The sequence below is a fragment of the Paenirhodobacter sp. YD-8 genome, from assembly GCF_056590935.1.
Window position 1 is genome coordinate 2,935,001 of the sequence record NZ_CM152649.1, and the last position, 54,049, is coordinate 2,989,049.

General features: G+C 69.0%; 55 protein-coding genes (2 of these 55 cut by a window edge). 21 read left to right on the plus strand and 34 right to left on the minus strand.

The genetic code is table 11. The annotated features are described in order from the left end of the window. The 4 genes from AC0QTQ_RS14220 to AC0QTQ_RS14235 all read right to left on the minus strand — a co-directional run. A protein-coding gene (locus AC0QTQ_RS14220) for a phosphatidylserine decarboxylase (RefSeq protein WP_480257108.1) crosses the window boundary here: on the minus strand, nt 1-147 show its 5' end (the start). 552 nt of this gene lie to the left of the window's left edge; the window shows 147 of its 699 coding nt (coding positions 1-147); its start codon is at nt 145-147; its stop codon lies off the left edge, out of view. Between the two features lie 154 nt (nt 148-301). Then, complete coding sequence (gene rpsI / locus AC0QTQ_RS14225) at nt 302-793, minus strand: 30S ribosomal protein S9 (RefSeq protein WP_480257109.1); 492 nt, start codon at nt 791-793, stop codon at nt 302-304. A gap of 2 nt (nt 794-795) precedes the next feature. Further along, nucleotides 796-1,257 carry a 50S ribosomal protein L13 gene (rplM, locus tag AC0QTQ_RS14230; protein ID WP_113899086.1) on the minus strand — a complete coding sequence of 154 codons (462 nt, stop codon included), beginning with the start codon at nt 1,255-1,257 and terminating at the stop codon, nt 796-798. Between the two features lie 149 nt (nt 1,258-1,406). Next, entirely contained in the window at nt 1,407-1,826 is a 420-nt protein-coding gene (locus AC0QTQ_RS14235) for a PaaI family thioesterase (RefSeq protein WP_121532960.1), read from the minus strand. 53 nt (nt 1,827-1,879) lie between these two features. On the opposite strand from AC0QTQ_RS14235, the gene AC0QTQ_RS14240 reads away from it, so the two are divergent. Continuing rightward, nucleotides 1,880-2,668: an enoyl-CoA hydratase gene (locus AC0QTQ_RS14240; protein WP_480257110.1), complete on the plus strand. Its 789-nt coding sequence runs from the start codon at nt 1,880-1,882 to the stop codon at nt 2,666-2,668. Nucleotides 2,669-2,825: 157 nt separating this feature from the next. Here the strand turns inward: AC0QTQ_RS14240 and AC0QTQ_RS14245 are convergent, their stop codons facing one another. Further along, nucleotides 2,826-3,569: a cytochrome c biogenesis CcdA family protein gene (locus AC0QTQ_RS14245; RefSeq protein WP_480257111.1), complete on the minus strand. Its 744-nt coding sequence runs from the start codon at nt 3,567-3,569 to the stop codon at nt 2,826-2,828. A 91-nt stretch (nt 3,570-3,660) separates the two neighbouring features. Between AC0QTQ_RS14245 and AC0QTQ_RS14250 the strand changes: the two genes are divergently transcribed. Then, the gene (locus AC0QTQ_RS14250) at nt 3,661-3,885 is read left to right on the plus strand and encodes a sulfurtransferase TusA family protein (RefSeq protein WP_480257112.1); all 225 of its coding nucleotides are present in this window, start codon (nt 3,661-3,663) and stop codon (nt 3,883-3,885) included. 59 nt (nt 3,886-3,944) lie between these two features. Here the strand turns inward: AC0QTQ_RS14250 and AC0QTQ_RS14255 are convergent, their stop codons facing one another. The 6 genes from AC0QTQ_RS14255 to purC all read right to left on the minus strand — a co-directional run bounded on the left by AC0QTQ_RS14255 (nt 3,945) and on the right by purC (nt 12,260). Beyond that, nucleotides 3,945-6,779 carry an Rne/Rng family ribonuclease gene (locus tag AC0QTQ_RS14255; protein WP_480257113.1) on the minus strand — a complete coding sequence of 945 codons (2,835 nt, stop codon included), beginning with the start codon at nt 6,777-6,779 and terminating at the stop codon, nt 3,945-3,947. Between the two features lie 555 nt (nt 6,780-7,334). Next, nucleotides 7,335-8,666 carry a sigma-54-dependent transcriptional regulator gene (locus AC0QTQ_RS14260; RefSeq protein ID WP_480257114.1) on the minus strand — a complete coding sequence of 444 codons (1,332 nt, stop codon included), beginning with the start codon at nt 8,664-8,666 and terminating at the stop codon, nt 7,335-7,337. 3 nt (nt 8,667-8,669) lie between these two features. Further along, a complete protein-coding gene (locus AC0QTQ_RS14265) occupies nt 8,670-10,451 on the minus strand; it encodes a sensor histidine kinase (protein ID WP_480257115.1) in 1,782 nt (593 codons plus the stop codon). A gap of 61 nt (nt 10,452-10,512) precedes the next feature. Next, nucleotides 10,513-11,181: a phosphoribosylformylglycinamidine synthase subunit PurQ gene (gene purQ, locus AC0QTQ_RS14270; protein ID WP_480257116.1), complete on the minus strand. Its 669-nt coding sequence runs from the start codon at nt 11,179-11,181 to the stop codon at nt 10,513-10,515. Nucleotides 11,182-11,246: 65 nt separating this feature from the next. Then, nucleotides 11,247-11,486, minus strand: coding sequence for a phosphoribosylformylglycinamidine synthase subunit PurS (purS, locus tag AC0QTQ_RS14275; RefSeq protein ID WP_113899077.1), 240 nt, complete (start codon nt 11,484-11,486; stop codon nt 11,247-11,249). A 12-nt stretch (nt 11,487-11,498) separates the two neighbouring features. Further along, complete coding sequence (purC, locus tag AC0QTQ_RS14280; RefSeq protein ID WP_121532942.1) at nt 11,499-12,260, minus strand: phosphoribosylaminoimidazolesuccinocarboxamide synthase; 762 nt, start codon at nt 12,258-12,260, stop codon at nt 11,499-11,501. Between the two features lie 275 nt (nt 12,261-12,535). Here purC and AC0QTQ_RS14285 point away from each other — a divergent pair, with 275 nt between their 5' ends. Both AC0QTQ_RS14285 and AC0QTQ_RS14290 read left to right on the plus strand, forming a co-directional pair. After that, complete coding sequence (locus AC0QTQ_RS14285) at nt 12,536-12,847, plus strand: DUF1476 domain-containing protein (protein WP_480257117.1); 312 nt, start codon at nt 12,536-12,538, stop codon at nt 12,845-12,847. A 127-nt stretch (nt 12,848-12,974) separates the two neighbouring features. After that, nucleotides 12,975-13,931 carry a homocysteine S-methyltransferase family protein gene (locus tag AC0QTQ_RS14290; protein WP_480257118.1) on the plus strand — a complete coding sequence of 319 codons (957 nt, stop codon included), beginning with the start codon at nt 12,975-12,977 and terminating at the stop codon, nt 13,929-13,931. Here AC0QTQ_RS14290 and AC0QTQ_RS14295 read toward each other — a convergent pair. Continuing rightward, nucleotides 13,928-15,025, minus strand: a complete 1,098-nt coding sequence (locus AC0QTQ_RS14295; protein WP_480257119.1) for a PA0069 family radical SAM protein — start codon at nt 15,023-15,025, stop codon at nt 13,928-13,930. The genes AC0QTQ_RS14290 and AC0QTQ_RS14295 overlap by 4 nt on opposite strands. Nucleotides 15,026-15,167: 142 nt before the next feature. On the opposite strand from AC0QTQ_RS14295, the gene AC0QTQ_RS14300 reads away from it, so the two are divergent. Continuing rightward, on the plus strand, nt 15,168-15,335 hold the full coding sequence (locus AC0QTQ_RS14300; protein WP_183077489.1) for a hypothetical protein: 168 nt from the start codon (nt 15,168-15,170) through the stop codon (nt 15,333-15,335). A gap of 16 nt (nt 15,336-15,351) precedes the next feature. On the opposite strand, the gene AC0QTQ_RS14305 is transcribed toward AC0QTQ_RS14300, so the two are convergent. The 3 genes from AC0QTQ_RS14305 to AC0QTQ_RS14315 all read right to left on the minus strand — a co-directional run bounded on the left by AC0QTQ_RS14305 (nt 15,352) and on the right by AC0QTQ_RS14315 (nt 17,435). Continuing rightward, nucleotides 15,352-15,951 (minus strand): HNH endonuclease, encoded by a 600-nt coding sequence (locus AC0QTQ_RS14305; protein ID WP_480257120.1) that lies wholly within the window; start codon nt 15,949-15,951, stop codon nt 15,352-15,354. A 192-nt stretch (nt 15,952-16,143) separates the two neighbouring features. Further along, nucleotides 16,144-16,806 (minus strand): alpha/beta hydrolase, encoded by a 663-nt coding sequence (locus AC0QTQ_RS14310; RefSeq protein ID WP_121532932.1) that lies wholly within the window; start codon nt 16,804-16,806, stop codon nt 16,144-16,146. After that, on the minus strand, nt 16,803-17,435 hold the full coding sequence (locus AC0QTQ_RS14315; RefSeq protein ID WP_480257121.1) for a DNA-3-methyladenine glycosylase family protein: 633 nt from the start codon (nt 17,433-17,435) through the stop codon (nt 16,803-16,805). The genes AC0QTQ_RS14310 and AC0QTQ_RS14315 overlap by 4 nt, the downstream gene beginning before the upstream one ends. Nucleotides 17,436-17,501: 66 nt before the next feature. On the opposite strand from AC0QTQ_RS14315, the gene AC0QTQ_RS14320 reads away from it, so the two are divergent. Next, the gene (locus AC0QTQ_RS14320) at nt 17,502-18,734 is read left to right on the plus strand and encodes an MFS transporter (protein WP_480257122.1); all 1,233 of its coding nucleotides are present in this window, start codon (nt 17,502-17,504) and stop codon (nt 18,732-18,734) included. Nucleotides 18,735-18,873: 139 nt separating this feature from the next. On the opposite strand, the gene pgi is transcribed toward AC0QTQ_RS14320, so the two are convergent. The 7 genes from pgi to AC0QTQ_RS14355 form a co-directional block, all read right to left on the minus strand. Further along, complete coding sequence (pgi, locus tag AC0QTQ_RS14325) at nt 18,874-20,481, minus strand: glucose-6-phosphate isomerase (RefSeq protein WP_480257123.1); 1,608 nt, start codon at nt 20,479-20,481, stop codon at nt 18,874-18,876. After that, nucleotides 20,481-21,152, minus strand: coding sequence for a 6-phosphogluconolactonase (pgl, locus tag AC0QTQ_RS14330; protein WP_480257124.1), 672 nt, complete (start codon nt 21,150-21,152; stop codon nt 20,481-20,483). The genes pgi and pgl overlap by 1 nt, the downstream gene beginning before the upstream one ends. Continuing rightward, the gene (gene zwf / locus AC0QTQ_RS14335) at nt 21,149-22,615 is read right to left on the minus strand and encodes a glucose-6-phosphate dehydrogenase (RefSeq protein ID WP_480257125.1); all 1,467 of its coding nucleotides are present in this window, start codon (nt 22,613-22,615) and stop codon (nt 21,149-21,151) included. The genes pgl and zwf overlap by 4 nt, the downstream gene beginning before the upstream one ends. 97 nt (nt 22,616-22,712) lie before the next feature. Beyond that, nucleotides 22,713-23,213, minus strand: coding sequence for a DUF2478 domain-containing protein (locus tag AC0QTQ_RS14340; protein WP_480257126.1), 501 nt, complete (start codon nt 23,211-23,213; stop codon nt 22,713-22,715). Continuing rightward, nucleotides 23,213-23,755 carry an RSP_2648 family PIN domain-containing protein gene (locus AC0QTQ_RS14345; protein WP_480257127.1) on the minus strand — a complete coding sequence of 181 codons (543 nt, stop codon included), beginning with the start codon at nt 23,753-23,755 and terminating at the stop codon, nt 23,213-23,215. Before AC0QTQ_RS14345 ends, AC0QTQ_RS14340 begins: the two co-directional genes overlap by 1 nt. Further along, the gene (locus AC0QTQ_RS14350; protein WP_480257128.1) at nt 23,755-24,963 is read right to left on the minus strand and encodes an RSP_2647 family RNA methyltransferase; all 1,209 of its coding nucleotides are present in this window, start codon (nt 24,961-24,963) and stop codon (nt 23,755-23,757) included. The genes AC0QTQ_RS14345 and AC0QTQ_RS14350 overlap by 1 nt, the downstream gene beginning before the upstream one ends. Nucleotides 24,964-25,033: 70 nt before the next feature. Next, entirely contained in the window at nt 25,034-25,693 is a 660-nt protein-coding gene (locus tag AC0QTQ_RS14355; protein ID WP_480257129.1) for a DUF6778 family protein, read from the minus strand. A gap of 218 nt (nt 25,694-25,911) precedes the next feature. Here AC0QTQ_RS14355 and edd point away from each other — a divergent pair, with 218 nt between their 5' ends. Both edd and eda read left to right on the plus strand, forming a co-directional pair. Next, complete coding sequence (edd, locus tag AC0QTQ_RS14360) at nt 25,912-27,729, plus strand: phosphogluconate dehydratase (RefSeq protein WP_480257130.1); 1,818 nt, start codon at nt 25,912-25,914, stop codon at nt 27,727-27,729. Between the two features lie 118 nt (nt 27,730-27,847). Then, the gene (gene eda / locus AC0QTQ_RS14365) at nt 27,848-28,489 is read left to right on the plus strand and encodes a bifunctional 4-hydroxy-2-oxoglutarate aldolase/2-dehydro-3-deoxy-phosphogluconate aldolase (RefSeq protein WP_480257131.1); all 642 of its coding nucleotides are present in this window, start codon (nt 27,848-27,850) and stop codon (nt 28,487-28,489) included. Nucleotides 28,490-28,498: 9 nt separating this feature from the next. On the opposite strand, the gene AC0QTQ_RS14370 is transcribed toward eda, so the two are convergent. Next, a complete protein-coding gene (locus AC0QTQ_RS14370; RefSeq protein WP_480257132.1) occupies nt 28,499-31,270 on the minus strand; it encodes a [protein-PII] uridylyltransferase family protein in 2,772 nt (923 codons plus the stop codon). A gap of 96 nt (nt 31,271-31,366) precedes the next feature. Between AC0QTQ_RS14370 and AC0QTQ_RS14375 the strand changes: the two genes are divergently transcribed. The 5 genes from AC0QTQ_RS14375 (at nt 31,367) to AC0QTQ_RS14395 (ending at nt 36,068) form a co-directional block, all read left to right on the plus strand. After that, entirely contained in the window at nt 31,367-31,834 is a 468-nt protein-coding gene (locus AC0QTQ_RS14375) for a YbaK/EbsC family protein (protein WP_480257133.1), read from the plus strand. Nucleotides 31,835-31,957: 123 nt separating this feature from the next. Then, complete coding sequence (locus AC0QTQ_RS14380) at nt 31,958-32,422, plus strand: DUF2852 domain-containing protein (RefSeq protein ID WP_480257134.1); 465 nt, start codon at nt 31,958-31,960, stop codon at nt 32,420-32,422. A gap of 176 nt (nt 32,423-32,598) precedes the next feature. Beyond that, complete coding sequence (locus AC0QTQ_RS14385) at nt 32,599-33,426, plus strand: arginyltransferase (protein WP_480257135.1); 828 nt, start codon at nt 32,599-32,601, stop codon at nt 33,424-33,426. 177 nt (nt 33,427-33,603) lie between these two features. Continuing rightward, a complete protein-coding gene (locus AC0QTQ_RS14390; protein WP_480257136.1) occupies nt 33,604-34,710 on the plus strand; it encodes a TRAP transporter substrate-binding protein in 1,107 nt (368 codons plus the stop codon). A gap of 251 nt (nt 34,711-34,961) precedes the next feature. After that, nucleotides 34,962-36,068, plus strand: a complete 1,107-nt coding sequence (locus tag AC0QTQ_RS14395; protein ID WP_480257137.1) for a TRAP transporter substrate-binding protein — start codon at nt 34,962-34,964, stop codon at nt 36,066-36,068. A gap of 68 nt (nt 36,069-36,136) precedes the next feature. On the opposite strand, the gene AC0QTQ_RS14400 is transcribed toward AC0QTQ_RS14395, so the two are convergent. From AC0QTQ_RS14400 to AC0QTQ_RS14425, 6 genes are read right to left on the minus strand one after another with little or no spacing between them, the layout of a single operon-like run. Beyond that, nucleotides 36,137-36,580, minus strand: coding sequence for a hypothetical protein (locus AC0QTQ_RS14400; protein WP_480257138.1), 444 nt, complete (start codon nt 36,578-36,580; stop codon nt 36,137-36,139). Next, complete coding sequence (locus tag AC0QTQ_RS14405) at nt 36,577-37,020, minus strand: c-type cytochrome (protein ID WP_480257139.1); 444 nt, start codon at nt 37,018-37,020, stop codon at nt 36,577-36,579. Before AC0QTQ_RS14405 ends, AC0QTQ_RS14400 begins: the two co-directional genes overlap by 4 nt. Beyond that, entirely contained in the window at nt 37,017-37,559 is a 543-nt protein-coding gene (locus tag AC0QTQ_RS14410; protein WP_480257140.1) for a methylamine dehydrogenase light chain, read from the minus strand. Before AC0QTQ_RS14410 ends, AC0QTQ_RS14405 begins: the two co-directional genes overlap by 4 nt. A 9-nt stretch (nt 37,560-37,568) precedes the next feature. Next, nucleotides 37,569-38,168, minus strand: coding sequence for a thioredoxin-like domain-containing protein (locus tag AC0QTQ_RS14415; protein WP_128149430.1), 600 nt, complete (start codon nt 38,166-38,168; stop codon nt 37,569-37,571). Continuing rightward, nucleotides 38,165-38,713, minus strand: coding sequence for a MauE/DoxX family redox-associated membrane protein (locus tag AC0QTQ_RS14420; RefSeq protein ID WP_480257141.1), 549 nt, complete (start codon nt 38,711-38,713; stop codon nt 38,165-38,167). The genes AC0QTQ_RS14415 and AC0QTQ_RS14420 overlap by 4 nt, the downstream gene beginning before the upstream one ends. Beyond that, complete coding sequence (locus AC0QTQ_RS14425) at nt 38,710-39,867, minus strand: amine dehydrogenase large subunit (protein ID WP_480257142.1); 1,158 nt, start codon at nt 39,865-39,867, stop codon at nt 38,710-38,712. Before AC0QTQ_RS14425 ends, AC0QTQ_RS14420 begins: the two co-directional genes overlap by 4 nt. Nucleotides 39,868-40,153: 286 nt before the next feature. Here AC0QTQ_RS14425 and AC0QTQ_RS14430 point away from each other — a divergent pair, with 286 nt between their 5' ends. Then, nucleotides 40,154-41,086: a helix-turn-helix domain-containing protein gene (locus tag AC0QTQ_RS14430; protein WP_480257143.1), complete on the plus strand. Its 933-nt coding sequence runs from the start codon at nt 40,154-40,156 to the stop codon at nt 41,084-41,086. Here the strand turns inward: AC0QTQ_RS14430 and AC0QTQ_RS14435 are convergent. Beyond that, complete coding sequence (locus AC0QTQ_RS14435; RefSeq protein ID WP_480257144.1) at nt 41,083-42,066, minus strand: AraC family transcriptional regulator; 984 nt, start codon at nt 42,064-42,066, stop codon at nt 41,083-41,085. The two genes, AC0QTQ_RS14430 and AC0QTQ_RS14435, sit on opposite strands and share 4 nt — an antisense overlap. A gap of 142 nt (nt 42,067-42,208) precedes the next feature. Here AC0QTQ_RS14435 and AC0QTQ_RS14440 point away from each other — a divergent pair, with 142 nt between their 5' ends. The 6 genes from AC0QTQ_RS14440 (at nt 42,209) to AC0QTQ_RS14465 (ending at nt 49,841) form a co-directional block, all read left to right on the plus strand. Beyond that, nucleotides 42,209-42,976 (plus strand): SDR family NAD(P)-dependent oxidoreductase, encoded by a 768-nt coding sequence (locus tag AC0QTQ_RS14440; RefSeq protein WP_121532900.1) that lies wholly within the window; start codon nt 42,209-42,211, stop codon nt 42,974-42,976. Beyond that, nucleotides 42,973-44,163 (plus strand): acetyl-CoA C-acyltransferase, encoded by a 1,191-nt coding sequence (locus tag AC0QTQ_RS14445; protein ID WP_480257145.1) that lies wholly within the window; start codon nt 42,973-42,975, stop codon nt 44,161-44,163. Before AC0QTQ_RS14440 ends, AC0QTQ_RS14445 begins: the two co-directional genes overlap by 4 nt. 75 nt (nt 44,164-44,238) lie before the next feature. Next, a complete protein-coding gene (locus AC0QTQ_RS14450) occupies nt 44,239-45,339 on the plus strand; it encodes an AI-2E family transporter (RefSeq protein ID WP_480257146.1) in 1,101 nt (366 codons plus the stop codon). Nucleotide 45,340: 1 nt separating this feature from the next. After that, nucleotides 45,341-46,018 (plus strand): P-loop NTPase family protein, encoded by a 678-nt coding sequence (locus AC0QTQ_RS14455; RefSeq protein ID WP_480257147.1) that lies wholly within the window; start codon nt 45,341-45,343, stop codon nt 46,016-46,018. 50 nt (nt 46,019-46,068) lie between these two features. Continuing rightward, the gene (locus AC0QTQ_RS14460; protein WP_480257148.1) at nt 46,069-48,231 is read left to right on the plus strand and encodes an RNA degradosome polyphosphate kinase; all 2,163 of its coding nucleotides are present in this window, start codon (nt 46,069-46,071) and stop codon (nt 48,229-48,231) included. 50 nt (nt 48,232-48,281) lie between these two features. After that, a complete protein-coding gene (locus AC0QTQ_RS14465; protein ID WP_480257149.1) occupies nt 48,282-49,841 on the plus strand; it encodes a Ppx/GppA family phosphatase in 1,560 nt (519 codons plus the stop codon). Nucleotides 49,842-49,867: 26 nt separating this feature from the next. On the opposite strand, the gene AC0QTQ_RS14470 is transcribed toward AC0QTQ_RS14465, so the two are convergent. From AC0QTQ_RS14470 to AC0QTQ_RS14480, 3 genes are read right to left on the minus strand one after another with little or no spacing between them, the layout of a single operon-like run. Next, on the minus strand, nt 49,868-50,290 hold the full coding sequence (locus tag AC0QTQ_RS14470; RefSeq protein ID WP_480257150.1) for an AAA+ family ATPase: 423 nt from the start codon (nt 50,288-50,290) through the stop codon (nt 49,868-49,870). Between the two features lie 17 nt (nt 50,291-50,307). Continuing rightward, the gene (locus AC0QTQ_RS14475; protein WP_480257151.1) at nt 50,308-51,321 is read right to left on the minus strand and encodes an endonuclease/exonuclease/phosphatase family protein; all 1,014 of its coding nucleotides are present in this window, start codon (nt 51,319-51,321) and stop codon (nt 50,308-50,310) included. Next, entirely contained in the window at nt 51,302-52,012 is a 711-nt protein-coding gene (locus AC0QTQ_RS14480) for a TerB family tellurite resistance protein (protein ID WP_480257152.1), read from the minus strand. Before AC0QTQ_RS14480 ends, AC0QTQ_RS14475 begins: the two co-directional genes overlap by 20 nt. 272 nt (nt 52,013-52,284) lie before the next feature. Here AC0QTQ_RS14480 and nhaA point away from each other — a divergent pair, with 272 nt between their 5' ends. Beyond that, a complete protein-coding gene (gene nhaA, locus AC0QTQ_RS14485; protein WP_480257153.1) occupies nt 52,285-53,475 on the plus strand; it encodes a Na+/H+ antiporter NhaA in 1,191 nt (396 codons plus the stop codon). 161 nt (nt 53,476-53,636) lie between these two features. Here the strand turns inward: nhaA and scpA are convergent, their stop codons facing one another. Further along, nucleotides 53,637-54,049, minus strand: partial view of a methylmalonyl-CoA mutase gene (scpA, locus tag AC0QTQ_RS14490; protein ID WP_480257154.1) — the end only. 1,717 nt of this gene lie beyond the right edge of the window; 413 of the gene's 2,130 nt are visible here — the last part of the coding sequence; its start codon lies beyond the right edge, outside the window; its stop codon occupies nt 53,637-53,639.

Genomic DNA, 54,049 nt, shown 5'->3' on the forward strand with positions numbered 1-54,049 from the left:
GCACCAGACCGTCAGCCCGGTGCCAAGCCAGCCGAGCGGCCCCCAGATCAGGAACAGCACAAGCGTGATGCCGGCGAAGATGGCGACGAACTTCCGCCCCTCCGGGTGCATCGGCTTGATGAAGGTGGAAAGCATCGATACGGACATGCGCCTGCCTTGTGTTATGGTTCTTTTGCCCTGTTTCTACCGCAAAGCGCGGATCATGGGAACAGCCAGGCCGCCCCCTGCCCCGCCACCGCTGCGGCACAATGAAAAACGCGGCCCCGAGGGACCGCGTTTTCCGAATGCAATGGTCTGAAGATCAGCGCTTCGAGAACTGGAAGGACCGACGGGCTTTCGCCTTGCCGTACTTCTTGCGTTCGACGACGCGCGAGTCGCGGGTCAGGAAGCCAGCGGCCTTCAGCGGCGCGCGCAGCGCCGGTTCGTGCAGCTGCAGCGCCTTCGAGATGCCGTGCTTCACCGCACCGGCCTGGCCCGAGAGGCCGCCACCGGCGACGGTCGCGACGACGTCATACTGGCCTTCGACGCCAGCGACGCCGAACGGCTGGTTGACGATCAGCTGCAGCACCGGACGGGCGAAATACACCGACATGTCCTTGCCGTTGACGGTGATCTTGCCCGAGCCGGGCTTGACCCAGACGCGGGCGACCGCGTCCTTGCGCTTGCCGGTGGCATAGGCGCGGTTCAGCGAATCGCGCTGCGCTTCGCGGGTGACCGGGGCTTCGGCGGTCGCCACGGCGACGCCCGACACGGCCGACTTCAGATCGTCGAGGGACTTGAGTTCTTCGGCCATGATCAGCTCCGGGTGTTCTTCTTGTTCAGGACCTTGACGTCCAGAACTTCAGGCTGTTGGGCTTCATGCGGATGCTCGGTGCCGGCGTAGACGCGCAGGTTCGACATCTGCGCACGGCCAAGGCGGTTGCGCGAGATCATGCGCTCGACAGCCTTGATCACGACGCGCTCGGGGTGAGCGCCTTCGAGCACCTGACGCGCGGTGCGGAACTTGATCCCGCCCGGGTGGTTGGTGTGCCAGTAGTAGCGCTTGTCTTCACGCTTCGTGCCCGTCATCTGCACCTTGTCGGCGTTGATGATGATCACGTTGTCGCCCATGTCCATGTGCGGGGTGAAGGTCGGCTTGTGCTTGCCACGCAGGCGCATGGCAACGATCGTGGCGAGGCGGCCCAGAACGACGCCCTCGGCGTCGATCAGGATCCACTTCTTCTCGATCTCCGCCGGTTTCGCGGTATAGGTTTTCATTTCGATCGCCCTTTGAAGGGTTGTGGAATTCGGATGCCGGCTTTTGCGCGATCGGCGCCCGAAAATCAAGCCCACTGCGCGCCATTTTTCAACGCGAAATCAGTGGCTTGAAAAATTGGTATCAAGATACCCCACAAAGTCGCCGCGAGTCACCCCTTCGGCGGGATCGAATAGGTCATCGACGACCGCGCAACGGGCGCCGCCTCCCCTTCCGAGAAGATCAGCACATCCCCCACAGCGAGCACCCGGCCAAGCTTCAGAAGCCGCGCCCGCGCGATCAGGTCGCGCCCCGCCGCGGGCTTGCGCATGAAGTCGATCGAAGCGCCGGTGGTGACGGCAAGCGCCACCGGTCCGATCCGGCTCAGGATCGCGAGCCAGACCGAGACATCGGCGAGCGCGAACATCGTCGGCCCCGAGACCGTGCCGCCCGGGCGCAGGTGCAGCTCGCCCACCTTCAGCCGCACGACCAGCTCCTCGCCCACGCTCTCGATCACGAAATCCTCCGCAACCTGCGGGAATTCCTCTTCCATGAAGGCGGCAAGCCGCGCCTCGTCCATCGCGATTTCCATCTTTCCTCCCCGGATCTCCCTCCCTAGAGTTTTCCCGACAGGGAGGAATTTCAATGACGGATCTCGTGCAACTCGAGCGACGTGGCGTCGTCGCGCATCTGACGATGAACGCCCCGGGCAGCCTGAACGCATTGTCGGACGCGATGCTCGCCGCGCTGAAGGCGCGCTTCACCGAGCTGGGCACTGACGGCTCGGTCAAGGTCGTGGTGCTGAAAGGCGCCGGCAAGGCCTTCTGCGCCGGCCACGACCTGAAGGAGATGCAGGCGGGCCGGCAGGCGCCCGACAAGGGCCGGGCCTATTTCGCCGATCTCTTCTTCCGCTGCGCCGAGGTGATGCAGATGATCCCCGCGCTGCCGCAGCCGGTGATCGCCGAGGTGCATGGCATCGCCACCGCCGCCGGCTGCCAGCTTGTCGCCAGCTGCGACCTCGCCGTCGCCGCCGAGGGCACGCGTTTTGGCGTGAACGGGGTGAACATCGGGCTCTTCTGCTCGACACCGATGGTGGCGCTGTCGCGCAACGTGCCGCGCAAGGTCGCCTTCGAGATGCTGACGACGGGCGAGTTCATCGACGCCGCCCGCGCCCGCGAGGTCGGCCTGATCAACCGCATCGCCCCGCACGAGGCGCTCGCGGCCGAAACCGGACGCCTGGCCGAAACCCTCGCCGCCAAGCTCGGCGCCGCGGTGAAGATCGGCAAGCGCGCCTTCTACGACCAGATGAGCCTCGATCTCGCCGCAGCCTATGAACACACCGCCGCCGTGATGGTCGAGAACATGCTCTGGCGCGACACCGAGGAAGGGATCAGCGCCTTCATCGAAAAGCGCAAACCCGACTGGGCGGTCTGAAAAGCAGGGGGCGCTGCCCCCTCTTTTGCCTTTCGGCAAAATTCACCCCCGCGGTATTTCGGGCAAGGAGAAAGCGCAACGGGGCTTTTGCTTCCAATTGCCTCAAATATCCCGGGGGTGAGGGCGAAGCCCGAGGGGGCAGCGCCCCCTGGCTCCATCAGCCAAGCTGTGCCAGCCCCGGGAAGGTTTCGAGCAGCCAGAAACTGATCACCGAGAAGGCATTCGTCAGCAGCAGAAGCCCGACAATCACCAGAAGCGCACCCATGCCCTTCTCGATCAGCCCCATGTGGCGCTTGATCCGGTTCATCACCCCGATCGCGCGCTGGATGAAGATCGCGGCCAGCAGGAAGGGAATGCCCAGACCCGCCGCATAGACCGCAAGCAGCCCGGTGCCGCGCGCAAGATCGCCGCCCTGTGCCGCGATCGACAGGATCGCGCCCAGCTGCGGCCCGATGCAGGGGGTCCAGCCGAAGGCGAAGGCAAGGCCCAGCACATAGGCGCCGAGACTCGAGCCGCCCTGCTCGCCCGCGTCGAGCCGCGCCTCGCGGTCGAGGATCGGGATCCGGTAAAGGCCAAGGAAATGCAACCCGAGCCCGATGATGACCGCCCCCGCGATGCGGCCGAAGAACTCCTGGTTCGACAGGAAGAACTGCCCGAAGGCCGAGGCGGCGAAGCCCATCAGCAGGAAGACGGTCGAAAGCCCCAGCACGAAGAACAGCGCCGGCAACACCGCCGAGCCGCGCCCCTCGCGCAGATCGCCCATGCTGACCCCGCCCATATAGGCAAGGTAGGGCGGCACGATCGGCAGCACGCAGGGGCTGAGGAAGGACAGGAGCCCCGCCACCAGCGCGACCAGCGCGGCGGGCAGGAAGGCGGCGTCGATGAGGTCAATTCCGAACATGCCTCTCCTTAGCATCCCCGCCTCCGCCCGTCACCCGCGCACCACTCACAAGCGCGTGGACAAATCGGCACGCCGCGGCTAGCCCGGGTGCATGGACATCGCCACCACCATCGACGCGCGGGGCCTGCTGTGCCCGCTGCCCGTCCTGCGCCTGCGCAAGGTGCTTGCCGCCCTGCCCGCGGGCGCGGTGGTCGAATTGCTGGCGACCGATGGCGCGAGCTGGATCGATGTGCCGCATTTCTGCGCCCAGGGCGGGCACGTCCTGATCTCGGCCGAGGACAGGCCCGGGCTGCGCTACCTCGTCCGAAAGGGCTGACGCGGAGCGAAAAACGCCGGGCACTGGGCCCGGCGTTCATCATCTCATTTGCGATCGGATCAGGCCGACCACCAGCCACGGCGCTTCGGTCCGGTCTCGGCCGCGGCGTCCTCGCCGGGCATTTCCGCCGGCAGTTCGGCCGGAGCCTCGACCGGGGTCTCGGTCACCGGCGCGGCGGGCGCCTCGACCGGGGCCTCGACAGGCGCCTCCGACGGCGGGGCGACGGGCGCCTCGACCGGGGTCTCGGCCGGCGCCGCGGGCTCGGCCGCGCCCGCCTCGGGCGCCGCGTCCGCGACCGGCTCGACCACCTTCTTGCGCGAGCGGCTGCTCGTCTTCTTCGGCGCGGGGGCGGCCTCGCCCTCCTCGCCCTCGGCCTTCACCGTCTTCTTGCGCGACGACGAGGTTTTCGGTGCCGCGGATTTCGAGGTCGACGACTTCGCGCTGCTCGAGCGCGAGCGGGTCGACTTCTTCGGCGCCTCTTCGGCCGGAGCCTCGGCGACCTCGGCCTCGGCCACCGGCGTCTCGACCGGAGCAGCTTCCGCCACTTCGGCCAGCGCTTCGGCCGGAGCCTCGACCGGCGCTTGCGTCGGCTCCTCGGGCAGGCTCACCTCGGCCAGCGCCGCGGCAGCCGCCGCACGCGCCGCGTCCTCGGCGGCCTCGTCATCGTCTTCCGGGGCCTCCTCGTCGGACGCCTCGGCACCCTCTTCGCCCTCGTCCTCGGCCTCAGAGGCCTCGCCCGACGCCGCAGCGCCCGCGCCAGACTTCTTCTTCCGCCGACGCCGGCGCTTCTTCTTCTTCGGCTGGTCCTCGCCCTCGCCGATCTCGGCCGCGCTCTCCTCGACCTCCGCCTCGGCCTCGGTCTCGACCTCTGCCTCGAGCTCTTCGAGATCTTCGTCCTCGTCGATCTCCGCCTCGTCGATCTCGGCCATCAGCTCGGCGGTTGCATGAACCGCCTGGCTCATCGGGTCGGGCACGACACGGGTCGCGGTCTTGAACTTCTCGATCGAGAAGTCGGGGCTGACCAGCGTCGGGTCAGCCTCGAGCCGCACCGCCATGCCATAGCGCGCCTCGATCCCGGCGATATGCTCGCGCTTGGCGTTCATCAGGTAGTTCGCCACCGCGACCGGGCATTTCACCAGCACTTCGCGCGAACGCTTGCGGGTGCCCTCTTCCTCGATCGCGCGCAGCACCTGCAGCGCCAGGCTGTCGTCCGAGCGGATCAGCCCGGTGCCGTGGCAATGCGGGCAGGGCTGCGTGGTCGATTCCAGCATCCCCGGACGCAGCCGCTGCCGGCTCATCTCCATCAGGCCGAAGCCCGAGATCCGGCCCACCTGGATGCGGGCACGGTCGGTCTTGAGCTTTTCCTTCATCCGCTTCTCGACGGCGGCGTTGTTCTTGCGCTCTTCCATGTCGATGAAGTCGATGACGATCAGACCGGCCAGGTCGCGCAGGCGCAGCTGGCGGGCGACCTCGTCGGCGGCCTCGAGGTTGGTCTTCAGCGCCGTGTCCTCGATCGAGCCTTCCTTGGTGGCCCGGCCCGAGTTCACGTCGATGGCGACCAGCGCCTCGGTCACGCCGATGACGATGTAGCCGCCCGATTTCAGCTGCACGACCGGGTTGAACATCGAGGAGAGATAGCTTTCCACCTGGAAGCGCGCGAAGAGCGGCAGCTGCTCGCGGTAGTTGGTGACGCTTTTCGCGTGGGACGGCATGATCATCTTCATGAAGTCCTTGGCCACGCGATAGCCGCGCTCGCCCTCGACCAGCACCTCGTCGATGTCCTTCGAGTAGAGGTCGCGGATCGAGCGCTTGATCAGGTCGCCTTCCTCGTAGATCGGCGCCGGCGCGATCGAGCGCAGCGTGAGCTCGCGGATCTGCTCCCACAGCCGCATCAGGTATTCATAGTCGCGGCGGATCTCGGTCTTGGTGCGCTGCGCGCCCGCGGTGCGGATGATCAGCCCGGCGCCCTGCGGCACCTCGAGCTCGGAGGCGATCTCCTTCAGCTTCTTGCGGTCGGCGGCATTGGTGATCTTGCGCGAGATGCCACCGCCCCGGGCGGTGTTCGGCATCAGGACGCAATAGCGGCCGGCGAGCGACAGATAGGTGGTCAGCGCCGCGCCCTTGTTGCCGCGCTCTTCCTTCACCACCTGCACCAGCATGATCTGGCGCACCTTGATAACTTCCTGGATCTTGTAGCGGCGCGGACGCGGCTTGCGCGGTGCGTGGATCTCTTCGTGGACGTCTTCCTCGGCGACGGATTCGATGCCGTCATCGGCCGAGGCGGCCGCGTCCTCGTCGGAGCTGTCCTCGTCATTCGCCTCGTCGGCGGTTTCGGGCGCGTCTTCGACGACCGCCACCTCTTCGGCAGGGGCGAACTCTTCGACTGCCTGCACCTCAGCGACGACCTCGGCCTCGACCGGCGCGACGATCAGCGCGTCAGCCTCGGGCGCCTCGGCGTCGAGATCGACCACCGCCATGCCCGGAATGTCCTCGGAGCGGACGACCGCATCGGTCTCGGCTGCCTTCTCGGCCTTGGCCGAGCTGCGCGAGCGCGACCGCGACCGGCGCGACCGCGACTTCGTCTCCTCGGCCTCCTCGGCCTCGGCATAGGCGCGCTCTTCCTCGAGCAGGGCCTGACGGTCGGCGACCGGGATCTGGTAGTAATCCGGGTGAATTTCGGCGAAGGCGAGGAAGCCGTGGCGGTTGCCGCCGTAATCGACAAAAGCGGCCTGGAGCGAAGGCTCCACCCGCGTCACTTTTGCCAGATAGATATTGCCGGCGAGCTGCCGCTTGTTGATGGTCTCAAAGTCGAATTCCTCGACCTTGTTGCCGTCCACCACCACGACGCGGGTTTCCTCCGCGTGGGTGGCATCGATGAGCATTTTCTTTGCCATGTATCCAGGTTCCACATGCCCGCGGCCGCCCCTCCCCGGGGGGAGAGGCGGCACGGACATGGTTTTTCGTTGAGGCGAGCGCGGGCACCGAAAAGCCGGCGGCGGCGGCCAAAGGCCCGCCCGTCATCACCAGCCCGTCCTGTCCACGCGTCATCGCGGTTCTTTCCCAAGTGCGGGGGGGAGCCCCGTCACCCAATTAAAACCCCCGCGGATCAAGGCCTTGGGGGCAAGAGAGCGGCCTTTCGGCCAATCGGTTGATCCGGGCGCGAAGGCGCCATCGCGCACTTCCTGGCCCCGAAATCAGCGAAATCCGTGGGCGAAACGCCAAGAGGCAGCGCTGCGCCGACATGAAACGACAATAGCCGCGCGGCCGCTGCAATGACAATCGCTTTTTCGTCGCGGGGCGGCGGAGCCGGGGGCCCGCGCTCCACGACTGCCGAAGAAGGGGGCGCTGCCCCCTCGGGCTGCGCCCTCACCCCCGGGATATTTGCGGCAATTGGAAGCGGAAGGGGCGGCGCGGACCGTGGGCCGCGCCGCCCCCTCAGATCCTGCCCCTCAGATGTAGTCCTGACGGGTCAGGCCGTATTTCGCCATCTTCTCGTTCAGCGTGCGGCGCGGCAGGCAGAGTTCATCCATCACCGCGGCGATCGAGCCCTTGTGCCGGCGCATCGTGTTGTCGATCAGCATCTTCTCGAAGTTCTCGACATATTCCTTCAGCGGCTTGCCCTCGGTGGTCATCGCCGGGCCTGCCTCCTCGTTGTCGGCCATCAGCAGCGAGGCGATCGAGCCCGAGCCGCGACGCGCCTGCAGCACGGCGCGTTCAGCCACGTTGATCAGCTGGCGCACGTTGCCCGGCCAGGGCGCCTGCAGGAGCTGCGCCGCCTCCTGCGCCGAGACCTCGGGCGCGTCGCAGCCGTATTCCTCGGCGAATTGCTCGGTCATGCGGGTGAAGATGGTCAGGATGTCCTCGCCGCGCGCGCGCAGCGGCGGCAGGGTGATCTTGTGCGCGGCAAGGCGGAAATAGAGGTCGGGGCGCAGCGCGTCCTCGAGCGTGCGGCCCTCGCCATGGGCGTTGCACACGGCAAGGATCCGGGTCTCGGCCGGGGTGCCCTGCTCGTTGATGAAGGTCAGGAGCCGCGCCTGCAGCGACTGGCTCAGCGCCTCGACATCCTCGAGCACCAGCGTGCCGCCGCGCGCCTCCTCGACGAGCGGCAGCGAGCCGCCTTCCTCGACCGGGCCGAAGAGCTTTGCCGTCAGCGCCTCCTCGGCATAGGCGGCACAGCTGACCACGACGAATTTCTTGCCCGCGCGCGGGCCGGTCGCGTGCAGGGCAAGCGCCACAAGGGACTTGCCGGTGCCGGTCTCGCCGTCGATCAGCACGTGGCCGTCGGCCTGGCTGAGGTCGAGAATGTCCTCGCGCAGCCGCTCCATCGCCGCCGAGGTGCCGATCAGCTTGCCCATCACCTGCGCCCCCTCGGCGAGGTCGCGGCGCAAGGCGCGGTTGTCGAGCGTCATCCGCCGCGCCTGCGTCGCGCGTTTGGCAAGCTCGGTCATCCGGTCTGGGTTGAAAGGCTTCTCCATGAAGTCCATGGCGCCAAGCCGCATCGCCTCGACCGCCATCGGCACGTCGCCATGGCCGGTGATCATGATCACCGGCAGCCCGCTGTCGATCCCCATCAGGCGCTTGAGAAACGCCATCCCGTCCATCCCCGGCATCCGGATGTCGGAGATCACCACCCCCGGCCAGTCCGTGCCGATCACCTTCAGCGCCTCCTCGGCGCTCGCATAGGTCTCCGTGTCGAAGCCCGAGAGCGCCAGCCACTGGCTCACCGACTGGCGCATGTCTTCCTCGTCGTCGACGATCGCCACCTTCATCATCCGTGCCATGTGCTACTCCGCTGCCTTCGCGCCCCTGGGCGCCGTCGTGTCCTCCGAGATCAGCGGCAACTGCATCTCGAAGACCGCGCCCCCTTCCTCGGCATTATGTGCGGTCAGCCGACCGCCGAAATCGCTGACAATCGAGGAAGAGATCGCAAGGCCCAGCCCCGTCCCCTCCCCCGGTTTCTTCGTCGTCCAGAACGGCTCGAACAGCTTTTGCAGATCCGAGATCCCCGGTCCGTTGTCGCGCACGCCCAGCACCGCCGTCTCGCCGGTGGCGAGGATCAGCTCGATCGCCGGCTCCGCCCGTCCCTTGGTCGCATCAAGCGCGTTGCGCAGAAGGTTGATGATCACCTGTTCAAGGCGGATCCGGTCGGCCATCACCATCACCGGCTCGCGCGGCAACACCCGGGTGATGCGCACCGTGCGCGCCTTCAGCTGCGGCTCCATCATCGCCAGCGCCGAGCTGATCGCGGCGCGCAGATCGACCGGCTCGAAGGCCTCGCCGCCCTTGCGGGCATAGGATTTCAGCTGCCGGGTGATCGCGCCCATCCGCTCGATCAGGTCGTCGATGCGCTGGAACGAGCTCAGCGCCTCCTCGGTGCGGGCGCGCTGAAGCAACAGCCGCGCGCCGGCAAGATAGGTCTTCATCGCGGCAAGCGGCTGGTTCAGCTCGTGGCTGACCGCGGCCGACATCTCGCCAAGTGCCGCGAGCTTCGAGGATTGCGCCAGCGTCTGCTCGGCGACGGCCAGATCCTTCTGCACCTTCTCGCGCTCGGCGATCTCGCGGCTCAGCCGTGCGTTCAGCGCCCGCAGATCGGCCGATTCGCGGCGATAGGCGAGTGATTGCACCCGTGCGCGCCGCGACAGCACGTAGAACCCGGCGGCGAGTAGGATCGCAAAGCCCATGATCTCCATCGCGAGGACGGCATTCACCTTCTCGCGCACCGATTCGTAGCTGGTGAAGGCGATCATCCGCCAGCCGCGGAAGGGGATGCGGGTCTCGGTGCGCATCACCGCCTGGCCCTTGAGATAGGCGTCAGGCGGCTCGTTCGCCCAATCGGCCGTGACCTGCAGCGCGCGTTCGATCGCGGTCGGAGCCGAGCGCGCCGACAGCGCCTCGGCCATCGTCAGCCCGCGCCATTTCGGCTCCGTCGTCAGGATGATCCGCCCCTCGCTGTCGGTCACCGCGACCGCATCCGAGATCCCCGCCCAGGAGCGCTCGAACTTCGACAGCTCGGCCTCGACGACGATCACCCCGATCGCCTTGCCATCGGCGACCAGCGCGCGGGAATAGTCGAACTCCGTCGCTCCGGTCGCGGCAGAGGCCGCGGTGAAGATCGTCTCGCGCGAGCGCTGCGCCTCGACGAAGAACGGCTCGCTCGCATAGGAGGTGCCCAGCAGGTTGCGGTTCGTCGCCGCGACCACCCGCCCGCTCATGTCGAGAAGCCGGATCGAGGCCGCCGCGATATCCTCGCGCGCCGAGATCAGCTGCGCCGAACTTTTCGAGAAATCCCCGGTCTCGAGCGCATTGGTCAGCACCGGATCGCGCGCCAGCAGCAGCGGCACCACCGAGGTGCGCTGCAGCTCGGACAGGATGTTGCCGGAGTAAAGCGCCAGACGCAGCTCGGTGCGCACCCGCGTCGTCTCGGTGAAGCGCTCGGTCATCCAGGCGTTGGTCGACCAGATCACCGCCACCGCGACGATGACCACACCGACAGCGGCAATGCGGCTGACAAAGCGGCGTCTTCCGCGCCGGTCGGGCTCGGGGGGGCTCGTCTGATCTGTGCTCATGCGTCTTGCCGGCATGGCGCCAATCTAGGCCGAAGGCGCCGGGCCAACAAGGCGGGGGCGATCACGCCGCCGCCATCACCGAGCTCAACGCGCGGAAAAGCGCCGCCCCGTCGGGGCCGCCCTGCGCGGGCTCCACCACCCGCTCGGGGTGCGGCATCATGCCCAGCACCCGGCGGTTCGCACTCAGCACGCCGGCGATGTCGTCGGTCGCGCCATTCGGGTTCTCGACATAGCGGAAAGCCACGCGATCCTCGCCCTGAAGCTGCTTCAGCCCCTCGGCGTCGATCTGGTAATTGCCCTCGGCATGGGCGATCGGGATCAGGATCTCCTGCCCCTTGTCATAGCCCGAGGTGAAGGCGCTGTCGGTCGTGGTCACCGTCAGTGCAACGGGCTTCGAGATGAACTTGAGCCCGGCATTGCGCATCAGCGCACCCGGCAGCAGCCCCATCTCGGTCAGCACCTGGAAGCCGTTGCAGACGCCCAGCACATAGCCGCCGCGCTGCGCGAAATCGACCACCGCCTGACCGATCGGCGAGCGCGAGGCGATCGCGCCACAGCGCAGGTAGTCGCCGAAGGAGAAGCCGCCCGGAATGCCGATGACGTCGATGCCCGCGGGCAGCTCGGTCTCCTTGTGCCAGACCTTCACCACCTCGTCGCCCGCCTTCGCGAAGGCGTCAAAGAGGTCACGGTCGCAGTTCGACCCGGGAAAGGTGATGACAGCGGCTTTCATCTCAGGGGCTCCCTGCTTCTTCTTGGCGCAAATACCTCGGGGTCCGGGGCAGAGCCCCGGCGCCCTCAGGCGATCTCGACGGTGTATTTCTCGATCACGGTGTTGGCGAGCAGCTTCTCGCACATCGCCTTGACCTCGGCTTCCGCCGCGGCCGTGTCGGTCGCGGCGAGATCGAGCTCGATCACCTTGCCCTGACGCACGGCCTCGACCCCCGAGAAGCCCATGTGGCCAAGCGCGGCGCGCACGGCCTCGCCCTGCGGGTCGAGCACCCCATCCTTCAGCATGACATGAACACGGGCCTTCATCGCGGGCGCTCCTCAGTTGATCAGGGTGGGCTTCATCGGCTCGGGATTGGTCGGCAGCACGCCGAGACGCTTCGCCACCTCGGTATAGGCATCCGTCAGGCTGCCCAGATCGCGGCGGAACACGTCCTTGTCGAGATGCGCGCCGGTCTTCACGTCCCACAGCCGGCAGCTGTCGGGCGAGATCTCGTCGGCGACGACCAGGCGCATGAAATCGCCATCCCAGACCCGGCCGATCTCGATCTTGAAATCGACGAGCTTGATGCCGACGCCATAGAACACGCCGGCGAGGAAGTCGTTCACCCGCAGCGCGAGCGAGACGATGTCGTCAAGATCCTGCTGGTTCGCCCAGCCGAAGGCGACGATGTATTCCTCGGGGACCAGCGGGTCGCCGAGCGCGTCGTTCTTGTAGCTGTACTCGACGATCGGGCGCGGCAGGGCGGTGCCCTCTTCCATACCCAGACGTTTCGCGATCGAGCCGGCGGCGAAGTTGCGCACGATCACCTCGAGCGGGATGATCTCGACCTGGCGGATCAGCTGCTCGCGCATGTTCAGGCGGCGGATGAAGTGGTTCGGGATGCCGATGTTGGTCAGCCCCTGCATGAAGAACTCGCACAGGCGGTTGTTCAGCACGCCCTTGCCCTCGATCGTCGCTTTCTTCTGCGCGTTGAAGGCGGTGGCGTCATCCTTGAAATACTGCACGAGCGTGCCCGGCTCCGGGCCTTCGTACAGGATCTTCGCCTTGCCTTCGTAGATCTTCTTGCGACGCGGTGACATGGGCAATGGTTCCTTCTGCGGCCCGGCTGCCCCGGGGGCAGCTCCCCTGGGCCCGCACCGGGCAAGCGGGCGCAGGGCCCTTTTCGCCCCTATAGGACAAGGCTTGCGGCGCCGCAAGGCAAAGGCGCGCTGGCTCGGCCGATTTGCCTGTGAACATTCGCGTGCGCAGCATTAGCGCTAGCGGTCCCGCTGCGCCGATCTGCACCCTTGAAGTGCCCCGCCGAGGCGGGCATATGTCAAGGTAAGGGCAACCAATTTCCCGGGGGGACACGGCCATGACCACCTTTGACGACCGCGAACAGGCATATGAATCCAAGTTCGCCCACGACACCGACAAGCGCTTCCGCGAGGGCGCACGCGCGGTGAAGATGGTCGCACTCTGGGCCGCCGAGATGATGGGCAAGGCTGACGAGGAGGCCGACACCTATGTCACCTCGCTGCTGACCGCCGATTTCTTCGAGGCCGGCAAGGAAGACGTGGTGCGCAAGCTGGTCGCCGACCTCGGCCCGCGCGCCGACGAGGCGACGGTGCGGGCGAAACTCGCCGAGGCACTCGCCGCCGCCGCGAAACAGATCGCCGAGGGCTGATCCGGGGGCTGACCCCGTCAATTGCGCAAGACGCCCTCCGGCGCGGCTGCCGGAGGGTTTTTCACATCCGCGCCCGTGAGCCCTGCCCCGCAAGGTCAGGCCTGCGCGCCGCACAGGAAGTGACACCATGCCTGCCGAGACCCTCGCCCGCCTGCTTGATGCGCGCGACGCGCTGCTGACCGACGGCCTGCCCGAGCGCGGCCCCGCGGGGCTTGCGCTTGATCGCGGCGCGCCCGCGGCCTTCGCCGCCCCCGCCCGGATCCAGGCGGTGGCAAAGGCCGCGATCGACGCGGGCGCCGACCTGATCCGCACGAACTCGGCCGGCGCCAATGCTTCGCGGCTGCGCCCCTACGGCGCTCAGGCCCGTGCGGGCGCGCTCAGCCGCACGGCCGCCGAGATCGCCCGGGAGGCCGCCGAGCGCAGCGAACGCCGGGTGGTCGTCGCCGGCACGATCGGCCCGACGGGCGAGATCTTCGCGCCGATGGGCACGCTGCGCCACGCGCTTGCCGTCGAGATCTTCCACGAACAGGCCGAGGCGCTGCGCGACGGTGGCGCCAGCGTGCTGTGGCTCGGCGGCTTCGCCGCGCTCGAGGAACTGGCGGCGGCGGCCGAGGCCGCGCAGCGCGTCGGGCTCGGCTGGTGCGGCACGATGCGCTTCGACAGTGCCGGGCGCACGCTGATGGGCCTTGCCCCCGCCCCCTTCGCGGCGCAGGCCGGCGCGCTGGCGCCGCAGCCCGAGGCGCTTGGCGCCGAAGGGCCGGGGCCGGCGCGGCTGCTGCACACGCTGCTCACCCTTTGCGCGGCGGGCGTCGAACACCCGCTGATCGCCCAGGCCGATGCGCAGGCCGATGCGCTGACCGAGGACGGCACCGAAAGCGATCCGCGGCGGATGGCGGAATTCGCCCGACTCGCGCGAGACGCGGGCGCGCGGATCATCGGCGGCGGTGCCGGGCTGACGGCGGCGCATCTCGGGGCGATGCGCGAGGCGCTCGAAACCACCGCCCGCGACGCGCGCCCGACGCATGACGAGATCACCGCCCGGCTTGGCGAGGCGCAACCGATCGCCTCCGCGCGCCGCGCCTAGAACAGCTCGAGCTGATCGCCCGCCCGCGGCGGCGGCGCAAAGCGCGTGACGTCCAGGTCAGGCAGCGGCCGGTCCAACCCGAGCCGGCGACACGACAGCGCATAGCGCTGCGCCAGAAGCTCGGCCTCGGTGCCCTCGCCGGTCATCCGGCTGCCGAAGCGCGGGTCGTTCAGCCGCCCGCCGCGGAAGGCCGCGATCGCGTTCAGCACCCGCTCGGCCCGCGCCGGATACTGGCGCTCCAGCCAGTCGGCAAAGAGCGGCGCCACCTCGTTGGGCAGGCGCAGCGGGATCATCGCCGCCGCCTGCGCCCCCGCCCGCCGCGCCTCGGTCAGGATCGCCTCGAGCGCGTGATCGGTCAGCCCCGGGATGATCGGCGCCGCCATCACCCGCACCGGCACACCGGCGCGCGACAGCTCGCGCATCATCCGCAGCCGGGTGCGCGGCGCGGGCGCGCGCGGCTCCATCTTGCGCGCCAGGTCGTCGTCGAGCGTGGTCAGGCTGACGCCCACATGCACCAGGCCACGCTCTGCCATGCTGGCCAGAAGGTCGAGATCGCGCAGGATGCCCGCGCCGCGGGTGGTGATCGCCACCGGGTGGTTGAAGGCATCAAGCACCTCGAGCAGACCGCGCATCACCCCCATCTTCGACTCGATCGGCTGATAGGGGTCGGTCGAGGTGCCGATGGCGATCGGCGCCACCTGATAGCCCTTGCGCCGCAGCTCACGCTCGAGCACCGCGGGCGCCTCGGGCTTGGCGACCAGCCGGGTCTCGAAATCGAGCCCCGCCGACAGGCCCAGATAGCCGTGCGAAGGCCGCGCGAAGCAATAGATGCAGCCATGCTCGCAGCCCCGATAGGGGTTGATCGACCGGTCGAAGGCCAGATCGGGGCTGTCGTTGCGGGTGATGATGCTGCGCGGATGCTCGATGCTGACCTCGGTGCGCAAGAGCACCTCATCCTCGGGCAGATCCCAGCCGTCGGGCTCCCACAGCCGCTCATAGGGCTCGAACCGGCCGGCGGGGCGGCTCGCGGCGCCGCGCGCCTTCAGGCGCGTGCGCGGATCGGCGGGGGGCAGGATCAGGGGCAGCTCGGTCATGCGCGGAATCTGGAACGAAACAAGAACGTTTTCAAGTCGATTCGCGCGCACTCAAGCGTGAAGCGCAATCTGATGCTGCGGGTGCACCGGGGGCTTTTCCTTTGCCTCGCGCGCGCCCATAGTAAACGGCAGGAGGCCCGCGATGGAACCGATACCCCTGCCCCATTTCCTGTTGCTGATCTGCGCCGTGATCCTGGCCGCCGGCGCGACGCTGTGGATGGCCGCGAAGGCGGGGGTGCCGCTTGCGGCTCTGGCCATCGCGCTTCTGGGCGCGGCGGCACTGGCGCGGCTGCTCGCCCGGGTCGAATAGCCCGGGCCGGGCCGCCTCATTCGTCGAGCTCGGCGTCCCAATAGAGAAAGTCGATCCAGCTGTCGTGCAGGTGCCCCGGTGGGAAGCGCCGCCCGGCCTCGTGCATCTCTCCGGGCGTCGGCGCCCGCGGCACCCGTTTCAGCCGCAACCCCGAGGCGCGCAGGGGTTTGTTCGCCTTCTTCAGGTTGCACGGCGCACAGGCGGCGACGACATTCTCCCAGCTCGTCACGCCCCCCTTCGAGCGCGGCACGACATGGTCGAAGGTCAGATCCCCCTTCGAGCCGCAATACTGGCAGCAAAAACCGTCCCGCAGAAAAAGATTGAAGCGCGTGAAAGCCACGCGCTTCTGGGGACGGACAAATTCTTTCAGCACGACGACCGAGGGGATGCGTATCGCCTCTCTTTGCGAGCGCACCACCTCGTCATATTCGGCGAGGATCGCGACCCGGTCGAGGCAGACCGCCTTGATCGTCTCCTGCCAGGGCCAGAGCGACAGCGGGTAATAGCTGAGCGGCCGGAAATCGGCGTTCAGCACCAGCGCCGGATAATGGCGCAGCGCCGATGGCTCGCGCACGAATTGCGTTCGGAATTCCGACCTGTCTCCATGGTCCAGCATGCGCACCCCACTTCCGCCCTGTCGCCGATCCGGCACCGGGGCGGGGAGCCCCGCCCCTGCCATACCTCAACTATATATGGCGTTCCGAGTCTGGCAAGCATCGCGATCTGCGACCTTGCCGCCATGCAGCATGGATGGCATGGCAGCGCGACAGGGATATGACAGCTGCCCGTTTTCCGGGCAAGGCGCGGATCAGCCGGGCAGATACTGCTTGAGGAAGGCCAGCGCCACGCTCAGCCCGTCGGGCGAAATGCCGTGGCCCGTGCCCTTCATCACATGGCCATAGGTCTCGAACCCGGCCGCCACCAGCGCGTCGCCCGCCACGCTCATCTCCTCGAAGGGCACCATCGGATCGGCGTCGCCATGCAGCAACAGCACCGGCGGTCTCGACACCGCCTCGGCCGCCAGCGCCTCGGGCCGCAGCAGCCGCCCCGAGAAGGCGACGACGCAGGCGACCGGCTCGGCCCGCCGCGGCGCGACCTCGAGCGACATCATCGTGCCCTGCGAAAAGCCCACCAGCGCCAGCTGCGACGGGCTCAGCCCCTCGGCCGCCAGCAGACCGTCGAGAAAGGCATTCAGATCCTCGGCCGCGCGCGCCGCCCCCTCGGCCGCCTGCTCCATGGTCGAGCCGTCGAGCCGCGGGATCGGGAACCATTGCCGGCCGAAGGGATTGCCGGCGCAGGGCTCGGGCGCGTCGGGGGCAACGAAGAGCGTGTCCGGCAGATGCGGCGCGAGCGGCTCGGCGAGGCCAAGCAGATCCGCCCCGTCGGCGCCATAGCCGTGCAGGAAGACGACGAGCGATTTCACCTCGCCCGATTGCGGCGCGACGCGCCCCGATTTCAGCTCGCGCGTCATGGCGCCACTCCTTCTCGTTGTTTCATCGCGGCATACCAGGCCCAGAGCCCGCGCGCCGCGACCGCCCGCCAGGGCGACCAGGCGGCGGCAAGGTTATTGAAGGCGCGTCGCTTCGGCCGCTCGGGCAGACCGAAGAGCAGCCGCGCCGCCTCGGCCAGCGCCAGATCGTCGACGGCAAAGACATCGGCCCGGCCAAGCGCAAAGATCAGATACATCTCGACGGTCCAGCGCCCGATGCCCGGCAGCGGCAGCAACGTCGCGATCACCTCCTCGTCCGGAAGCATCCGCAGCGCGTCGAAGTCGATGCCCGAGCCCGCCAGCGCCTGCAGATAGCGCACCTTCTGCCGCGACAGGCCGCAGCCGCGCAGAGCGTCCTCCGAGGCCGAGACCAGCGCCGCCTCGCCCCCGAACCCCGCCGCCAGCACCCTGGCCCGGATCGCGTTCGCCGCCGCAACCGAGACCTGCTGGCCGATGATCGCATCGCGCAGCGCCTCGAACCCGTCGGCACGGCGGCGCAGCGGCCAGGGGCCGGTGGTCTCGAGCGCGCGCGCAAAGGCAGGCTCGCGCGCGGCAAGCCAGGCCGCGCCCTCGGCCACGTCGTCCTCGGTGGTGATGATCCGTCCAACCATGGCGCCCACCCTGCCCGATTGTCGCGACGCTTGCCAGCCCCCGCGCGGAAGGCTAGGCCTTTCGCCATGACCGATCTCGCCTCCTCCCCCGCCGGCCCCGACGCGCGCGAAAAGCGCAATGTCGCCGTCCTCGTGCTCGCCCAGGCTTTCCTTGGCGCGCAGATGTCGATGATCTTCACCGTGGGCGGGCTTGCCGGCCAGTCGCTGGCGCCGAACCCGTGTTTCTCGACGCTGCCGCTGTCGATGATCGTGCTCGGCTCGGTGCTCTCGGCGCAGCCGATGTCGGAATTCATGGCGGCGAAGGGGCGGCGCGCGGGCTTCATCCTGTCGACGGTGGCGGGCGGGATCGGCGCGGCGATCGCGGCCTATGCGCTCTACATCGGCTCCTTCGCCCTCTTCATGGCGGGATCGGCGCTCACCGGCGTCTACATGTCGGCGCAGGGCTTCTATCGCTTTGCCGCGACCGATGGCGCCAGCCCCGAGTTCCAGCCGAAGGCGATCTCCTACGTGATGGCCGGTGGGCTCGCCGCGGCGATCATCGGCCCGCAGCTGGTGAAATTCACCGCGCAGGCGATGGTGGTGCCGTTCATGGCGACCTATCTCGCGATCATCGTCATCAACCTGCTGGGGCCGGTCCTCTTCGCCTTTCTCGACATCCCGGCCCCCGGCCGGCGGGCGAAGGGCGTGGCCCATCCGGGCCGCAGCCGGCGCGAGCTGCTGAAGGACCCGGTGATTGCGGTGGCGATGATCTGCGGCATGGTCAGCTATGCGCTGATGAACCTGGTCATGACCTCGACCCCGCTCGCCGTCGTCGGCTGCGGCTTCGAGGCGGGCGACGCCGCCAATATCGTCTCGGCCCATGTGCTGGCGATGTATATCCCCTCGTTCTTCACCGGCCATCTGATCGCGCGCTTCGGCAAGGAAATGATCGTCGGCATCGGCCTGGTGATCCTCGCGGCCTCGGGCGCGGTGGCGATGAGCGGGGTCGAGATCGAGAAGTTCTTCCTGGCGCTGATGCTGCTGGGGCTCGGCTGGAACTTCGGCTTCATCGGCTCGACCGCGATGCTCGCCTCGGCGCATACCGCCGACGAGCGCGGCCATGTGCAGGGGATGAACGATTTTGTCGTCTTCGGCGGCGTGTTCCTCGCCTCGCTCAGCTCGGGCAGCCTGATGAACTGCGCCTCGGCGGGCGATCCGCAGGCGGGCTGGCAGGCGGTGAACCTGGCGATGCTGCCCTTCCTGACGCTGGCCGGTGCGGCGCTGATCTGGCTGGTGCTGCGGCCGAAGGAAACGCGGTAAGAAAAAGAGGGGCGCTGCCCCCTCGGCCTGCCCCCCCGGGATATTGCTGCGATTGGAAGACCTGAGGGGGACTTTGGCCCCGGGCCCGATCGCGCCGGAGGATTGGCGAAGCGCGGAGGACGCGCCCCGCCTTGTAGGGTCAGCCGCGCAGGGCGCGGATACGGGCGGCAAGCGCGCGGGTCGAACCGTCCTTGCCGGCGCCGTCCGAACTACCTTCGAGCACCGGGGCGAGGGCGAGCGCAAGTTCCTTGCCAAGCTCCACCCCCCATTGATCGAAGCTGTTGATGCCGAGGATCACCCCTTCGACGAAGACCCGGTGCTCATAAAGCGCGATGATCCCGCCCAGCGTGAAGGGCGTCAGCTTGTTGAACAGCAGCGTCGTCGAAGGCCGGTTGCCCGGGAAGACGCGGTGGCGTGCCTGACGTTCCAGCTCGGCCCCGGTCAGGCCCTTCTTGCGCAGGATCTCGGTCGCCTCGGCCAGCGAGCGGCCGCGCAGCAGCGCCTCGGATTGCGCGAGGCAATTCGCGACGAGCAGCAGGTGCTGATGCTCGAGATCGGGCTCGCGCCCGGTCGCGGCCACCAGGAACTCACAGGGGATCACCCGCGTGCCCTGATGGATCAGCTGATAGAAGGCGTGCTGGCCGTTCGTGCCCGGCTCGCCCCAGACCACCGGGCCCGAATTATAGGGCAGGTCCGCGCCATCCATGCTGACGCGCTTGCCGTTGCTCTCCATCTCGAGCTGCTGGAGATAGGCGGGCAGCCGGGCGAGGCGCTGTTCATAGGGCAGCACGGCGCGGGTGGCATGACCCAGAACCTGATTGTGCCAGATGCCCACCAGCGCGAGCAGCACCGGCAGGTTCCCGGCGAAGGGCGCCTCGCGGAAATGGCGGTCCATCGCGGCGGCGCCGGCGTGGAACTCGGCGAAATAGCCCGGGCCGACGGCGAGCATCAGGCTCAGCCCGATCGGCGACCAGACCGAATAGCGCCCGCCGACCCAATCCTCGAAGCCGAAGACGCGGGACGGATCGATGCCGAAGGCGGCGGTCTTGTCGACGGCCGAGGAGATCGCGGCGAATTGCGCGGCGGGGTTGGCGACCTTTGCCGCCATCCATTTGCGCGCGGTTTCGGCGTTGGTCATCGTCTCGATCGTGGTGAAGGTTTTTGACGCGACGATGACGAGCGTCGTTTCCGGGTTCAGCCCCTTCAGCGTGTCATGGATATGCGCGCCGTCAACGTTCGAGACGAAATGGCAGCGCGGCCCGTCGGCGAAGGACGACAGCGCCAGCGTGGCCATCGCCGGGCCGAGGTCGGAGCCGCCGATGCCGATATTGACGACATCGGTGATCGCGCCCCCCTGCCCGGTGAAGCGGCCTGCGCGCACCTCCTCGGCGAAGGTCTGCATCCGGCCGAGCGTGGCGCGCACCTCGGGCATCACGTCGCGCCCGTCGACCGAGACCTCGGCCGCCATGTTGCGCCAGGCGGTGTGCAGGACGGCGCGATTCTCGGTCTCGTTGATCTTCGCGCCGGAGAACATCGCGGCCCGTTTCTCCGCAACGCCGCAGCGTTCGGCCAGCGCAACCAGCAGGTCGCGCGCGGTTTCATCGATGGAGGTCTTGGAATAATCGAACAGGAATTCGCCGAATTCCGCACTGAACTCGGCGGCGCGATTGTCATTTTCGAACAATTCCCGGATCTGCCGGTCTTTCGTCGCGGCAGCGTGGGAGAGCAGGTCGTCAAAGCGGTTCATCATGGGGCCCAATGGATGGTGGCGGTGTTCAGAACGATGCGGACCGGGGCCTCGACCTCGGACAGATGCGCCGCACGGTCGAGGGCGGCACGCTTTTCGTCGCCGGTGATGAGAATGTGGCAGTGCATCGCCGTGCGCAAGGCCGGAGCGGTGAGGGTGATGCGCGGCTCGCCCGCCGCCTCGGCGCGCAGCGCCATCAGCACCGGCGCCTCGGGCGAAAGCGCCTCGGAGAGCCGGTCGGCGCCGGGGAAAAGCGAGGCCGTGTGCATGTCCGCCCCCATGCCGAGCAGAAGCACGGTGATCGGCAGCACCGCGGCGACGCCCGCGGCAAGCGCGTCAAGCCGGTCCTCGGGGCGGGGCGCGGGAGCGTAAAGCGGCACCAGCCGCGCCGCGGCCGCGCGGTCGCGCAAGAGCCGCTCGCGCACGAGCCGGGTGTTCGAGCGCGGGCTGTCCTCGGGCACCCAGCGTTCGTCGTTGAGCAGCACCGAGACGTTTCCCCAGTCGAGCGCCACCCCCGAGAGGATATCGAAGACCGGCCCCGGCGTGGTGCCGCCCGGCACGCTCAGCACCGCCCGCCCCTCGCGCGAAAGCGCCTCGCGCAGCTGCGAGGCGATGGTGTCGGCCAGCGCCACCATGAGCATCTCGCGGTCGGGGTAGGCGACGAAGTTCATTCGCGGATCTCGCGCCAGCGCCGGCCGTCGCGGTGCATCAGCATCAGCGCGTCCTCGGGCCCGGAGGAGCCCGAATCATAGGGCTGCGGCCGGTCCCCCCGCGCCTCCCAGCCGGCGATGATCGGGTCGGTCCAGGCCCAGGCCGCCTCGACCTCGTCGCCGCGCATGAACAGCGTCTGGTTGCCGCGGATCACATCCATGATGAGGCGTTCATAGGCGTCGGGGATATCGGCCCCCTCCTCGCCCAGAGCCTCGGCGAAGGACATGTCGAGCGGCACCTGCACCAGGCGCATGCCGCCCGGCCCCGGCTCCTTGATCATCACCTTGAGGTTCATCCCCTCGTTCGGCTGCAGCCGGATCACCAGCACATTCTCGCGCCAGCTGTCGTCGGCCTCGTCGAAGATCGAATGCGGCGGCTGCTTGAAGGTGATGGCGATTTCCGAGGTGCGCGCGCGCAACCGCTTGCCGGTGCGCAGATAGAAGGGCGTGCCCTGCCAGCGCCAGTTCGCCACCTGCACCTTCAGCGCGATGTAGCTTTCCGAACGGCTGTCGGGGTTCTCGACATCCTCGACATAGCCGCGCCGCGCCGGGTCGCCCTTCACCGGCAGGTATTGGCCGCGCACGATGTCGGATTGCGCCGCGGGCTGCAGCGCGCGGATCACCTTCAGCTTCTCGTCGCGCACCGCGTCCGGGTCGAAGTGATAGGGCGGCTCCATCGCGATCAGGCACAGGAGCTGCATCATGTGGTTCTGCACCATGTCGCGCATCGCGCCCGAGCGGTCGTAATAGCCGCCACGCCCGCCCACACCCACGGTCTCGGCCACGGTGATCTGCACGTGGTCGACATATTGGCTGTTCCACAGCGGCTCGAACAGGATGTTGGCAAAGCGCACCGCCATCAGGTTCTGCACCGTCTCCTTCCCGAGGTAATGGTCGATGCGGTAGATCTGATGCTCGTCGAAATGCGCGGCCAGCGTGGCGTTCAGCGCCTGCGCCGAGGCCAGATCGCGGCCGAAGGGCTTTTCGACCACGATGCGCGAGTCGTCGGTGGTGATGCCATGGCCGTGCAGCCGCTCGGCCAGATCGCCGAAGAGCGCCGGCGCCACCGAGAAGTAGAAGGCGTTCACCACGCCCGGCCGGATCAGCGCCTTCAGCTCCTGCCAGCCGCTGGTGCCGGTGGCATCGACCGGGACATAGTCGACGCAGCGCAGGAAGGCCTCGATCTGCTCGGGGTCACGTTTTGCCGCCCCCACATGTTCCGCGATCGCGGTCCGGGTCAGGGCGCGGAACCCCTCGGCATCGAGATCGGTGCGGGCAGCGCCGATGATCCGCGCCTCGGGCGGGATCTGCCCGGCGAAGAAGCGCCGGTAGAGTGCGGGCAGGATCTTGCGGGTGGACAGATCGCCGGTGGCGCCAAAGACCACCACGTCGAACGGGTCCACCGGGATGACGCGCGAAACCATGAACCTCTCCGATGTTAGCGCTAACTGTCAGCGTTCTAGCGACGCTTTGCCGAACAGTCTAGTCCTGCCGCAGCCGAGTTCAAAGCGGTTTGAAAGGTCAGGTGCCGACCTGCGCCAGAAAGTCGCCAAGCGCACGCGGATCGGGCGCAAGCTCGGTCGCCAGATCGCCGGCGAAGTCGAGGAAGGCCCTGCGCGTCGCCGGCGGCACCGAAATCAGCACCGGATGCCCGGCCTCGAGCGCGGCGGCGATCAGCGCGCGGCTGCCGTGGCCTTCGCTTTCCTGCTTGCCGAACTTGTTCAGGATCAGCGGCACACCGGGCGCGGCCGCCGCAAGCGCCGCGGTGGTGGTCATCACTGCCGCCTCGAGCGCGCCGGCATCGAGCGTGCAGGCATCGGCGCCCGCGCCCAGCGATTGCGAGATCGGCGCGACCTCGCCCGAGGGGTAAAGCCGCAGCGCCATCTCGCAGGCGCGCGCGGCCGGCAGCTCGGCGCGGACCATGGCGACGACCGGGCGCCCCGCGGCCTCGAGATCCGCGGCGAAATCGGCGAGCAGCCGATCCGCCTCGCCCCTCTCGGCAATCGTCATGAAGCCCAGCATCACGCCTCCAGCACCTTGCCCAACCGCGGCAGCTTGGCGCGTTTGAGCAGCGGCCGCAACGGCTGCGGCACGCCCGACAGCCGCTCGGCCTCGGCCCGCACCGCCTCGACCACCTCGGCCACGGGTTCGGGGCTGTCCGACCACAGCGCCCAGAGGAAGCCGTCCGGGTCGCGCCGCTCGATCCCCTCGGCGGCCAGCGTCGCACGCGGAAAATCGACGGCGTTGAAGGTCACGATGGCATCGGCCGAACCCGCGATCGCCGCAGCCAGGACATGCACGTCATTCGGGTCGGGCAGCACGAGCCGCGCCTCGAGCGCCGGCTTCGGCGCCACCTCGGCGCGCGGGAAGGCCGCGCGCAGCGCCGCCACCTCGCCGCGCGCGATCACCTCGTCCGCCGGCCCCAGCCGGGCCGCGGCGCGCGCCCATTCCTCCAGAATGCGCGCCGACCACAACGGCGTGTAGAGCCCGCGCCGCGCCACGCCGATCAGGATCTCGCGCAGCACGGTCGGATAGAGCACGCAGGCGTCGAGCAGGACCTTCATCAGTCGAGCCGGAAGAACAGTGCCTTCAGATAGCCCGACTCGGCGAGCTGCGGCAGCATCGGGTGATCGGGGCCGGCATAGCCGGTGTGCAGAAGTTGCGGCCGGCGCCCGCCGCGACCGATGCCGCGGCTCGAGGCGGCGCGGAACTGTTCGAGATCGGCCGCGTGCGAGCACGAGCACAGCGCCAGGAAACCGCCCGGCGCGACGAGCGGCGCGGCCAGACGCGCCACCCGCTCATAGGCCCGCAACCCGGCCTGCAGCGCGGGTTTCGCCGGCGCGAAGGCCGGCGGGTCGCAGATCACCAGATCGAATTGCGCGCCCTCGGCGGCCAGCGCCTCGAGCGTGGCGAAGGCGTCGCCCTGACGGGTCGCGAAACGCGCGCCCTGCCCCATCGCCTCGGCGCCCTGCGCGGCCAGCCCCAGCGCCGCGGCCGAGGCATCGACCGACAGCGCCGACTCGGCCCCGCCCGCAAGACAGGCCAGCGCAAAGCCGCCCACATGCGAGAAGACATCGAGCACCCGCGCCCCCTTTGCCAGTCGCGCGGCAAAGGCATGGTTCGGGCGCTGATCGAAGAACAGCCCGGTCTTCTGCCCGCCCAGAACGTCGGCCATGTAGATCGCGCCGTTCATCGGCACCTCGATCGGACCCTCGATCGCGCCCTGCAGCACCACCGTCTCCTCGGTCAGCCCCTCGAGGCTGCGCGAGCGGCCCGAGCCGTTCTTGACGATGGCGGTCACCCCCGCGACCTCGGTCAGCGCCGCAGCGATGTCCCCGATCATCGCCTCGGACCAGGCGGCGTTCGGCTGCACCACCGCGACATCGCCGAAACGGTCGATGATGACGCCGGGCAGCCCATCCGACTCGGCATGGACCAGGCGGTAGAAGGGGGCATCGAACAGCCGCGCGCGCAGCTCGAGCGCACGGGCGATGCGCGCCGCGATCCAGGCACGGTCGATCACCGCCTCGGCATTGCGGTCGAGCACGCGGCCGATGATCTTCGAGTTCGGGTTGACGGTGACGGTGGCGAGCGGCCGGCGCTCGGAATCCTCGAGCGTGGCGATGGTGCCGGGGGTCAGCGCCTGCGTGCGCCGGTCGGTGACCAGCTCGTCGGCATAGACCCAGGGGAAGCCGTGGCGGATCGCACGCGCCTCGGCCTTGGGACGCAGCCGCACCACGGGACGCGTCTGCGGAAGATCGGTGTCGGACATCGGAAGGCCTCGCGTGAAAAAAAGGGGCGTTGCCGCCCCCTCTAGCGCGCCGCGGCCCGCGAGGAAAGCCTCACTGCCCCGGCGAGAGCAGCGAGATCCGCTCCTCGGCCGCGGCGGCGGGCACGCCGGGCTTCGCCAGTTCGGCGCGCAGCAGGTCATCGAGGAACTGGGTCACCACCACCTTCTCGGTCAGCCCCCGCGCCTCCTCGTCAATCGCCTTCTGTCCGCCCGAGGCCGGATGTCCGGCCTTCACCACCCGCGGCCCGTCGATCAGCGCGCCGCTCTGCGCGTCGCGCACGGTAAGCGAGAATTTCACCCCATAGCTGCCGCCGACGCTGTAGCGGGTCTTTTCAGTCAGGGCATGGAAGCGCAGCACCTCGATGTCGACACTGACCGGCCGGCCCTCGTGCATCTGCGCCGTGGCGCGGTCCGCCGCCTCGGTGAAGATCGCCGAGACCTGTGCGTAACGGTCGCCACGCGGATCGCCGCGCCAGACGAGATCGGCGATCGGATAATAGAGGTTTGCCTCGGAGACGTGCAGCGTGCGCGGCACCGTGACCCGCACATCCCGCACGTCATAGCGCGGCTGCGTCACCGCGGGGGCGCCGCTCACCACGATCTCGTCAAGCGCCGTGACCTCGGTCGCGGCCCGCGTCGCCGGCGTCACCTGCGCACAGGCGGCGAGCAGCGTCAGACCGGCAAGGACAGCGGGAAAGCGCAGCGTTTTCATGCCCGATACTCCGTCAGCTTTGTTCTTGCTGCTGAAACTCGCCGCGGATTGTGGCAGGAACGGGCAAATTGTCGTGTATTTTGAAGGAATGCCGCTTGCGGTCGCGGGAACTGACGCCAAAATTGAAACATTCCAGACGAGTTGATTTGTTAGCGCTAACGGTATAGAGCAAGGGCGCCGCCGCCCCACCGCACTCGCCCATCCGAACGGAAGAGACCATGACCCAGACCAGCCCGCCGCTGAACGCCACCATCGCCCGAGTGACCGACCGGGTGCGCGCGCGATCGGAGGGGATGCGGGGCGAGTATATGGCACGGGTGCGCGCCGCGATCGCCGCGGGGCCGGCCCGCACGCATCTGAGCTGCGGCAATCAGGCCCATGCCTATGCCGCCAGCCCGGACAAGGTGCAGCTGGCCGAGGGGCGTGCGCCTAACATCGGCATCGTCACCGCCTATAACGACATGCTGTCCGCGCATCAGCCCTATGAAACCTATCCCGGCCAGATCCGCGCGGCCCTTGCCGCCGTGGGCGCCACGGCGCAGGTCGCGGGCGGTGTGCCCGCGATGTGCGACGGCATCACCCAGGGCCAGCCGGGGATGGAGCTGAGCCTCTTTTCGCGCGACGTGATCGCGCTTGCCGCGGGCGTCGCGCTCAGCCACAACTGCTTCGATGCGGCCCTTTATCTTGGCGTATGCGACAAGATCGTGCCGGGCCTCGTCATCGCTGCAGCCACTTTCGGCCATATCCCCGCCGTCTTCGTGCCCGCCGGGCCGATGACCTCGGGCCTGCCCAATGACGAAAAGTCGAAGATCCGCGCGCAATTCGCTGCGGGCGAGGTCGGGCGCGAGGCGCTGATGGCGGCCGAGATGGCCTCCTATCACGGGCCGGGCACCTGCACCTTCTACGGCACCGCGAACACCAACCAGATGCTGATGGAGGTGATGGGCCTGCATCTGCCGGGCGCGAGCTTCGTCAACCCCGAGACGCCGCTGCGCGACGCGCTCACCACCCAGGCCGCGCGCCGCGCCGCCGAGATCACCGCGCTTGGCAACGACTTCCGCCCGGTGGCCGAGGTGCTCGACGAGCGCGCCTTCGTCAACGGCATCGTCGGGCTGATGGCGACGGGCGGCTCGACCAACCTCGTTCTGCACCTGCCGGCGATGGCGCGCGCGGCAGGGATCGCGCTCGACCTCGAGGATTTCGACGAGATCTCCTCGGCGGTGCCGCTGATGGCCAAGGTCTATCCGAACGGGCTGGCCGACGTGAACCATTTCCACGCCGCGGGCGGGCTGCAATTCCTGATCCGCGAGCTTCTGGGCGCGGGTCTGCTGCATCCCGACGTGAAGACCGTGGCGGGCGACGGGCTTGCCGCCTATACCCGCGAGCCGAAGCTGCAAGACGGCGGCGTCGACTGGGTCGAGGGGCCGAGCGACAGCCTCAATGACCGCATCCTGCGCCCCGCCGCAACGCCGTTCCAGCCGCAGGGCGGGCTCAAGCAGCTGTCCGGCAACCTCGGCCGCGGGGTGATCAAGATCTCGGCCGTCGCGCCCGAATATCACGTGATCGAGGCGCCGGCCCGCGTCTTCGCCGATCAGGAAGAGGTGAAGGCCGCCTTCCGGGCGGGCGAATTCACCACTGACACCATCGTCGTCGTCCGCTTCCAGGGGCCGCAGGCGAACGGCATGCCGGAACTCCATTCGCTCACCCCGACGCTTTCGGTGCTGCAGGGCCGCGGGCTCAAGGTCGCGCTGGTGACCGACGGGCGGATGTCGGGCGCCTCGGGCAAGGTGCCGGCGGCGATCCACGTCAGCCCCGAGGCGGCCTGCGGCGGCCCGCTGGCGAAACTGCGCGACGGCGACATCCTGCGCCTCGATGCGACGGCCGGCACCCTCACCTGCCTCGCCCCCGATTTCGAGGCGCGCACGCCGGTGACGGCGGATCTGACGAAGAACGCTCATGGCCTCGGTCGCGAGCTTTTCGCCGCCTTCCGCCGCAACGTCGGCCCCGCCACCGAGGGCGCCGCCGTCGTGGTCTGAGTTCCTGGCCTCCGGCGGGCGTATTTCTCCAGGGAAATGCCGATTTTCCTGGCCCGAATACTCCCGCCGGAGGCATCCCGCCCCGCCGCCCGCGCGCGGCCACCGAAGGAGAGCGCCGATGACCCCCGCCGAACAATCCGCCGCCGCGCGCAGGATCTGCGCGCTGGCCCCGATCATCCCGGTGATCGTGGTGCAGCAGGTGACCGATGCCGCCCCCCTCGCCCGCGCGCTGGTGGCGGGCGGGCTGCCCGCGCTCGAGGTCACCCTGCGCACGCCCTGCGCGCTCGAGGCGATCCGGGCGATGGCCGATGTCGAGGGCGGCGTCGTCGGGGCCGGCACGCTGCTGACCCCCGCCGACGTCAAGGCCGCCAAGGCCGCCGGCGCGCGCTTCGGCGTGTCGCCCGGGCTGACCGAGCGGCTGGTGAAGGCCTGCGAGGACGAGGGGCTGCCGCTGCTGCCCGGCGCCGTCACCGCATCCGAGGTCATGCGGGCGATGGAATGGGGCTATGACATGCTCAAGTTCTTCCCCGCCGGCACCTCGGGCGGGGCGGCGGCGATCAAGGCGCTTGGCGGGCCGCTGCCGCAGGTGAGCTTCTGCCCGACCGGCGGCGTCAGCCTGGAGAATGCGCCCGACTACCTTGCGCTGAAAAACGTCGCCTGTGCCGGCGGCAGCTGGGTCGCCCCCGACACCAAGGTGCAGGCCGGGGACTGGGCCGGGATCGAGGCGCTGGCGCGCGAGGCGGCGGCACTGCCGCGCTGAGCCGCGCCCTCAGGCGAGCGCGCGTTCGATGATCGCGGCGGCCGCGCCGGTGGTGCGGGCCAGCCGTGCGGCCAGTGCCTCGAGGTCCGCCTCGTCCGCCTCGCGCAACAGGAACGCCCGCCCGCCCTCGCCGATCGCCTCCATGTCGAGCGGCCGGTCGGTGAGCAGCCGCCCCCCCGCCTGCAACCGCCACAGGAAGCGATGGGCCGAGGCCAGCGCCTCGGCGTCGGCCTTGTCGATCAGCCCGGCGCGCGGCCCCGCGCGCAGCTGCGCCTCGACGCGGCGCGCCGGATCGCCTGCACGCAGGGCGAAACTTTGCGCCAGCAGCTCGATGTCCTGCAGCCGGCCGGGGCCGATCTTCGCCTCCCAGTCGCCATCGGGGGCCTTCGCCGCAAAGATCCGCGCCCGCATCTCGGCGAGATCGGGCACCACCCGCGCCTCGCTGCCCTTGGTGCGCAGGACGATGCGCCGCACCGCCTCGATCTCGTCGGCAAGATCCGGCGCGCCCACCAGCGCCCGCGCGCGGGTCAGCGCCAGATGCTCCCAAGTCCAGGCCTCTTCCATCTGATAGGTCTGGAAGCTTTGCAGCGACACCGCCACCGGCCCCTGCTTGCCCGAGGGCCGCAGCCGCATGTCGACCTCGTAAAGCCGCCCTTCGGGCGTCGGCGCGGTCAGCGCGGTGATGAAGGCCTGCGTCAGCCGGGCGAAATAGGTGCGCGCGGGCAAGGGCTTCGGGCCTGACGAGGCATCCTCGCCGCCGGCGTCATAGATCACGATCAGATCGAGGTCCGAGGCCGCGTTCAGCCGCTCGGCGCCGAGCGAGCCCATGCCCAGAACCACCGCGCCGCGGCCCGGCTGCGGCCCGTGCTTGCGCGCGAATTCGGCCACCACCACGGGCCAGAGCGCGGCGACCGCCGTGCCGGCGACATCGGCGTACTGCTTCGCCGCCTCGGCCGCATCCACAAGGCCGCGCAGATGATGCACGCCGACGCGGAAGCGCCATTCCTTCGCCCAGCGGCGCGCCGCATCGAGTGCCTTCTCGTAATCGGGCGCCGCCGCGAGCACCTCCGCCAGCGCCGCGTTCAGCGCCGCGCCGCCGGGCCAGGGGGCGAAGAACGAGCCGCCGATCACCGCGTCCAGAACCCCGGCGTTGCGCGAGAGATAGGCCGCCAGCCCCGGTGCCGTGGCGCAGATGTCGACGATCAGGTCGATCAGCTGCGGGTTCGATTCAAAGAGCGAGAACAGCTGCACCCCGGCCGGCAGCCGCGCAAGGAAGCCGTCGAACTGGCGCAGCGCCTCCTCGGGGTTCGCCGCGCGGGTCATCCGCTTCAGGATCTCGGGCTCGATGCGGCGGAAGATCGCCTGCGCGCGGTCCGAGCGTAGCGCCGGATAGCCGCGCCAGCCCTCGACCAGCGCCTCGGAGGCGGGCGAGAGATCGGGACGGTCCTCGCCTTCCGAGGGCGCGAAGAAGGCGCCGGTCAGGGTCTCGACCCGTTCGAGCCGCGCCCGCAGCCCCGCCTCCCAGGCCGCGGTGTCGGTCTCGCCCATCATCCGCGCGATGCGGTCGAGCCCCTCGGTCGAGGTCGGCAGCAGGTGGGTCTGGGCGTCGTTCACCATCTGCACCCGGTGCTCGACCTCCCGATGCGCGCGGTAGATCCGCGTCAGCTCCTGCGCCACGGTCTCGGGCACCCAGCCCTGGGCCGCCAGCCGCGCCAGACCGCCCACCGTGGTGCGCTCGCGCAGCGAGGGGTCACGCCCGCCGGCGATCAGCTGCCGGGTCTGGGTGAAGAACTCGATCTCGCGGATGCCGCCCTGACCCAGCTTCATGTTGTGGCCGGGGATCGTCAGCGGCCCGTTCAGCCCCTTGTGGTCGCGAATCCGCAGCCGCATGTCATGGGCGTCCTGGATCGCGGCGAAGTCGAGGTGCTTGCGCCAGACGAAGGGGGTGAGCGTCTCGAGAAACCGCGCGCCCGCCGCAAGGTCACCCGCGCAGGGCCGCGCCTTGATATAGGCCGCGCGCTCCCAGGTCCGGCCCTCGGCCTCGTAGTACAGCTCCGCCGCGCCCATCGACAGGCACACCGGCGTCACCGAGGCATCGGGGCGCAGCCGCAGGTCGGTGCGGAAGACATAGCCCTCGGCGGTGTGATCGCTCAGCAGCGCCGCCATCTTCCGCGTCGCCCGCACCAGCGCCGCGCGCGCCTCCATCCGGTCGTCGGGGTCATAGCGGGTCTCGTCGAAGAGGCAGATCAGGTCGATGTCGGAGGAATAGTTCAGCTCCCCCGCCCCCATCTTGCCCATGGCGAGCGCCACCATGCCGGCGGCGGTGGCGATGTCGTCGGGGCCGGCGCCGGGGATCTTGCCGCGGCGGATCTCCTCGGCGACGAAATGCTTCATCGCCAGATCGACGGCGGTATCGGCCAGCTGCGTCAGCGCCCCGGTCACCGTCTCGAGCGGCCAGACCCCCCCGAGATCGGCGAGCGCCGTCAGCAGCGCCAGCCGCCGCTTCGCCCGGCGCAGCTCGCTGCCGAGCGCCTCGCCGGGCTCCGCTGCCACGCGGGCCAGCTCGGCCGCAAGCGCGTCCTCGGGCGCGCCCGCCAGCGCCGGTGCAAGCCAGTCGGCCTCGCGCTCCATCAGCCCTGCCAGATAGGGCGAACAGCCCGCGGTGCCGGAGATCAGCGCGCGCAGCTCGGGCGCGAGATCGGCAAAGCGTGCGGCCAGATCGGCGCCACGGTCGGTGTCATGGGGAATGGGGCAGCGGGTCAGGCGGGATGCAAAGCTCATGGCGGCACACTAGCCCCGCGCCCGCGCCGGTCAATGCCCTTCCCTGTCGCGGCCCCGGGCGTTAGACCCGCGGGGGCACGAACGAAGGAGCGCGAGATGAGCAAATCGCTGAAACGGGTCGAGGCGGCGCTGGCCGCGGCCGGGGCAAAGGCCGAGATCCGCGAGGTGGGGCAAGCCCGCACCGCCGCCGAGGCGGCCGAGGCCGCGGGCTGCACCGTCGACCAGATCGCGAAGTCGATCATCCTCCGCGGCGAGGAAAGCGGCCATGTCGTGCTGTTCCTCACCGCGGGCGGCAACCGGGTCAGCGCCGAGAAGGCGAGCGCCGTCGCCGGTCAGCCGCTCGGCAAGGCCGATGCCGAGCTGATCCGCGCCGAGACCGGCTTTGCCATCGGCGGCGTCTCGCCCGTCGGTCATCTGAAGCCGGTGCGGCTGTTCTGGGACCCGCGTCTGGCCGAGTTCGATCTGATCTGGGCCGCCGCCGGCACGCCGCGCCACATCTTCTCGATCGCACCGGCCGAGCTGTTGCGCATCACCGGCGCCGAGCCCGCCGACTTCACCGAATGAGCAGGCCGACCGGCGGCGGCGGGATGATGTGAAAATCTTTTACATCATCCCTTGATCGGCGGTACGGGGTTCCCCATCTTCCGGAATGTGAAAGGCATTCACATTCCCAACCCGGAGGTTCCCATGTCCGCCTACGCCTACACCGCCGCCCCCGCCCAGCCGGGCTGGATCGCGCGCACGCTGAACTGGCTTGACGAGCGCGGCCCGATCTCGTGGATCGTGGTCATGGTCGGCTCCTTCATCTTCGCCGGCCCTCTCGGGCTGCTCGTGCTCGGCTTCATCCTGATCACCGGCCGTTTCGGCCGCGGCTGCCGGCGCAATGCCGAGCGCTTTGCCGCCTGCGCGCCGCGGATGCATTTCCACGCCAGCCGCCCGACCGGCAACCGCGCCTTCGACGCCTACAAGGCCGACACGCTGGCCCGGCTGGAACGCGAGCAGGATGACTTCGAGGCCTTCCTCACCCGCCTGCGCGAGGCCCGCGACAAGGCCGAGTTCGACCAGTACATGGACGAGCGCGCCCGCGCCGCCGCCGCGATGCCCGAAACCGCCCGCACCGCGGACGATGCCCCCGAGGCGCCCCGCAGCTGATCTCGGGGCGGGCAGAGTGTCGCTTCCCGCCGCCCCGCCTTGAAAAAGGCGGGGCTTCGCAGATCCGCAATGGCATGAAAGGCTTGGCGGCGAGGGGCGATCTTGCTAGCCTGCCCGCAGATTGCCAGGGACCTGATGCCCAGCCCCGCCACCTCAACCCCGCCTCAGCTGTCGACATGCGCCATTCGCTTCCGCTTGCACCGCAGTTCTACGTGACCGCGCCGCAGCCCTGTCCCTATCTGGACGGGCGGTCGGAGCGCAAGCTGTTCACCGCGCTGCAGGGCGAGGGGGCGGAGAAGCTGAACAACGCGCTCTCGCGCCAGGGCTTCCGGCGCTCGCAGAACGTGCTCTACCGCCCGTCCTGTGCCGATTGCACGGCCTGTCTCTCGGCCCGGATCCGGGTCGCCGATTTCGAGCCCACACGCACCCAGCGTCGGGTGCTGAAGCGCAATGCGCATCTGAAGCGCACCGCCACCAGCCCCTGGGCCACCGAGGAGCAGTTCGCCCTCTTCCGCCGCTATCTCGACACGCGCCACGCCGATGGCGGCATGGCCGACATGGACATCTTTGAATTCGCCGCGATGATCGAGGAGACGCCGGTGAAGTCGCGCGTCGTCGAATACCGCGAGACCGCGGCCTCGCCCGGCTCGACCCGCGCACTCGCCGCCGTGTGCCTGACCGACGTGCTCGATGACGGGCTGAGCATGGTCTACAGCTTCTACGACCCGGACCGGCGCGAGGACAGCCTGGGCACCTTCCTGATCCTCGATCATGTCGACATCGCGCGGCGCGCCGGCCTGCCCTATGTCTATCTTGGCTACTGGGTGCCGGGCTCGCGGAAGATGGGCTACAAGGCGAATTTCGGCGCGCTCGAGATCTACAAGGGCGGCCGCTGGCAGGATATCGGCGCGCCCGAAGACCACAGCGGCGAGACCCACCCGCTCTCCGTCGATCCGATTGCCGAGCAGGTCGCGCGCATCCAGCTGCCGGACAGCCGCGGCTGACACTGCGACTCTTGCGCGCAACAGGGGTATTTTTGACATTTTATTGCGCGTTTTGCGAAAAATCTTGTTCCCGGTCTCTGGACTTGGTCACGGCAACCTGACAGGTTCGCGCCGCCGCACGGGGCCTCCCGGCCCTTGCGCAGCGCTGACACACCGAATTTGCACATGAGGATCCAGATGGATCGCCGTTCCTTCCTGACCAAAGCCGCGATCGGCGGCACCATCGGCGGCGCCGCGGCCGGCCTTGCCGCCCCCGCGATCGCGCAGTCGAACCCGAAGATCACCTGGCGGATGACCTCGTCCTTCCCGAAATCGCTCGACACGCTCTACGGCAACACCGAAGCGCTCGGCAAACGCATCGCCGAGGCGACCGACGGCAATTTCGAGATCCAGTCCTTTGCCGCGGGCGAGCTCGTCGGCGGGTTGCAGGCGGCGGACGCCGTGCAGGCGGGCACCGTCGAGATGGCGCATACGGTGGGCTATTACTACTGGGGCAAGGACCCGTCCTGGGCGCTCGGCTCGGCCGTGCCCTTCGGCCTGTCGGCGCGCGGCATGAACGCCTGGCACTATTTCGGCGGCGGCATCGAGCTTTACAACGAGTTCCTCGCCAAGCAGAACCTGATCGGCTTCCCGGGCGGCAACACCGGCGTCCAGATGGGCGGCTGGTTCCGCAAGGAAATCAACACGCTCGAGGACATGAAGGGCCTCAAGATGCGGATCGGCGGCTTCGCCGGCCAGGTCATGGCGAAGCTCGGCGTCGTGCCGCAGCAGATCGCCGGCGGCGACATCTATGCCGCGCTCGAGAAGGGCACCATCGACGCCACCGAATTCGTCGGCCCCTATGACGACGAGAAGCTCGGCTTCGTGAAGGTCGCGCCCTACTACTACTACCCCGGCTGGTGGGAAGGCGGCCCGACCGTCCACTTCATGATCAACCTCGACAAGTGGAACGAGCTGCCGAAGAACTATCAGTCGCTGCTGCGCTCGATGGCGCAGAGCGTCGATGCGAACATGCTGCAGCAGTATGACTACCTGAACCCGACGGCGCTGAAGAAGCTGATCGCGGAAGGCACGCAGCTGCGCCCGTTCTCGGCCGAGATCCTCGAGGCCTGCTTCAACACCGCCAACGAGACCTATGCCGAGCTCGAGGCCTCGAACCCCGACTTCGCCAAGCTCTGGGGCTCGATCAAGGGCTTCCGTGCCGAGCATTACCTCTGGGCGCAGGTGGCGGAATACAATTACGACACTTTCATGATGATCCAGCAGCGCAACGGCAAGCTCTGATCGCTGAGAAATGCAGCATCTGCCGGCACTTGCGGCAGATGCCCCGACAAAACCACCGCCCCGGTGCCGGCCTTCGCCGCGCCGGGGCGGTCTCGTTCCGGGGGCGCGAAACTTTCTTGCGGATTTCACGCTGCGCGCGCATCGCCGGGCTGGACAGCCTCCCGCGGTCAAGTAAAGTGACCACCGCAAGCCCTTCCGGAGAGGAGCCGGAAACGGACCGAAGGGCGGAACGGATACCTGGGAGGAGTTTCATGGATCGTCGTTCATTTCTGACCAAGGCCGCGGTTGGCGGCACCATCGGCGGCGCGGCCGCCACCCTTGCCGCCCCCGCTCTCGCGCAGTCGATGCCGAAGGTGACCTGGCGGCTGACCTCGTCCTTCCCGAAATCGCTCGACACCATCTATGGCGGCGCCGAAGTGCTGTCGCAGATGCTCTCGGAAGCGACCGACGGCAATTTCCAGCTCCAGGTCTTCGCCGCGGGCGAGATCGTCGGCGGGCTGCAGGCAGCCGATGCCGCCGCCGCGGGCACGGTCGAGGCCTGTCACACCGTCGCCTATTACTACTGGGGCAAGGATCCGACCTGGGCGCTGGCCGCGGACGTGCCCTTCGCGCTCAACGCGCGCGGCATGAACGCCTGGCAGTATCACGGCGGCGGCATCGATCTCTACAACGAGTTCATGGCTCTGCAGGGTCTCTACGCGCTGCCCGGCGGCAACACCGGCGCCCAGATGGGCGGCTGGTTCCGCAAGGAAATCAACACTGTCGCCGACATGAAGGGGCTCAAGATGCGCGTCGGCGGCTTCGCCGGCAAGGTGATGGAGCGCCTTGGCGTGGTGCCGCAGCAGATCGCCGGCGGCGACATCTATCCGGCGCTGGAAAAGGGCACGATCGACGGCACCGAATGGGTCGGCCCCTATGACGACGAGAAGCTCGGCTTCTACAAGGTCGCGCCCTATTACTACTATCCCGGGTGGTGGGAAGGTGGCCCGACCGTCCACTTCATGTTCAACAAGGCTGCCTACGAGGGCCTGCCGAAGGTCTATCAGTCGCTGCTGCACACGGCCGCCCGGGCGACCGATGCCGACATGCTGCAGAAATACGACTGGAAGAACCCGAAGGCGCTGAAATCGCTGATCGCGAATGGCGCGCAGCTGCGGCCGTTCTCGCAGGAGATCCTCTCGGCCTGCTTCGACGCGGCAAACGAGGTCTATGCCGAGATGGAAGCCTCGAACCCGATGTTCAAGAAGATCTGGGGCTCAATCAAGGACTTCCGCGCCGAGCATTACCTCTGGGCGCAGGTGGCGGACTACAACTACGACACCTTCATGATGATCCAGCAGCGCGCCGGCAAGCTCTGAGCGCGGGCAGAAAATGGAAAGGCCCCCGGCGTACTGCCCGGGGGCCTTTTGCGTTGCAGGTCGCCGGCTCAGGGCCAGGGATAGCCCGCAACCGGCCAGCCCTCCTGCGTGCAGGCCGCGACCACCTCGCGGCGCAGCGCCACGACATCGGCCACCGGCGCGGCACGCAGCACCGCCACCTCCTCGGGGGTGAAGGGCGCCGCATCGGCCGCCTTCGAGGCGCCGGCATAGCTCTCCATCACATAGTTCATCACCGCCGCGATCTCGCCATCCGAGAGCGAGGAATTCACCACACCGGGCACGTGCATCAGGTAGGTGCGCCCCGGTTCCGAGCGCGCGAAGGAGCCGACATAGCCACGGAAATCGGGGATGCCGGCCTGCTCGCTGCCCGCGCCGTCCATGCCGTGGCAGCCGGTGCAGCGCAGCATGTAGTTGGTGCGCGCGTTATAGCCCTCGGCCCCCGCCTGCCCGGCGGCAAGGCACAGGATCAGTGCCGCAAGCGTCCGTCTCACATCCCGCCTCCCCGCATCTCCATCAGCGCCTTGTGGCCGGGCGCCGCGGCGCGCGCGGCGGCGATCTCGTCCACCGTCACCTGCATCCCGGTGCCGGCGATGGCGCCCAGCACATAGCTTGCCACCGCCGCCAGCTCCGCGTCGCTCAGGTCGCGCTGGCTTGGCATGACGAGGCCGTAATAGCCCACCCCCTGCGACATCAGCGTGCCCGAGAAGCCCGAGATCAGCACCCCCGAGAGGAAGGCGGGCGCCCGCTCGCCCAGCCGGTCCCACAGCGGCGGATCGGCAAGCGGCGGCGCGAGCCCCGGGGTGCCGACGCCATTCGCGCCATGGCAGGCGGTGCAGACATCGGCAAAGACCGCCGCCCCGTCGGCCGCAACCGCCGGGGTCAGCGGAGCGAGGGCCAGTGCGGCCCCCGCGATCGTCGCCCGCAGGATCATTCGGCGATCCCCACCAGCACCGCGACCGTGCAGTGATAGCCCTGGCTCGCGTTCGCCATGCACCAGTTGATGTCGTTGTGCAGCCCCATGCGATAGCCGGGGCGCTCGCCCTGGTTCGAGTTGCAGAACGGCGCGTTGTCGCATTCCGCCCGGCCGCAGCAGTCGTTGTAGCTGACCAGGTAGTCCTTGCCGTCGGCCGGATTGCGGCAGGTGCCGACCCAGCTGACCTTCGACACCTCAGACCCCGGCGGGCATTGCGTCAGCGTGCCGCCGCAGCTGTTGCACAGGTTGCCGTCAAGCGCGCAATAGCGCCAGTAATCGCAGCTGTATTCGTCGCCATCCGGGGCCGCGGCGAGGGCCATGCCGCCCGCCCCGCCGAAGGTGCGGTCGAAGGGCAGCACCGGCATCACCGCCGCGCCCACCAGACCGAGCCCGGCCCTGGCGAGGAAGCTGCGCCGCCCGGTGGTGGAGGCCACACCGCGCACCGAGGCCTCGGTCATGCGGTCCATCCAGTCGGTGATCTTGTCGAAAATGCTCATGGTCTCTCCTCAGGCGGTGATTGCGGGGCGGTCGAGCCAGGACTGGATCGAGTCGACCCCCATCTCGTGGGCGTTGAACAGGCTGTCGAGCTGCTCGCGCGAGTTGATCAGCCCCTTCGAGCGGATCGTCCCGTCGGGCGCGATCAGCACCGCGAAGGGCAGGCGCGAGACGCGATAGGCAAGGCCGAGCTCGGTCGAGTTGACGAAGGGGAAGGCCGCCAGATCGGCGGTGCCGATGAAGCGGGTGAGCTTCGCCTCGTCGCCGTCCGAGGCCAGCACGATGTCCAGCCAGCCGGCCTCGCCGCTGCGCGCCGATTTCAGGATCGGCAGCAGCTTCTTGCACACCGGGCACGTGGGCGAGAGGAAGAAGACGAGCGTCGCGCGCCCCTCGCGCGGGCCGATGGTGACCGGATCGGCCGAGGTCAGCGAGGGCAGCGTGAAGCGCGGCGAGGCCGCACCGATCTGCGGCCCCGAGTCGTTCACCAGCGCCCCCATCGGGGCGATCCGCTCGAACAGCACGCCCACCTGCCGGGCAAGCGCGAAGACGGCCACGGTCAGCGCGATCACCATCGCGAAGAGCACGGCCACGAGAAAGGTCAGGGCAGTCATTGCAGGGTTCCTTGTTCGCGCCGCACCAGATAGGCGGCGTTCGAGAGAAGCTGGTCGGCCATCAGATAGCCGGCGAAGGCGATCAGCCCCGCAGCAATCGCCGCGGCGGCTTCGGCAAGCCCGAGGGGGGCGGCGGGGGCAAGCGCGCCCGCGATCAGCAGGAGCGCCAGCACCGCGTTGCGGGCGAGCAGCGCCGGGGTCACCGGCTGCACCGCGCCGCCGCAGCCGCATTCGATGTGGCGCCGGCCGCGCGCGACGTTCACCGCCATGGCGACGCCATAGCCGAGCAGCAGCCCCGCCCCGAGCACCAGCCCGAAGGCCCGCGCACCGGGGATCAGCATCGCTGCGACGACCAGCCCCTCGGCCAGCAGCAGCGCCGCCGAGGCAAGGCGCACCAGCCCCTCGGGCAGCAGCCGATAATCCTGCACGAAGCCGGTGAAGGCGGTGAAATCCCACGCCTTGTGCAGCGCGGCCCGGGCGAAGAGGAACGCCGCGAAGGCCGCGACCGCCGCCGAGGCCAGCGCCCCGATCCCGGCGCCGCTCATTCGACCACCGAAAGCTGCATGGCAAAGCCCGCAAGCCCCGCCTCGCCCGCCTTGGTCAGCTTGAAATCGTCGCCCACGGTGAACTTGAAGAGCTTGCCCTCTTCCGAGGTGCCGAAGACGAGCGGCGTCTCGCCCGGGGTGACGGCAAGCGAGGTCAGCCCCTCGGCCTCGGAACGCGCGAGCACCTTGCCACTGGCCAGCTCGATCGCCCAGACTTCCTTCGAGGCCGCCTTGTGGCTGCCGTCCGTGGCGCCCGGATGCATCGACAGGAAGAGCACGCCCTTGGCCGGGTTCGCCCCCAGCAGCTCGTAGCCGCCCGGTGCCCAGCCGCCCTCGACGCCGGCGACGAGATCGGTTTCCGACACCTTCTCGATCGCCGCGCCGCTGTCCTTCAGCCCGATCAGCTTGCCCGAATAGGTGACGAAATAGAGCATGTCGCCCACCTGCGCCCCCTCGATGAAGATCGGGTCCTTCTCGGGGTCGAAGACCGGCTTGCTCACCGTCTTCTCGGCGGTCGCGCCATCGGCCGACAGCGCATAGGTGGCAAAGGTGCCGTCACCGCAGATCGTCGAGAAGGACGCGCCCGCGGGCGCGGCGAAGATCGCCCAGCAACCGGGCGTCGGGATCTCCTGCGTCACCGCGCCCGCGGCCGGATCGACCACGGTGATCGACGAGGCGGGGGTGGCATTCTGCACCAGCACGAATTTCTTGTCGGCGGTCTGGCGCAGCAGCGGCGTATAGCCCAGCGCCATCGCGGCCTTCGGCGGCAGCACCACCTCGGGTCCGACCTTGGCCGTGGTCACGTCATAGGAGGTCAGCACCATCTCGTTCGGACCATAGGTGATCCGCTTCGGGAAGGAGGATTGCGCGAAAGCGCTCTTGCCATCGGCCGAGATCAGCATCTGGTGCATCGAGCCCGTCGGCAGCAGCGCCTTCAGCGCCAGCGTCGCCTGATCGAAGACGGCGATCGAGCCCGCGCCGATCCATTGCTGCTGCGACACGAAGACATTCGCGCCGGGGTCGATGGTCTCCTTCGCGGTCACCACCTCGGGCACGAAATCCTCGGCATGAAGCGCGGGCGCAAGGCTCAGCGCCAGCGGCAGGGCCAGCACAAGGGGCCGCAGGCGGCGGCGGGCTTGGGTCGTTTCGGTCACGGTTTCTCTCCTTCCATGAAGGTCCCGTGATCAGGCTAGCGGCGGCCGCATTTCCCCCGCTATCCACCGGCGACGGCCATTTCCGCTGAAAATCCGGGCGATTCGGAAACACCGGACGGCGCCGCGACTCGGGTCGCGGTCGCGAATCGCGCAGGGCCCCGAGGGATGCGCCCAAATTCCGGGCGGCGCCGGTTTCGCCCCTGCGCCCGGGGGTGCGACATCTTTACACAGCCTCGCCCCGGCCCGGCGATGGAGAGGTCCCCATCCGTTCAGCCCCCGGTGCCCCTTGGAGCCGATTCCCGCCAGCCGCAGCGTGCAGACCTTCCGCGACAGCGCCGAGCAGGAGCGCGGTCTGGCCGGCTGGTCGCAGCGCTATGTGCAAAGCGAGCCCGGCGCCTATCGCGGCGCAATCGACCGGCTCTCCCTGCCCGGGCTGACAATCTCGCGCGAACGGCTCGAGATCGGCGTCGAGCAGAGCACGGCACCGCCCGAGGGCAAGGTGATCTTCGTGCAGGCGCTGGCCGCCCCCGCGCCCTGGCGCTTCAACGCCGAGTCCTGCGCGGGCGGGCTCACCGGCTTCATCCGCGGCGGCGAGGAGCATCTGGCGGAACTGCCGGCCGGCACCGAGATCCTGATGGTCGAGGCCGATGCCGAGGCCTTCGCCGCCGATCAGGGCGTGCCCGCGGCGCGACTGGCACTGGATGCGGCCTTCCTCGCCCTGCCCGAGGCCGCCGAGATGCGCGCGCTGGCCGAATGGTTCGTGATGCTGCTCGACGCGCCCGGGGCGGTCTCGGCGCTGATCCCCGAGCTTGCCTTCTACAACCTCGGCAAGCTGTGGCACCGCGCGCGCTTCGGCGCGGCCTTCCATGGCGGTGCGGCGCGGCGCGACTACCGGCTGTTCCGCCGTGCCGAGGCGCTGTTGCGCCGGGGCGAGCTGGAAACCCCCTCGGTGACGGTGCTCGCGCGCGAGCTGGGCGTGCCGGTCGCCGAGCTGCGCCGCGCCTTCGCGCAAAGCGTGGGCATCGGCCCGGTGGACTGGCTGCGCCGGCAACGCTTCGACGGGGCGCGGCGCGACCTTCGGGCGGCCTCCGACGACACCACTGTCACCGAGGTCGCGATGAAATGGGGCTTCGTGCATCTGGGCCGGTTCTCGACGGGCTATGCCGCGCAATTCGGCGAGCCGCCCTCGGCCACGCTGCGCGCCGCCCGCGCGCGCTAGCCCGCAGCGGCGCGGAAGGCGCCGGGGCTGAGCCCGGTCCATTTGCGAAAGGCGCGGTGGAAGGCGCCGGGCTCGCTATAGCCCAGCTCGGCCGCGATCGCGGCAATGGGGCGGTCGCTGTCGCGCAACAGCCGCTGCGCCGCGACGGCGCGCACCTCGTCGCGGATCGCGGCAAAGCCCTGCCCCTCGGCCTTCAGGTGCCGGCGCAGCGTCGCGGGCGACAGGCCGAAGCGCGCCGCCACCTCCTCGACCCCCGGCCATTGCCCGGGCGGCGCGGCGCGCAGCTCGGCCCGCAGCCGCCCCGCGAGCCCCGCATCGTGGCGATAGCGCACCAGAAGATTTGCCGGCGCCCCGCGCAGGAACACCTTCAGCGCACGTTCCGAGCGGATCACCGGCAGCGCAAGGTAAGCCGCATCAAAGCTCAACCGGCTCGCCTTGCGGTCGAAATGCACCGGCGCGCCGAAGAACAGCCGGTAATCGACCCGATGCGCCGGCGCCGGACAGGCGAATTCCACCTGCCGCAGCGGGATGCGCCGCCCGATCAGCCAGCAGGCAAGGCCGAGCAGGATCAGCCAATAGGTGCGATAGGCGAAGGCGCTGCGCGGCGCGGTGGAGGACAGCACCACCTCGGCCTCGGCGCCCTGCACCACCAGCCGCCCCTGCGGCTCGTCGAGCACCACGTTCAGGAAGCGCAGCGCCCGGCGCAGCGCATGGCCGAGCGTGCCGGTGTGCAGCGCCGCCTGACACATCAGCGCGAAGCTGCCCGGCCGCATCGGCCGCGCACCAAGGCCGAAGAACTCGTCGCGCGCGGCCTCGGCCATGGCGAGCCAGAGCGCCCCGAACTCGGCCCCGGTGATCGGATCTGCCACCACCGCGGGCAGCCCGACCTTGCGCAGCAGGGGCGCCGCCTCGATCCCCTGCGCGGCCAGACAGGCGAGCGCATCCTCGACAAAGCCGGGCGCGATCATCCGCCGTTCCATCGCCTCCTCCCCTCCCCGTCGCCCATGGCATTTCCGATCACGCAATGTGATCTGCAATGTCATTGTCTGCAACCCTTGCACCGCGCGATCCTGTCCCCGGCTCGGTGCGCTGCGGCGCCCGGGCCACGAGAGGGAGGAGACAATGCAGATCGAGGATCGGGTGTTCCTGATCACCGGCGCGGGCTCGGGGCTCGGCGCCGCGGTGGCGCAGATGGTGGTTTCTGGCGGCGGGAGGGCCGTCCTGCTCGATGTCAACGCCGAGGCGGGGGCAGCGAGCGCAGCGGAGCTGGGCGATGCCGCGCGGTTCCAGCGCACCGACGTGACGAGCGAGGCCGAGGGGAAGGCGGCTCTTGCAGCGGCACGCGACGCCTTCGGGCGGGTCGATGCGCTGGTGAACTGTGCCGGCATCGCCCCGGGCGAGAAGATCCTCGGCCGCGAGGGCCCGCATGCACTGGAAAGTTTCGAGCGCGCGATCCGGGTGAACCTGATCGGCACCTTCAACATGATGCGTCTGGCCGCCGCCGCGATGGCCCAGAACCCGGCGGGCGAGGATGGCGAGCGCGGGGTGATCGTCAACACCGCCTCGATCGCGGCCTTCGACGGGCAGATCGGTCAGGCGGCCTATGCCGCCTCGAAGGGCGGCGTCGCGGCGCTGACCCTGCCGGCGGCACGCGAGCTTGCCCGCAGCGGCATCCGTGTCGTCACCATCGCACCGGGCATCTTCCGCACGCCGATGATGGCCGGGCTGCCCGAGGAGGTGCAGGCAAGCCTTGGCGCCTCGGTCCCCTTCCCGGCGCGGCTTGGCCAGCCCGCGGAATATGCGGCGCTGGTGCGCCACATCTGCGAGAACCGGATGCTGAATGGCGAGGTGATCCGCCTTGATGGCGCGCTGCGGATGGCCCCGAAATGAGCGGCGCGGATCCGATCGTGATCGTCGGCGCCGCGCGCACGCCGATGGGCGGGTTCCAGGGCGATCTGGCCGGCGCGACGGCGGCAGAGCTGGGCGCGGCGGCGATTGCCGCGGCGCTGGCCGGGGCGGGGCTTGCCCCCGAGACGGTCGAGGAGGTGGTGATGGGCTGCGTCCTGCCCGCGGGCCAGGGCCAGGCCCCGGCGCGGCAGGCGGGCCTTGGCGCCGGGCTGCCGCTTGGCGCGGGCGCAACCACGGTGAACAAGATGTGCGGCTCGGGGATGAAGGCCGCGATGCTCGCCCATGACCAGATCGTCGCGGGCGGGGCGGAGATCATCGTCGCGGGCGGCATGGAGAGCATGTCGAACGCCCCCTATCTGCTGCCGAAGGCGCGCACCGGGCTGCGCATGGGCCATGGCGCTGTCCTTGACCACATGTTTCTCGACGGGCTCGAGGACGCCTATGACCGCGGCAGACTGATGGGCACCTTCGCCGAGGAGTGCGCCGAGGCCTATCAGTTCAGCCGCGAGGCGCAGGACGCCTTCGCGCTCGCCTCGCTGGCCCGGGCGCAGGCGGCGATCCGCGAGGGCCGCTTCGCGGACGAGATCGCCCCGGTCACGGTGAGACAGGGCCGGACCGAGGCGCAGATCGACACCGACGAACAGCCCGGCAAGGCGCGGCCCGACAAGATCGCCGGGCTGAAGCCCGCCTTCCGTGCAGGCGGCACGGTGACCGCGGCGAACAGCTCGTCGATTTCCGACGGGGCGGCGGCGCTGGTGCTGATGCGCGCCTCCGAGGCCGAGCGGCGCGGCCTGCGTCCGCGCGCGCGCATCGTCGGGCAGACCACCTACGCCGACCGGCCGAACCTGTTCCCGACCGCTCCGATCGGCGCGATGCGCAAGCTGGCACAGAAGACCGGCTGGGACCTGCGCGATGTCGACCTCTTCGAGGTGAACGAGGCCTTCGCCGTCGTCGCCATGGCGGCGATGCGCGATCTCGACCTGCCGCATGACAAGGTCAACGTGCATGGCGGGGCCTGCGCCCTTGGCCACCCGATCGGCGCCTCGGGGGCGCGGGTGCTGGTGACGCTGCTCGCCGCGCTCGAAACCTACGGGCTTGCCCGCGGCGTCGCCTCGCTGTGCATCGGCGGCGGCGAGGCAACGGCGATGGCGATCGAGCGCCTGTCCTGACGCCGCAGCGCGGCATGGGCTTGAAAATCCGCGCCGGAACGGCAATCTGGGAAGGACTGCCCGACCGGAGGAGCCATGGCCTTGCCCGCACGCGCGCAACTGACGTACTGGGGGATTGCCGCGGTGATCTTCTTCGCCGCGCTGTGGTGGCTGGGCGCGGTGATCCTGCCCTTCCTCGTGGGCGGTGCCATCGCCTATTTCCTCGACCCGGTCGCCGACCGGCTGGAGCGGTTGGGCCTGTCGCGGGCGCTTGCCACCGCCACCATCGCGCTGATTGCCACCCTCGTCTTCGTGGTGATCGGCCTTGCCGTCATCCCGATGCTGGTGCGCCAGCTCAGCCAGCTGGTCGCCACCGCGCCCGAGATGGCGCTGCATCTGCAGGAATTCCTCACCGCCCGTTTCCCCTCGATGATGGAGCCGGGCTCGGTGGTGAACGAGACGCTGCTGTCGCTCGGCGAGGCGGTGAAGGCGCGCGGCGGCGAGCTTGCACAGACCGTGCTCAGCTCGGCGATGAGCGTGGTGAACTTCGTCGTCTTCATCGTCGTGGTGCCGGTCGTCGCCTTCTACATGCTGCTCGACTGGGACCGGATGGTCGCCAAGGTGGACGGCTGGCTGCCGCGCGACCATGCCGGGCAGGTCCGCGCCATCGCGCGCCAGATCGACAAGGTGCTCTCGGGCTTCGTGCGCGGGCAGGTCTCGGTCTGCCTGATCCTCGGCAGCTTCTATGCCATCGCGCTGATGCTCGCGGGGCTGAACTTCGGCCTGATCGCCGGAGCGATCGCCGGCGGGCTGACCTTCATTCCCTATGTCGGCGCGGTGATCGGCGGCGTTCTGTCGATCGGGCTCGCGCTTTACCAGTTCTGGGGCGACTGGATGTCGATCGGCATCGTCGCCGGGATCTTCGTCGCCGGCCAGTTCCTCGAAGGCAACGTCATCACCCCGCGCCTCGTCGGCTCGTCGGTCGGGCTGCACCCGCTGTGGCTGATCTTCGCGCTCTCGGCCTTCGGCACGATCTTCGGCTTCGTCGGCATGCTGGTCGCAGTGCCGGTCGCCGCGGTGATCGGGGTGCTTGCCCGTTTCGCGCTTGACCGGTATCTGGAGGGCCGGCTCTACCGGGGGCTCGAGGCGCTGCAGGACCAGCCCGCGACCCTCGCCGACGAAACGGAAGGCGCCTGAGATGATCCGCCAGCTGATCCTCGACCTGCCCGTGCGCTCTGCACGGGGCCGCGACGATTTCTTCGTCGCCCCCGCGAACGCGCTCGCGCTCGCCACGCTTGATGCGCCCGAAAGCTGGCCCTCGGGGCGGATGCTGCTGATCGGGCCCGAGGGCGCGGGCAAGTCGCATCTCGCGGCGATCTGGGCCGAGGCCCAGGGCGGCGCACCAATCGTCGCCGCCGCCACCCTGACCGACGAGGCGGCCCCTGCCCTTGTGCGCGCCGGCGCCTGCGTCGTCGAGGATGCGCAGCGCGTGGCCGCGAGCCCCGCCGCGCAGGCCGCGCTCTTTCACCTGCACAACCTGATGCAGGCCGAGGGCGGGCGGCTGCTGCTGACCGCCGCCGCGCCGCCGCGCGACTGGGGCCTGACGCTCGCCGACCTTGCCAGCCGGATGGAGGCCACGGCCTCGGTCCGGATCACGCCGCCCGACGATGCGCTTCTGTCCGCGGTGCTGGTCAAGCTTTTCGCCGACCGCCAGACCAAGGTGCCGCACAGCCTGATCCCCTGGCTCGTCACCCGCATGGACCGCTCGCTCGGCACCGCGCGGCGGCTCGTCGCGGCCCTTGACGCCCGCGCCGTCGCCGAGGGCCGACCGGTCACCCGGACGATGGCCGCCGAGGTTCTGGACAGTCTCGGCTGAGACGCGCAAACTGTCACCGAGCCATTACATTTCAGATCCATAAGCGCTCCATGACCCAGGCAGATTTCCTCAAGACCCCGTTCCCCGCCGCTGTCGAGCTCCCGCCCGAGGAGGTCGCCGGCCCGCGTCGTTTCTTCAATCGCGAGCTGAGCTGGCTGGCCTTCAACTGGCGCGTTCTGGAAGAGGCCGCGAATCCGCGGGTGCCGCTGCTCGAACGGCTGCGCTTCCTGTCGATCTCGGCCACCAACCTCGACGAGTTCTACACCGTGCGCGTCGCCGGGCTGATGGAACTGGTGCGCGAGGGCAACGTCATCCCCTCGGACGACGGGCTGACGCCCTCCGAACAGCTGGCGCTGATCAACGCCGACGCGCGCCGCCTGATGGAAACTCAGCAGACCACCTGGAACGCGCTGCGCCGCGGCATGGAGGCCGCGGGCATCCACATCCTCAGCCGCGGCAAGCTGACCAAGGAGGACCGCGACTTCCTCGCGGAACACTTCCTGGCCAAGGTCTTCCCGGTGCTCTCGCCGCTCGCCATCGACCCGGCGCACCCCTTCCCCTTCATCCCGAACACCGGCTTCTGCCTGGCGCTGGAACTGGAACGGCAGACCGACAAGCGCCGGCTGCAGGCGCTGCTGCCGATCCCGCAGCAGATCGACCGTTTCGTGCGGCTGCCGGGCGAGGCGCGCTTCCTGCCGCTCGAAGAGCTGCTGATGCTGCATCTCGGCTCGCTCTTCCCGGGCTATACCGACACCGGCTCCTGCGCCTTCCGCGTGCTGCGCGACAGCGACCTCGAGGTCGAGGACGAGGCCGAGGATCTGGTGCGCGAGTTCGAGACCGCGCTGAAGCGACGCCGCCGCGGCCAGGTGATCCGGCTGAAGATCACCTCGGGCGCGCCCGAAAGCCTGCGCTCGCTGATCATGGACGAGCTGCACGTCGACCGCGACGAGGTGGTCGAGGTCAAGGGCCTCTTGGGCGTCGCCGACCTCAAGGAACTGGTGCTGTCGTCGCGTCCCGATCTGCTCTGGCCGCCCTTCACCCCGCGCGTGCCCGAGCGCGTGCAGGATCACGACGGCGACATGTTCGCCGCGATCCAGCAGAAGGACATGCTGCTGCACCACCCCTACGAGACCTTCGACATGGTCATCCGTTTCCTGCAGCAGGCGGCGAACGACCCGAACGTGCTCGCGATCAAGCAGACGCTCTACCGCACCTCGAAGGACAGCCCGATCGTCGACGCGCTGTGCGAGGCGGCCGAGAACGGCAAGTCGGTGATGGCACTCGTGGAGCTGAAGGCGCGTTTCGACGAGGCCGCGAACATTCGCCAGTCGCGGCGGCTCGAACGCTCGGGCGCGCATGTCGTCTACGGCTTCATGCACCTGAAAACGCATGCGAAAATCTCGACCGTGGTGCGGCGCGAGGGCGACCGGCTGGTGACCTACACCCATTTCGGCACCGGCAACTATCACCCGATCACCGCAAAGATCTACACCGACCTGAGCCTCTTCACCTGCGATCCGGCGCTTGGCCGCGATGCGACGAAGGTGTTCAACTATCTGTCCGGCTATGTGCAGCCCGAGGGGCTCGAGAATCTCGCGATCTCGCCGATCTCGCTCAAGCCGCGGCTGCTCGAGCTGATCCGCGCCGAGGGCGAACACGCAAAGGCCGGCCGCCCGGCCGAGATCTGGGCGAAGATGAACAGCCTGATCGACCCCGAGGTGATCGACGCGCTCTATACCGCCAGCGCGGCCGGGGTGAAGATCTCGCTCGTCATCCGCGGCATCTGCGGCGTGCGGCCGGGGATCAAGGGGCTGAGCGAGAACATCCGGGTGAAGTCGATCGTCGGGCGCTTCCTCGAGCATTCGCGGATCGTCTGCTTCGGCAACGGCCACGGCCTGCCCTCGAAGAAGGCACGGGTGTTCTTCTCCTCGGCCGACTGGATGGGGCGCAACCTCAACCGCCGCGTGGAAACGCTGGTCGAGGCGAAGAACGACACGGTGAAGGCGCAGATCCTCAGCCAGATCATGGCCGCGAACATGGCCGACGAGGCGCAAAGCTGGATCCTGCAGCCCGACGGCCGCTTCATCCGCCACCTGCCCGAGGGTCAGGACCTGTTCTCCTGCCACCGCTTCTTCATGGAGAACCCCTCGCTCTCCGGGCGTGGATCGGCGGGGGCGAAAGACGTGCCCGAGCTTGCCCACAGCACCGACTAGGCGCTAGTTTGGACCGGCGCGCACAGGCGCGTCTCACGGCAGGACGAAAGATGATCGGAAAGACCGAAGCCCCGCGCCAGGCACTGGCCGACGACTGGGATGCATTCGGCAAGCCGTTGTTCGACGACCCCTCCGCCCGCGCGCTCTCTCGCGTGGGCGTCGTGGATGTCGGTTCGAACTCGGTTCGGATGGTGGTGTTCGACGGCGCGGCGCGCAGCCCGGCCTATTTCTACAACGAGAAGGTCATGGCGGGCCTCGGTCAGGGGCTGGCCGAGACCGGCCGGCTGAACCCCGTGGGGCGCGAGCGCGCCTTCGCCGCACTCAAGCGGTTTGCGCTGCTGGCGAAGGGCATGGACATCGGCCCGCTGACCTGCGTCGCCACCGCCGCGGTGCGCGATGCCGAGGACGGGCCCGAGTTCCAGCGCCTTGTCGAGGCCGAGACGGGGCTGCATCTGCATGTCATCGACGGCGCCGAGGAGGCGCGTCTTTCCGCGCAGGGCGTGCTGCTGGGCTGGCCCGAGGCGCAGGGGCTGATCTGCGACATCGGCGGCAACTCGATGGAGCTCGCTGAAGTGGGCGACGGCCGGGTCGGCCGCCGCGCCACCTCGCAGCTCGGCCCGTTCCGGCTGCAGCAGGTGAAGGGCGGCCGCAAGGAACTCGTCGCGCATATCCGCGCCGCCGTCGCCGAGCTGGCGACGGCCGTCGGCACCGACCACGACCGGATCTATCTGGTCGGCGGCTCGTGGCGCGCCATTGCCCGGCTCGACATGGAGCGGCGCAACTATCCGCTTCTGGTGCTGCACGAATACCGGATGGAGCCCGAAAACCTGCTGAAGACGCTCGAGTGGATCGAGAAGAGCGATCTTGCGACGCTGCGCGCGCGCACCGGCACCTCGCAGGCGCGCATGGATCTCGTGCCGCTGGCGGCCCTCGTGCTGCGCGAGCTGATCGAGACCTTCCAGCCGAAGGAGATCGATACCTCCTCCTACGGCATCCGCGAGGGGCTGCTGTACGAGCAGATGCCCGAGCGCCTGCGCAAGCGTGACCCGTTGGTCGAGGCCTGCCGCTATTCGGAAAAGGTGATGGCGCGGATGCCCGGTTTCGGGAAGAAGCTGCACAGCTTCATCGCGCCGCTGTTCGGCCCGGTGCCGCCCGAGATCTTCCGCCTGCACCGCGCTGCCTGCCTGCTGCACGACACCACCTGGCGCACCCATCCCGACTATCGCGCCGAGGCGTGCTTCGACAACGTCACCCGCGCGAACCTTGCCGCGCTCAGCCACCCCGAGCGCGTCTTTGTCGGGCTGGCGCTGCTGCACCGCTACAAGAACTCGCGCGCGGGCTCGCGCTTCGAGCCGCTCTTCGCGCTGCTCACCCCCGAGCAGATCCAGGAGGCCGAGGTGCTGGGCAAGGCGATGCGCTTTGCCGCGATGTTCACCATCGAGGACCCGGCCGAGGTCGGCTCGCTCGACTACAAGCCGAAGAAGAACGCGCTCGAGCTGAAGCTGACGAAGCGCGGGGCGGGGCTGTTCGGCGAGGTCGTCGAGGCGCGCTTCGGCGCGCTGGCGGCAGCGATGAAGGCGACGCCCGTGGTGCTGCGCCCCGAAGGCTGAGCGGGCCGGAAACGGCGCGGGGCAGATCACAGGTCGATCTGCGGCCCCTCCGGCACGGCGGGGGCATCCGTGCCGGGCGCCTCGTCTTTCCCCTCCGGCAGCGGCGGGGGCGGCGGCGCGGCGGGCTTGCGGCGGATCACGATGTCGCCGTTCGGCAGCCGCTCGGGCGGTTCGTAATTCTTCATGTCATCGACCAGCGTCATCAGCCGCTCGAGCTCGGGGCCAAGCTTGCGCGCCGCCTCCTCGATGCCGGAAGTCATCTCGTCGACCTGCGGCCCGATCTCCTCGATCAGCCCGCGCAGGAACATCCGTGCACCCTGCTCGATCAGGCCGGGCGCCTCCTCCTCGGCCGCCGGAGGCGCGGCCTCGGGCACGGCGGGGGCCTCCTCGGCCAGCGCCGGGGTCAGGGACAGGCTGCCCAGAAGGGCGATGAGGGCGATCCGCTTCATGCCCCCGATATGGGGGCTCAGATCGGAATGTCCACCGTCACCGGGAAATGATCCGAGGCCTGCAGCAAGGCTTCGCGCAGCTCGGGCGTGCGATAGCAGACCGGGTCGTCGAACGGGTGCCAGATCCGCCAGGCCGGATCGTCGACGCACAGGTCGGGCGAGAGCAGCACGTAATCCAGCATCGCCGAGAAATACTGATGCGCCTCGGGCAGCCAGAACCGGGCCGAGGCGGGCTGGGCGGCCAGCGAATGGCTGTGCCGCAGCCGCGCATGCGGATCGCGCATCCGCCGCTCGGGCGGGCTGCCCTCGCCCACCGCGATCTCGAGCCCCGAACGGCCGAAGAGCTGCTCGTATTCGTCAAGCCCCGGCCCGTCGTTGAAATCGCCCAGAACGATCAGGCTGTCGCCCGCGTCGAGATGAGCGTCGATGCGCCGGCGCAGCCAGATGCACTGCGCCAGCTGCTTGCGCCGGTTCTCGATCGCGATCCGCACCTCGGACGTTGCGTCGATCTCGCCATGCGGCGCCTTCGACTTGATGTGCACTCCGATCAGCCGCACCGTCTTGCCCGCCCTGGTGGTCAGCGCCACCTCGAGCGGCGGCTTCGAGAAGGTCACGGTGTCGAGCGTGTCGTCGATGTCGAGGTCGATCTTCAGGCTGCGGTCGAAGCGCGGACAGTCCTCGGTGCCCTCCTGCGGATCGAAGACGGCGCTCACCGCATCGGGGTCGTAAAGCAGCGCGATCTGCTGCTGTGTCTCGTTCGAGAAGCCGATCAGCGCGCGGCGCTGGCGCAGATTGAAATAGGCGGCGAAGCTTTCCAGCATCGGCACCGTCTTGCGCCGGGAATTGTCGTCGGGCGCCTCGACGATCAGCACCGCATCGGCATTGATCGCGGTGAAGACGATGCCAAGCCCGCCAAGTTGCTGCGCCCGCGTCACGTTGTAGCGCGACGACCACTGATCGTCGTCGAGCAACCGGCCGCGTCGGTCGAAGAGATTGGTGAACCACTCGACGTTATAGGTGGCGATCCGCATCCCTGCCCCTTGCCTGCAGATCTTCCCAGGCGCGGTTCAGCGCCACCACCCGCGCCTCGGCCAGCCGCACCGCCTCCTCGGGCAGGCCGCGCGCGATGGCCCGGTCGGGATGGGCCTCGCGCACCAGATCACGCCAGCGCGCCCGCACCTCGGGCAGCGGCGTGCCGGGCGGCAGTTCGAGCACGGTCCAGGGGTCGGGCTCGGCATCGGGCACGAAAGCGGCGCGCAGCGCGGCAAAGCAGCAGTCCTCGAGCCCGAAGATCCGCGCCACCTCCTGCAGGAAGGCATCCTCGCCCTCGTGATAGCTGCCGTCGGCCATGGCGATGGCGAACAGCCCCTCGAGCAGGTCCTTCAGCACCGGATTGCCCGGCCCGAACATCGCCGCGATCTTGCGCGCATAGGCGTCGAAGCCCGCGACATCGGTGCGCGCCATGTCGAAGACCCGCGCCGCGTTCGCCTCTTCGCCTGGCGGGATCTGGAAGATGCGCCGGAACACCGCCACCTCGTCGCGCGTCACCTGCCCGTCGGCCTTCGCCATCTTCGCGCCAAGCGCGATCACCGCGATGGTGAAGGCGACCGAGCGCTCGGGCGGGCTGCGCAGCTGATCGAAGACAGACGACAGCCCCTCGCCCCGCGCAAGGGCGCCGACCGCCGTTGCGATGCGGCCCCAGAGGGAAAGCGGCTTGTCCATGGCCCGATCCTACCCGTTCCGCCGCACCTTTGCACCCGCTCCGCATCCGCCCGCCCCGGAAATCGGCCGCCTGCCGCCGGCGCGGGAGCAGAGCGGCGCGGCACGGATCGCCGCGGCTCCTGTTCCGGCGCGACACTGCCCGTTGCCTGCCGGCTGTGCAATCCCGCTTTTTCCGATGCCCAAAGCCGGTTTTCGCCATCACAGGGTTGAAATCCGACCCCTTTCACGCCCATTTGCGGGGGGACTATTCCAAAAACGACCGAGGGGACAGGATGAAGGCGCTACTTCGTATCGAGAAACTTTTTCAGCACGAGGCGGCAGGCGGGATTGTCCTGATGCTGGCGACGGTGCTCGCCTTCCTGACCGCGAATTCGAGCCTGTCGACGCTCTACACCGATGTGCTGGATACGAAGTTCTCCGTCCTTCTGGGCGATGACGGCCTGTCCAAGCCGCTGATCCTGTGGATCAACGACGGTCTGATGGCGGTGTTCTTCCTGCTGGTCGGGCTGGAACTCAAACGCGAGGTCGTCGAGGGCCGGCTGAAGAAACCCGCGAATGTGGTGCTGCCCGGGGTGGCGGCGCTTGGCGGCATGCTCGCCCCGGCGCTGATCTTCCTCGCCTTCAACTGGAGCGATGCGGCCAATGCCAAGGCCTGGGCAATCCCGACCGCGACCGACATCGCCTTTGCCGTGGGCGTCGTCGCGCTCCTTGGCACCCGGGTGCCGGCGGGGCTGAAGATCTTCCTGCTCACCCTCGCCATCCTCGACGACCTCGGCGCGATCCTCGTCATCGCGATCTTCTACACCGAACATCTGAAGACGCATTATCTGCTGCTCGCGCTGATCCCGATCGCGCTGATGCTGCTGCGCAACCTGACCGGTGGCCACCGGCTGGCGCCGACGCTGATCCTCGGCACCGTGCTTTGGGTGCTGGTGCTGAAATCGGGCGTGCATGCCACGCTCGCGGGTGTCGTCACCGCCTTCTTCATCCCGCTCAAGGACCGCTACGGCAAATCGCCCGCGCATGCGCTCGAACACGCGCTGCACCCTTACGTGATGTTCCTGATCGTGCCGATCTTCGCCTATGCGAATGCCGGGGTGAACCTCTCGGGCATGGGCATCGGCGACCTGTTCCAGCCGCTGCCGCTCGGCATCGCGCTCGGCCTCGTGCTCGGCAAGCAGCTCGGCGTCTTCGGCGCGACCTGGGCGATGGTGAAGCTCGGCGTCGCCCGCCTGCCCGCCGCCACCTCCTGGGTGCAGCTCTACGGCATCGCCTGCCTCGCCGGCATCGGCTTCACCATGTCGCTCTTCATCGGCTCGCTGAACTTCGAGACCGACGACAAGATGAACGCGGTGCGCATGGGGGTGCTTGCGGGCTCGCTGATCTCGGCGGTGCTGGGCTATGCGGTGCTGCGCATCGCAAAGACCGACCCCAATGCCGCCGATGAGGACGAGGACGCCTGAGGCGCCCGGGACGGGACCGGGGCGCAGGCGCCCTTCCCGCTTCCAATTGCCCGAAATATCCCGGGGGGTGAATTTGCTGAAAGCAAAGAGGGGGGCAGCGCCCCCCTCTTCCTGTTTCGGGGACGCCCCGTGCGGGGGCGTCACAGTCTGGCCCGTTGCCCTCAGGCGCGGGCGGTGCGGATGATGTCGAGGATCTCGCGCGCCGCGGCCGGGATGTTGGTGCCGGGCCCGAAGATCGCCTTCACCCCGGCGGCCTTCAGGAAGTCATAGTCCTGCTGCGGAATGACGCCGCCGCAGATCACGATGATGTCGCCCGCACCCTTTTCCTTCAGCGCCTCGATCAGCTTCGGCGCCAGCGTCTTGTGGCCCGCGGCCTGCGACGAGATACCGACGACATGCACGTCGTTGTCGATCGCGTCCTGCGCCGCCTCTTCCGGGGTCTGGAACAGCGGCCCGACGTCGACGTCGAAGCCGATATCGGCAAAGGCCGTCGCGATCACCTTGGCGCCGCGGTCATGGCCGTCCTGGCCCATCTTCACGACGAGCATGCGCGGACGGCGGCCTTCTTCCTCGG

What these genes read in the sequence shown, in the direction of transcription:
- AC0QTQ_RS14285 (WP_480257117.1), top strand. Translation starts at nt 12,536, where the DNA reads ATGACCACCTTTGACGACCGCGAACAGGCATATGAATCCAAGTTCGCC.
- AC0QTQ_RS14420 (WP_480257141.1), bottom strand. Translation starts at nt 38,713, where the DNA reads ATGAGCGGCGCCGGGATCGGGGCGCTGGCCTCGGCGGCGGTCGCGGCC.
- AC0QTQ_RS14415 (WP_128149430.1), bottom strand. Translation starts at nt 38,168, where the DNA reads ATGACTGCCCTGACCTTTCTCGTGGCCGTGCTCTTCGCGATGGTGATC.
- AC0QTQ_RS14445 (WP_480257145.1), top strand. Translation starts at nt 42,973, where the DNA reads ATGAGCGGCGCGGATCCGATCGTGATCGTCGGCGCCGCGCGCACGCCG.
- AC0QTQ_RS14455 (WP_480257147.1), top strand. Translation starts at nt 45,341, where the DNA reads ATGATCCGCCAGCTGATCCTCGACCTGCCCGTGCGCTCTGCACGGGGC.
- AC0QTQ_RS14370 (WP_480257132.1), bottom strand. Translation starts at nt 31,270, where the DNA reads ATGAGCTTTGCATCCCGCCTGACCCGCTGCCCCATTCCCCATGACACC.
- AC0QTQ_RS14410 (WP_480257140.1), bottom strand. Translation starts at nt 37,559, where the DNA reads ATGAGCATTTTCGACAAGATCACCGACTGGATGGACCGCATGACCGAG.
- AC0QTQ_RS14460 (WP_480257148.1), top strand. Translation starts at nt 46,069, where the DNA reads ATGACCCAGGCAGATTTCCTCAAGACCCCGTTCCCCGCCGCTGTCGAG.
- AC0QTQ_RS14290 (WP_480257118.1), top strand. Translation starts at nt 12,975, where the DNA reads ATGCCTGCCGAGACCCTCGCCCGCCTGCTTGATGCGCGCGACGCGCTG.
- AC0QTQ_RS14380 (WP_480257134.1), top strand. Translation starts at nt 31,958, where the DNA reads ATGTCCGCCTACGCCTACACCGCCGCCCCCGCCCAGCCGGGCTGGATC.
- AC0QTQ_RS14350 (WP_480257128.1), bottom strand. Translation starts at nt 24,963, where the DNA reads ATGTCCGACACCGATCTTCCGCAGACGCGTCCCGTGGTGCGGCTGCGT.
- AC0QTQ_RS14235 (WP_121532960.1), bottom strand. Translation starts at nt 1,826, where the DNA reads ATGGAAATCGCGATGGACGAGGCGCGGCTTGCCGCCTTCATGGAAGAG.
- AC0QTQ_RS14250 (WP_480257112.1), top strand. Translation starts at nt 3,661, where the DNA reads ATGGACATCGCCACCACCATCGACGCGCGGGGCCTGCTGTGCCCGCTG.
- AC0QTQ_RS14475 (WP_480257151.1), bottom strand. Translation starts at nt 51,321, where the DNA reads ATGCGGATCGCCACCTATAACGTCGAGTGGTTCACCAATCTCTTCGAC.
- AC0QTQ_RS14315 (WP_480257121.1), bottom strand. Translation starts at nt 17,435, where the DNA reads ATGGTTGGACGGATCATCACCACCGAGGACGACGTGGCCGAGGGCGCG.
- AC0QTQ_RS14265 (WP_480257115.1), bottom strand. Translation starts at nt 10,451, where the DNA reads ATGAGCACAGATCAGACGAGCCCCCCCGAGCCCGACCGGCGCGGAAGA.
- pgl (WP_480257124.1), bottom strand. Translation starts at nt 21,152, where the DNA reads ATGAACTTCGTCGCCTACCCCGACCGCGAGATGCTCATGGTGGCGCTG.
- AC0QTQ_RS14440 (WP_121532900.1), top strand. Translation starts at nt 42,209, where the DNA reads ATGCAGATCGAGGATCGGGTGTTCCTGATCACCGGCGCGGGCTCGGGG.
- AC0QTQ_RS14345 (WP_480257127.1), bottom strand. Translation starts at nt 23,755, where the DNA reads ATGAAGGTCCTGCTCGACGCCTGCGTGCTCTATCCGACCGTGCTGCGC.
- purC (WP_121532942.1), bottom strand. Translation starts at nt 12,260, where the DNA reads ATGTCACCGCGTCGCAAGAAGATCTACGAAGGCAAGGCGAAGATCCTG.
- edd (WP_480257130.1), top strand. Translation starts at nt 25,912, where the DNA reads ATGACCCAGACCAGCCCGCCGCTGAACGCCACCATCGCCCGAGTGACC.
- AC0QTQ_RS14385 (WP_480257135.1), top strand. Translation starts at nt 32,599, where the DNA reads ATGCGCCATTCGCTTCCGCTTGCACCGCAGTTCTACGTGACCGCGCCG.
- zwf (WP_480257125.1), bottom strand. Translation starts at nt 22,615, where the DNA reads ATGGTTTCGCGCGTCATCCCGGTGGACCCGTTCGACGTGGTGGTCTTT.
- AC0QTQ_RS14465 (WP_480257149.1), top strand. Translation starts at nt 48,282, where the DNA reads ATGATCGGAAAGACCGAAGCCCCGCGCCAGGCACTGGCCGACGACTGG.
- AC0QTQ_RS14390 (WP_480257136.1), top strand. Translation starts at nt 33,604, where the DNA reads ATGGATCGCCGTTCCTTCCTGACCAAAGCCGCGATCGGCGGCACCATC.
- pgi (WP_480257123.1), bottom strand. Translation starts at nt 20,481, where the DNA reads ATGAACCGCTTTGACGACCTGCTCTCCCACGCTGCCGCGACGAAAGAC.
- AC0QTQ_RS14240 (WP_480257110.1), top strand. Translation starts at nt 1,880, where the DNA reads ATGACGGATCTCGTGCAACTCGAGCGACGTGGCGTCGTCGCGCATCTG.
- purS (WP_113899077.1), bottom strand. Translation starts at nt 11,486, where the DNA reads ATGAAGGCCCGTGTTCATGTCATGCTGAAGGATGGGGTGCTCGACCCG.
- AC0QTQ_RS14375 (WP_480257133.1), top strand. Translation starts at nt 31,367, where the DNA reads ATGAGCAAATCGCTGAAACGGGTCGAGGCGGCGCTGGCCGCGGCCGGG.
- AC0QTQ_RS14435 (WP_480257144.1), bottom strand. Translation starts at nt 42,066, where the DNA reads ATGGAACGGCGGATGATCGCGCCCGGCTTTGTCGAGGATGCGCTCGCC.
- purQ (WP_480257116.1), bottom strand. Translation starts at nt 11,181, where the DNA reads ATGAAAGCCGCTGTCATCACCTTTCCCGGGTCGAACTGCGACCGTGAC.
- AC0QTQ_RS14480 (WP_480257152.1), bottom strand. Translation starts at nt 52,012, where the DNA reads ATGGACAAGCCGCTTTCCCTCTGGGGCCGCATCGCAACGGCGGTCGGC.
- AC0QTQ_RS14260 (WP_480257114.1), bottom strand. Translation starts at nt 8,666, where the DNA reads ATGGCACGGATGATGAAGGTGGCGATCGTCGACGACGAGGAAGACATG.
- AC0QTQ_RS14320 (WP_480257122.1), top strand. Translation starts at nt 17,502, where the DNA reads ATGACCGATCTCGCCTCCTCCCCCGCCGGCCCCGACGCGCGCGAAAAG.
- AC0QTQ_RS14255 (WP_480257113.1), bottom strand. Translation starts at nt 6,779, where the DNA reads ATGGCAAAGAAAATGCTCATCGATGCCACCCACGCGGAGGAAACCCGC.
- AC0QTQ_RS14310 (WP_121532932.1), bottom strand. Translation starts at nt 16,806, where the DNA reads ATGACGCGCGAGCTGAAATCGGGGCGCGTCGCGCCGCAATCGGGCGAG.
- rpsI (WP_480257109.1), bottom strand. Translation starts at nt 793, where the DNA reads ATGGCCGAAGAACTCAAGTCCCTCGACGATCTGAAGTCGGCCGTGTCG.
- AC0QTQ_RS14405 (WP_480257139.1), bottom strand. Translation starts at nt 37,020, where the DNA reads ATGATCCTGCGGGCGACGATCGCGGGGGCCGCACTGGCCCTCGCTCCG.
- AC0QTQ_RS14355 (WP_480257129.1), bottom strand. Translation starts at nt 25,693, where the DNA reads ATGAAAACGCTGCGCTTTCCCGCTGTCCTTGCCGGTCTGACGCTGCTC.
- AC0QTQ_RS14395 (WP_480257137.1), top strand. Translation starts at nt 34,962, where the DNA reads ATGGATCGTCGTTCATTTCTGACCAAGGCCGCGGTTGGCGGCACCATC.
- AC0QTQ_RS14340 (WP_480257126.1), bottom strand. Translation starts at nt 23,213, where the DNA reads ATGCTGGGCTTCATGACGATTGCCGAGAGGGGCGAGGCGGATCGGCTG.
- AC0QTQ_RS14245 (WP_480257111.1), bottom strand. Translation starts at nt 3,569, where the DNA reads ATGTTCGGAATTGACCTCATCGACGCCGCCTTCCTGCCCGCCGCGCTG.
- AC0QTQ_RS14300 (WP_183077489.1), top strand. Translation starts at nt 15,168, where the DNA reads ATGGAACCGATACCCCTGCCCCATTTCCTGTTGCTGATCTGCGCCGTG.
- nhaA (WP_480257153.1), top strand. Translation starts at nt 52,285, where the DNA reads ATGAAGGCGCTACTTCGTATCGAGAAACTTTTTCAGCACGAGGCGGCA.
- eda (WP_480257131.1), top strand. Translation starts at nt 27,848, where the DNA reads ATGACCCCCGCCGAACAATCCGCCGCCGCGCGCAGGATCTGCGCGCTG.
- AC0QTQ_RS14305 (WP_480257120.1), bottom strand. Translation starts at nt 15,951, where the DNA reads ATGCTGGACCATGGAGACAGGTCGGAATTCCGAACGCAATTCGTGCGC.
- rplM (WP_113899086.1), bottom strand. Translation starts at nt 1,257, where the DNA reads ATGAAAACCTATACCGCGAAACCGGCGGAGATCGAGAAGAAGTGGATC.
- AC0QTQ_RS14295 (WP_480257119.1), bottom strand. Translation starts at nt 15,025, where the DNA reads ATGACCGAGCTGCCCCTGATCCTGCCCCCCGCCGATCCGCGCACGCGC.
- AC0QTQ_RS14470 (WP_480257150.1), bottom strand. Translation starts at nt 50,290, where the DNA reads ATGAAGCGGATCGCCCTCATCGCCCTTCTGGGCAGCCTGTCCCTGACC.
- AC0QTQ_RS14450 (WP_480257146.1), top strand. Translation starts at nt 44,239, where the DNA reads ATGGCCTTGCCCGCACGCGCGCAACTGACGTACTGGGGGATTGCCGCG.